Source organism: Hominiventricola aquisgranensis (assembly GCF_040096225.1).
In the GTDB taxonomy this organism is placed as follows: domain Bacteria; phylum Bacillota; class Clostridia; order Lachnospirales; family Lachnospiraceae; genus Hominiventricola; species Hominiventricola aquisgranensis.
Window position 1 is genome coordinate 1 of sequence record NZ_JBBMFC010000012.1, and the last position, 57,671, is coordinate 57,671.

Annotated in this window: 44 protein-coding genes and 4 pseudogenes (1 of these 48 running past the window's edge); 5 read left to right on the plus strand and 43 right to left on the minus strand. The window is 40.0% G+C overall.

All coding sequences use genetic code 11. The features are described 5' to 3' along the window. The 9 genes from WMO62_RS07965 to WMO62_RS08005 all read right to left on the minus strand — a co-directional run. A partial coding sequence (locus WMO62_RS07965; protein WP_349144340.1) for a Gfo/Idh/MocA family protein occupies positions 1-389 on the minus strand: 389 nt, incomplete at its 3' end. Between the two features lie 2 nt (positions 390-391). Continuing rightward, on the minus strand, positions 392-1,630 hold the full coding sequence (locus tag WMO62_RS07970) for a glycosyltransferase family 4 protein (RefSeq protein WP_349144341.1): 1,239 nt from the start codon (positions 1,628-1,630) through the stop codon (positions 392-394). A 24-nt stretch (positions 1,631-1,654) separates the two neighbouring features. After that, positions 1,655-2,500 carry a hypothetical protein gene (locus tag WMO62_RS07975; RefSeq protein WP_349144342.1) on the minus strand — a complete coding sequence of 282 codons (846 nt, stop codon included), beginning with the start codon at positions 2,498-2,500 and terminating at the stop codon, positions 1,655-1,657. 12 nt (positions 2,501-2,512) lie between these two features. Beyond that, the gene (locus WMO62_RS07980; protein ID WP_118596677.1) at positions 2,513-3,208 is read right to left on the minus strand and encodes a sugar transferase; all 696 of its coding nucleotides are present in this window, start codon (positions 3,206-3,208) and stop codon (positions 2,513-2,515) included. Further along, positions 3,209-4,342 (minus strand): DegT/DnrJ/EryC1/StrS family aminotransferase, encoded by a 1,134-nt coding sequence (locus WMO62_RS07985; RefSeq protein ID WP_349144343.1) that lies wholly within the window; start codon positions 4,340-4,342, stop codon positions 3,209-3,211. It lies immediately after the preceding gene. 16 nt (positions 4,343-4,358) lie between these two features. Next, positions 4,359-5,309, minus strand: coding sequence for a hypothetical protein (locus tag WMO62_RS07990; RefSeq protein WP_349144344.1), 951 nt, complete (start codon positions 5,307-5,309; stop codon positions 4,359-4,361). Positions 5,310-5,318: 9 nt separating this feature from the next. Further along, the gene (locus WMO62_RS07995) at positions 5,319-7,175 is read right to left on the minus strand and encodes a polysaccharide biosynthesis protein (protein WP_349144345.1); all 1,857 of its coding nucleotides are present in this window, start codon (positions 7,173-7,175) and stop codon (positions 5,319-5,321) included. Positions 7,176-7,247: 72 nt separating this feature from the next. Continuing rightward, positions 7,248-8,423 carry a glycosyltransferase family 4 protein gene (locus tag WMO62_RS08000; protein ID WP_349144346.1) on the minus strand — a complete coding sequence of 392 codons (1,176 nt, stop codon included), beginning with the start codon at positions 8,421-8,423 and terminating at the stop codon, positions 7,248-7,250. Continuing rightward, positions 8,420-9,565: a glycosyltransferase family A protein gene (locus WMO62_RS08005; RefSeq protein WP_349144347.1), complete on the minus strand. Its 1,146-nt coding sequence runs from the start codon at positions 9,563-9,565 to the stop codon at positions 8,420-8,422. Before WMO62_RS08005 ends, WMO62_RS08000 begins: the two co-directional genes overlap by 4 nt. A 134-nt stretch (positions 9,566-9,699) precedes the next feature. Between WMO62_RS08005 and WMO62_RS08010 the strand changes: the two genes are divergently transcribed. Then, the gene (locus tag WMO62_RS08010; RefSeq protein WP_349144348.1) at positions 9,700-10,617 is read left to right on the plus strand and encodes an alpha-1,2-fucosyltransferase; all 918 of its coding nucleotides are present in this window, start codon (positions 9,700-9,702) and stop codon (positions 10,615-10,617) included. A 17-nt stretch (positions 10,618-10,634) separates the two neighbouring features. Continuing rightward, complete coding sequence (locus WMO62_RS08015) at positions 10,635-11,861, plus strand: glycosyltransferase (protein ID WP_349144349.1); 1,227 nt, start codon at positions 10,635-10,637, stop codon at positions 11,859-11,861. Here WMO62_RS08015 and WMO62_RS08020 read toward each other — a convergent pair. Genes WMO62_RS08020 through murJ form a run of 4 tightly spaced genes read right to left on the minus strand, consistent with a single transcriptional unit; the run spans position 11,840 to position 16,491 of the window. Then, positions 11,840-12,808 carry a glycosyltransferase family 2 protein gene (locus tag WMO62_RS08020; protein ID WP_349144350.1) on the minus strand — a complete coding sequence of 323 codons (969 nt, stop codon included), beginning with the start codon at positions 12,806-12,808 and terminating at the stop codon, positions 11,840-11,842. The two genes, WMO62_RS08015 and WMO62_RS08020, sit on opposite strands and share 22 nt — an antisense overlap. Continuing rightward, positions 12,805-14,052, minus strand: a complete 1,248-nt coding sequence (locus tag WMO62_RS08025; RefSeq protein ID WP_349144351.1) for a hypothetical protein — start codon at positions 14,050-14,052, stop codon at positions 12,805-12,807. Before WMO62_RS08025 ends, WMO62_RS08020 begins: the two co-directional genes overlap by 4 nt. After that, on the minus strand, positions 14,049-14,984 hold the full coding sequence (locus WMO62_RS08030; protein ID WP_349144352.1) for a glycosyltransferase family 2 protein: 936 nt from the start codon (positions 14,982-14,984) through the stop codon (positions 14,049-14,051). Before WMO62_RS08030 ends, WMO62_RS08025 begins: the two co-directional genes overlap by 4 nt. Then, entirely contained in the window at positions 14,950-16,491 is a 1,542-nt protein-coding gene (gene murJ, locus WMO62_RS08035; protein WP_349144353.1) for a murein biosynthesis integral membrane protein MurJ, read from the minus strand. The genes WMO62_RS08030 and murJ overlap by 35 nt, the downstream gene beginning before the upstream one ends. Before the next feature lie 413 nt (positions 16,492-16,904). Here murJ and WMO62_RS08040 point away from each other — a divergent pair. From WMO62_RS08040 to WMO62_RS08050, 3 genes and pseudogenes are all read left to right on the plus strand, one after another. Further along, positions 16,905-17,432, plus strand: a pseudogene (locus WMO62_RS08040) (IS3 family transposase); the annotation flags it as partial. Between the two features lie 44 nt (positions 17,433-17,476). After that, a pseudogene (gene istA, locus WMO62_RS08045) lies at positions 17,477-18,751 on the plus strand (IS21 family transposase); the annotation flags it as partial. Between the two features lie 6 nt (positions 18,752-18,757). Then, complete coding sequence (locus WMO62_RS08050) at positions 18,758-19,423, plus strand: ATP-binding protein (protein ID WP_349144354.1); 666 nt, start codon at positions 18,758-18,760, stop codon at positions 19,421-19,423. A gap of 271 nt (positions 19,424-19,694) precedes the next feature. Here the strand turns inward: WMO62_RS08050 and WMO62_RS08055 are convergent, their stop codons facing one another. From WMO62_RS08055 to WMO62_RS08200, 30 genes and pseudogenes are all read right to left on the minus strand, one after another. Beyond that, a complete protein-coding gene (locus WMO62_RS08055; protein ID WP_349144355.1) occupies positions 19,695-20,828 on the minus strand; it encodes a Fic family protein in 1,134 nt (377 codons plus the stop codon). Positions 20,829-20,881: 53 nt separating this feature from the next. Next, on the minus strand, positions 20,882-23,065 hold the full coding sequence (locus WMO62_RS08060; RefSeq protein WP_349144356.1) for a KAP family P-loop NTPase fold protein: 2,184 nt from the start codon (positions 23,063-23,065) through the stop codon (positions 20,882-20,884). Between the two features lie 97 nt (positions 23,066-23,162). Next, a complete protein-coding gene (locus tag WMO62_RS08065; protein WP_349144357.1) occupies positions 23,163-23,864 on the minus strand; it encodes a hypothetical protein in 702 nt (233 codons plus the stop codon). A 136-nt stretch (positions 23,865-24,000) separates the two neighbouring features. Beyond that, a pseudogene (locus WMO62_RS08070) lies at positions 24,001-24,162 on the minus strand (dTDP-4-dehydrorhamnose 3,5-epimerase family protein); the annotation flags it as partial. Between the two features lie 153 nt (positions 24,163-24,315). Then, positions 24,316-25,437 carry a hypothetical protein gene (locus WMO62_RS08075; protein ID WP_349144358.1) on the minus strand — a complete coding sequence of 374 codons (1,122 nt, stop codon included), beginning with the start codon at positions 25,435-25,437 and terminating at the stop codon, positions 24,316-24,318. 25 nt (positions 25,438-25,462) lie between these two features. Continuing rightward, positions 25,463-27,673 (minus strand): GH25 family lysozyme, encoded by a 2,211-nt coding sequence (locus tag WMO62_RS08080; RefSeq protein WP_349144359.1) that lies wholly within the window; start codon positions 27,671-27,673, stop codon positions 25,463-25,465. Between the two features lie 17 nt (positions 27,674-27,690). Continuing rightward, a complete protein-coding gene (locus tag WMO62_RS08085; protein ID WP_349144399.1) occupies positions 27,691-29,118 on the minus strand; it encodes a hypothetical protein in 1,428 nt (475 codons plus the stop codon). A 234-nt stretch (positions 29,119-29,352) separates the two neighbouring features. Then, positions 29,353-30,888 (minus strand): BCCT family transporter, encoded by a 1,536-nt coding sequence (locus tag WMO62_RS08090; protein ID WP_349144360.1) that lies wholly within the window; start codon positions 30,886-30,888, stop codon positions 29,353-29,355. 1 nt (position 30,889) lies between these two features. Further along, a complete protein-coding gene (locus WMO62_RS08095; RefSeq protein WP_349144361.1) occupies positions 30,890-31,609 on the minus strand; it encodes an NTP transferase domain-containing protein in 720 nt (239 codons plus the stop codon). Beyond that, positions 31,610-33,361 carry a phosphotransferase gene (locus WMO62_RS08100; protein WP_349144362.1) on the minus strand — a complete coding sequence of 584 codons (1,752 nt, stop codon included), beginning with the start codon at positions 33,359-33,361 and terminating at the stop codon, positions 31,610-31,612. It lies immediately after the preceding gene. Positions 33,362-33,518: 157 nt separating this feature from the next. Beyond that, the gene (locus tag WMO62_RS08105; protein WP_349144363.1) at positions 33,519-34,355 is read right to left on the minus strand and encodes a LicD family protein; all 837 of its coding nucleotides are present in this window, start codon (positions 34,353-34,355) and stop codon (positions 33,519-33,521) included. Then, positions 34,327-35,451, minus strand: coding sequence for a glycosyltransferase (locus WMO62_RS08110; protein ID WP_349144364.1), 1,125 nt, complete (start codon positions 35,449-35,451; stop codon positions 34,327-34,329). Before WMO62_RS08110 ends, WMO62_RS08105 begins: the two co-directional genes overlap by 29 nt. A gap of 102 nt (positions 35,452-35,553) precedes the next feature. Beyond that, positions 35,554-36,087, minus strand: a complete 534-nt coding sequence (locus WMO62_RS08115) for an acyltransferase (protein ID WP_349144365.1) — start codon at positions 36,085-36,087, stop codon at positions 35,554-35,556. 44 nt (positions 36,088-36,131) lie between these two features. Continuing rightward, positions 36,132-37,250: a DegT/DnrJ/EryC1/StrS family aminotransferase gene (locus tag WMO62_RS08120; RefSeq protein WP_349144366.1), complete on the minus strand. Its 1,119-nt coding sequence runs from the start codon at positions 37,248-37,250 to the stop codon at positions 36,132-36,134. 121 nt (positions 37,251-37,371) lie between these two features. Next, a complete protein-coding gene (locus WMO62_RS08125; RefSeq protein WP_349144367.1) occupies positions 37,372-38,343 on the minus strand; it encodes a glycosyltransferase family 2 protein in 972 nt (323 codons plus the stop codon). Between the two features lie 137 nt (positions 38,344-38,480). Continuing rightward, positions 38,481-38,899, minus strand: a pseudogene (gene tnpA / locus WMO62_RS08130) (IS200/IS605 family transposase). 133 nt (positions 38,900-39,032) lie between these two features. Further along, positions 39,033-40,337, minus strand: a complete 1,305-nt coding sequence (gene aepX / locus WMO62_RS08135; RefSeq protein ID WP_349144369.1) for a phosphoenolpyruvate mutase — start codon at positions 40,335-40,337, stop codon at positions 39,033-39,035. Between the two features lie 29 nt (positions 40,338-40,366). Further along, positions 40,367-41,059, minus strand: a complete 693-nt coding sequence (locus WMO62_RS08140; RefSeq protein WP_349144370.1) for a LicD family protein — start codon at positions 41,057-41,059, stop codon at positions 40,367-40,369. Between the two features lie 12 nt (positions 41,060-41,071). After that, the gene (locus tag WMO62_RS08145) at positions 41,072-41,956 is read right to left on the minus strand and encodes a GT-D fold domain-containing glycosyltransferase (protein WP_349144371.1); all 885 of its coding nucleotides are present in this window, start codon (positions 41,954-41,956) and stop codon (positions 41,072-41,074) included. A gap of 128 nt (positions 41,957-42,084) precedes the next feature. After that, on the minus strand, positions 42,085-42,351 hold the full coding sequence (locus WMO62_RS08150; RefSeq protein WP_349144372.1) for a hypothetical protein: 267 nt from the start codon (positions 42,349-42,351) through the stop codon (positions 42,085-42,087). Positions 42,352-42,431: 80 nt separating this feature from the next. Continuing rightward, the gene (locus WMO62_RS08155) at positions 42,432-43,463 is read right to left on the minus strand and encodes a glycosyltransferase family 2 protein (RefSeq protein WP_349144373.1); all 1,032 of its coding nucleotides are present in this window, start codon (positions 43,461-43,463) and stop codon (positions 42,432-42,434) included. Then, the gene (locus WMO62_RS08160; protein ID WP_349144374.1) at positions 43,464-44,405 is read right to left on the minus strand and encodes an alpha-1,2-fucosyltransferase; all 942 of its coding nucleotides are present in this window, start codon (positions 44,403-44,405) and stop codon (positions 43,464-43,466) included. Between the two features lie 23 nt (positions 44,406-44,428). After that, positions 44,429-45,847 carry an oligosaccharide flippase family protein gene (locus WMO62_RS08165; protein WP_349144375.1) on the minus strand — a complete coding sequence of 473 codons (1,419 nt, stop codon included), beginning with the start codon at positions 45,845-45,847 and terminating at the stop codon, positions 44,429-44,431. A 387-nt stretch (positions 45,848-46,234) separates the two neighbouring features. After that, complete coding sequence (locus tag WMO62_RS08170) at positions 46,235-47,317, minus strand: acyltransferase (protein WP_349144376.1); 1,083 nt, start codon at positions 47,315-47,317, stop codon at positions 46,235-46,237. Between the two features lie 36 nt (positions 47,318-47,353). Beyond that, the gene (locus WMO62_RS08175; RefSeq protein ID WP_349144377.1) at positions 47,354-48,568 is read right to left on the minus strand and encodes a radical SAM protein; all 1,215 of its coding nucleotides are present in this window, start codon (positions 48,566-48,568) and stop codon (positions 47,354-47,356) included. Next, positions 48,568-49,794, minus strand: coding sequence for a glycosyltransferase family 4 protein (locus WMO62_RS08180; RefSeq protein WP_349144378.1), 1,227 nt, complete (start codon positions 49,792-49,794; stop codon positions 48,568-48,570). The genes WMO62_RS08175 and WMO62_RS08180 overlap by 1 nt, the downstream gene beginning before the upstream one ends. A gap of 41 nt (positions 49,795-49,835) precedes the next feature. Further along, positions 49,836-50,984, minus strand: a complete 1,149-nt coding sequence (locus WMO62_RS08185; protein ID WP_435390472.1) for a glycosyltransferase family 4 protein — start codon at positions 50,982-50,984, stop codon at positions 49,836-49,838. 164 nt (positions 50,985-51,148) lie between these two features. Then, positions 51,149-51,820: a helix-turn-helix domain-containing protein gene (locus tag WMO62_RS08190; protein ID WP_349144380.1), complete on the minus strand. Its 672-nt coding sequence runs from the start codon at positions 51,818-51,820 to the stop codon at positions 51,149-51,151. 102 nt (positions 51,821-51,922) lie between these two features. Further along, positions 51,923-53,359, minus strand: a complete 1,437-nt coding sequence (locus WMO62_RS08195) for a sugar transferase (RefSeq protein WP_349144381.1) — start codon at positions 53,357-53,359, stop codon at positions 51,923-51,925. 91 nt (positions 53,360-53,450) lie between these two features. Beyond that, on the minus strand, positions 53,451-57,671 hold the 3' portion of the coding sequence (locus WMO62_RS08200; RefSeq protein ID WP_349144382.1) for a DUF5722 domain-containing protein. Its footprint extends 2,565 nt past the window's final position; only the last 4,221 of its 6,786 coding nucleotides appear in the window; its start codon lies beyond the right edge, outside the window — the gene reads right to left on this strand; the stop codon is at positions 53,451-53,453.

Genomic DNA, 57,671 nt, shown 5'->3' on the forward strand with positions numbered 1-57,671 from the left:
AGGTTGAACCGGTTCTGATGGCAGGCAGATACCTTCACGTTCTTTTCCCGGGAACGACGGATGATCTCGTCCGCATCCTCAATGCTCATAGCCATCGGTTTCTCAATGATACAGTTAACTCCATGATCAATACAGAACAAAGCGATCTCTGCATGAAGTCCGCTCTCGGTAGCGATACCAACCAGTGTCGGTTTCACTTCCTCGATCATCTTCTTATAATCCGTGTAACGTGCAATGGAGCTGTCCTTCTCCAGACCATGCTTCGCCAGCAAGGTCTCAATATTTTCCGGATTCACATCGCAGGCCGCTGCAAACTCCAGATGATTATTCAATACTGCTTTAATGTGGTTGGTAGCAATACGGCCGCAGCCGATCAGTGCGTATTTCATACTTATTTTTCCTCTACTTCCTTCTTCAGGATCTCTTCCAGCCGATCTGTCAGATATCCAAAATCATATTCCTTTACAGTTTCTGTTGCATTGTGGCAATAGGTCTCATACTCAGTCGGATCCATCTGTGCAAATTTCAGTATCCCATCTGCCATAGCCTGCGGGCTTCCCTCTTCAATGGTCATACCACAATGATTGTCTACAAAAATATCATTTCTTGTCTGAATATTGGACAGAGTCGGGTGACCGGATGCCATATAATCAAACATTTTATTCATACTCATACCATACTCAGATACCCGGTCACTGGGGCCTGTGAGCATGTTTAAGTTTCCTCTGGATAAAATACCCGGAATGAACCGCTTATTTACGCGGCCTTTGAAATGCACATTGTCAATATGATGCTCTTCCTTGTATTTCTTCAGATCTTCTTCCTGATAACCTGCACCATAGAGGAAGAACTGGATCTCCTTGTGTTCTTTCAGAAGGATCGCTGCATCCAGAATATCCTGTACGGAGTTGGCCACTCCCATGGAACCGGTGTACATCACCTTGAAGGTATCCTTCCGGTCCAGATCCTCATCCGGCAGCCAGTCCTCTTTCTGCTGTCTGTGATAGATGCCAAGATCCACACCATTGTTGATGTAATAGATCTTATCAAGATCCACATCCTTCTCCCAGCCCATATCCTGGATATATTCTTTTCCACCGAACATGGTGAAGATCACTGCGTCTGCCTTCTTGTACAACCAATGCTCCAGGGCATACAATGCTCTGGTCACCAGCTGGCCTTCTTTCATGGCACCATACTCTACCAGCGTCAGCGGCCACAGGTCTGCGATCTCCAACACGCAGGGACAATGATATTTCTTTGCCAAAATAATGCCAGCCACGCAGGTCAGTGGGTGCACCGATGTTGCCATGATTACATCCGGCTTGTTGAACTTACCGGTCTGGGTAAACAGACGAATGGTATAATCAAAGAAATTCAGGATTCGTCCCAGACCATTTCCTTCATAATTTCTGGCTTTCAAAAATACATAGCGGATACCATCCACCCGTTTTGCTCTCATCTGTCTGCCATCTGTGATCAGGTTCTTGTCTGACAGATGAACCGAGCTTGCTGCAAAGATGGTCACCTTGTGTCCCTTCTGCTGCAGATGGTTAGCAAAATGGTAAGGTCTTGCCAGCGGATACAGACTGGTCGGCACCGCATAATGATTGAAAAACCAAATATTCATAAACTATATCTCCTTCTTGTTGCTTTATCGAAACGTACGATGGATCTCTTCCTGACGCATGGTACACCATACATGATAGATCAGCTTATTTTTCGAAAATTTCTTAATAATCCCACGGAATGGATACAGCACATTCACTGCAAGCTTCATCAATGGCCGGTATTGAATATGCAGTTTACAATATGCCTTGCGAAATCCAAAATTTTTCAGCAGATATTCCTGATAATTAGACTCATGGATCATGGTTCTCCAACCGCCGTGAATATACTTGATACCCGGTCTCATGTAGCGCTCCACACCAAAATAAGCAAGTGCAGCATTTACCTGCGTATTCAGATACTCTGGGTCAGTCTTCACAACCGAATATTCGATCCAGTCATCAAACAGATTGTAAATTGCATATCCAATCATCGTATCTGTATCCTTCAGAAACGCTCCCAGATACTCGGAATTACCCAGATTCTCACAGGTCAGCTTCTTAAACTCCTCGGTCTGCTCCTGACGATCATTTCCTTCTTCATAGGAATCATCATAATACTTCCATTCCTTAACCAAAATATTCGACATCTGCTCTGCGTAGTCTGCAGGAATGATCACCTTCACATCTACTCGTTTCAGTCCTCTGGTAATCAGACTTCTACGATTTGACTTCAATGACATGATATCAAATGGAGTATCTTTGATAATGCACCACCACTCGGTCTCCTCTGAGCAGTCGAAATCCGACACCCATCTGGCAAACAGCGGCATCTTTCCGCCTGCATATTCTTTCCACTTAGCTGAATCCTTCATCCACGAAGTATCCGGATCCATATGCGGCGGCAATGTCGGCACCAGCGCATGGTTATAATATTCCCACTCGTTGTTCATTCTCTATCCTCTTTAACTGTTCTTCTCACAGATTCTTCTGGCAATGCGCTGCTTTCGGTCATAGGTTTTCTGATCCACCTGACCGGTCCGCAGGAGATAATCCCCAAAATCCTCTGCGGTCGCCATGCCATCTGTGTTAATATCTTCTTTCTTCAGTACATTTCCAATGGTCTTGAAAATAATCTTCAGATCCCCCAAGAATGTAATGTGTTTTACATATTCCTGATCATATGCCAGCTTCTCTTCCCAGGAAATATTGTTCCGCCCGCTGACCTGAGCAAGCCCGGTCAACCCTTGCGTCACTTTGTGACGCCGTCTCTGCTCTTTAGTCATGAATACCATATCCCGCACCAGCTGCGGTCTCGGTCCTACAATACTCATATCACCCTTTAAGATGTTGAAAAGCTCCGGCAGTTCATCAAGACTGCTCTCCCGCAGAAACTTTCCAAACTCTGTCAGCCGCTGCTCATCTGGAAGCAAATTGCCCTTGGCATCTCGCTCGTCCGTCATGGTACGGAACTTATACATCTTAAAGATCTTCTCACCTTTACCAGGACGGAGCTGTGTAAACAGTACCGGACTTCCCAGCTTCTTTCTTACCTGCCAGGCAGTCACTGCCATGACCGGACTTAGTACAACCAGTGCCGTACCAGACAGCAGAATATCCAGTTTTCTCTTAATACTTCTGGCATAGATCCCTTGTCTCATTTACTTCCACAATCCTCTGATAATCGTACAGATGCGTTTCAAATCTTCATCTGTCATCTTGGTATCGCTTGGCAGGCAGACTCCATTCTCAAACAGGCTCTCGCCAACCTTTCCGTTGTCAATGTAATCGCAGTCCGCAAATACCGGCTGCATATGCATAGGCTTCCATACCGGGCGGCTCTCAATATCTCCCTGTTCCAGTGCGACCATCACATCCAGCGGACATACTTTGCAGTCAGGTGTCAGCTGGATCACAGACAACCAGCAGTTGGCTCTCTCATTCTCATGCAGTGGCATGAAGGATAATCCTTCCAGATCTCCCAGATGCTCCTGATAGTAAGCAAAGATATGACGCTTCTGCTCAATTCTCTGATCCAGAACCTTCATCTGTCCGCGGCCGATACCTGCCACAATATTGCTCATACGATAATTATATCCAATTTCCTTGTGTTCATAATGGCGGGCTTTCTCTCTTGCCTGTGTTGCCCAGAAGCGAACCTTAGCGATCCGTTCCTTCGCCTGCTCCTCCGGAAGATTACATACCAGCATGCCACCGCCGGAAGTGGTGATGATCTTATTTCCATTAAATGAAAATGCGCCATAATCTCCAAAGGTTCCTGTATACTGTCCATGATACAATGTTCCCAGACTCTCTGCCGCATCCTCGATTACCGGAACACCGTGTTTCTTGCAGATCTCCATGATCCGATCCATGTTTGCCGGAAGTCCATACAGATGTACCGGCATAACCGCCTTCACATCGGGATATTTCTCAAAGGCACGCTCCAGTGCTTCCGGAGACATGTTCCAGGTCTCATAATCACTGTCGATAAAGACCGGAATCGCTTTCTCATATGCAATGGGATTGGCAGTTGCTGAGAAAGTCAGATCCTGGCAGAATACAATATCTCCTGATTTGACTCCGGCTGCTTTCAGTGCCAGATGCAGAGCTGCAGAGCCTGAAGATAATGCCGCTGCATCCTTCGCTCCCACATATGCTGCCAGTTCTTTCTCAAATTCATTGACATTCTTGCCAAGTGGTGCGATCCAGTTGGTATCAAATGCCTCTTTTACATACTGCTGCTCATATCCTTCTTCGCTCATGTGCGGAGAAGCAAGATAAATATGTGCCATAGTTACGCCTCTTTTCTTAATGACTCAGTTTATTTCTAATTCTCATCTTTAACCGATAAAGATTCCACTTTTTATGTTTTGTTCCCGGCATTCCCACCATCTTTGCCATCTGCTCCATGGAAGGGAAGCGATGATTCTTTTCAAAATACTCATACAAAAGCACCATTCCATAGTTCTTTTCTGCCGGAAGATGCCAGATTCGAAGAGGATCATAATAATAATTGGTCGTCACCAGATAAAACTGATTGGTCCAGAACCGGTAAATATACGCATTGGCTGGATAGATCTTCTTATCCCAGAACTCTGCTATCGCAATGGAAAATGCTTCTTCATCCGCCCATGGATGAATTCCTTCCGTCTCGCGCGCTTTTATAATGACCTTGCTGCAGTCATCCAGGAGTTCTTTCATCACCGCTTTGCTGCCTGCCAGGAACTCGCCCCCATAATGAACCAGATTCTTCCGCTCTATCCCATACATCTTCTGATAATTTTGAAGCATCTGCTGACGGATCTTCTGCTCATATCCGTGATGAGTTGCATACAGGATCAGTCCTGTCTTCGCCTCTTCAAAGATCTCATCGAGGTTTTGCACACAGACTGTATCTGTATCCAACATCATCAAACAGTCCTCTTCCTGCATCAGACCAATGGCATGTTCCATGGAATCAAATTTATACTGAGTGATCGCCCATGGAAAATCCTCATTGCTCTTATATTTGCCATAAGGAACCTGATGGATCTCAACACCTGCAACTTCCGCCGTCTTCTGATATCTCTCCGGAATCTCAAAATTACAGTTCAGAATACACACTACATCAGGTGTGGTCTGCTTTGCAGATGCCAGTGATACCAGTGCATTCTCCAAATATACATTCATGGCAGAATCCACATTTTGTACAGATTTTTGCTGCATCTGCGGCAACGTATTCTTCTGAGGCTTTGCCACCTGTGTGATTACATAGTTCATAGCTTTCTGCTACCCTTTCATATGATAAGTTGGAACCACTTCCATCACTTTTTCCTTGATCTTCGGGCTGTCCATCCGAGACAGCTCATCCAGTTCTTCCAATTGATGGGTAAACAGTTCTTCATCAAAATCAATAGGTTTTCCAATGTGGATCAGTTCATTATCAGTGCTCTGTAATCCCTCCTCATCCATCAGAAGTTCCTCATAGAGCTTCTCTCCCGGTCGTAAACCGGTAAATACAATATCAATATCCTCGTAAGGTTTCAGACCCGACAGACGGATCAGATTCAATGCCAGATCCAGAATCTTCACCGGTTTTCCCATATCGAGGACGAAAATCTCACCACCTTTGGCTCTGGCTCCAGCCTGCAGTACCAGAGATACCGCCTCCGGAATGGTCATAAAGTAGCGGATAATATCCGGGTGCGTTACCGTCACTGGACCGCCCTCTTCAATCTGCTTTTTGAACAACGGAATGACACTTCCATTACTTCCCAGCACATTTCCAAAGCGGACTGCCACGAACTCGGTCTTTGACCGGTTATTCATCATCTGAATCACCATCTCGCAGAGACGCTTAGAAGCTCCCATGATATTAGTTGGATTCACTGCTTTATCGGTAGAAATCAATACAAAACGAGACACACCATACTTATCAGCTGCCTGGGCCGTCTTATAAGTACCCATCACGTTATTCTTGATAGCCTCATTGGGGCTGTCCTCCATCAGCGGCACATGCTTGTGGGCTGCCGCATGGTAGACGATCTGCGGATGATATTTTTCAAACACTCCATTGATTCGATGAGTATTTCTCACAGAACCAATCAGCACTACCAGATTCAGTTCCGGATAATCCCGCTTCAGCTCCTGTTGAATGTCATAGGCATTATTTTCATAAATATCAAAGATGACCAGCTGCCTGGGCTCATGTCTTGCGATCTGACGGCAAAGTTCACTTCCGATGGAACCTCCCCCACCGGTGACCAACACTACCTTTCCGGACACATACCCCATAATACTCTCCACCTGAGTATCAATGGGTTCTCTTCCCAGCAGATCCTCAATCTCCACATTGCGGAGCTTGGAGACACTGACCTCTCCGTTTACCAGCTGATAGATTCCTGGCAGTACCTTCAGCTTACAGCTTGTCTGACTGCAGATATCCAGCAGTTCCTGAATCTCAGCATGAGATGCCGATGGAATGGCGATCATGATCTCATCAACATGGTATTCCTCTACCAGACGACAGATATCCTTGCGGTTACCTGCTACCAGCACACCTCTCAGATACTTTCCAATCTTGCCCGGATCATCATCCACCAGACAGCATACATTCTGCTCTACGAACTTGCTGTTCTGCAGCTCCTTCAACAACGTATTTCCAGCCTCACCGGCACCCACAATCATGGTATTGGTCTTGCCTTCCTTGATCAGTCCCTGCTGCTTCTGTCGGAAATAAGCAAGGATCCGATAGGTAAATCGGAATACGGAAATTCCAGCCGCCAGCACTGCAAAGTACATAAAAGGATAACTTCTCGGAAACCGAAGGTCCATCAGCGTCATGCCTACCGTCTGAGTCACCGCGGATATCAGACATGCCACAATAATATTTACCAGATCCGATGCACTGGCATATTTCCAGATTCCCTGATACAACCGAAAAACGGCAAACACGATCACTGTAAGGATCAGATTCACCGGAAGATACTGGAAGATATTCTCAATAAACTCAATGGCCTGCGGATCAAAGAACAGATTGTACCGCACATAGATGGCCAGCGGACCCGCTGCGGTGATGATCAGCATATCCATCAACACCAGCAGTATGATCCTGAATATCAGTCTTTTATTCTTATATTTTAACATATTCGCTCCCAAAATCGGGCAAAGCGCATAATAGCCCATATTTTGTAATAGTTTATCACTTTTATAGAGATTTTACAAGTATGGTGTATCTCCTGTCAGTACGGACTCCCATTTTCTAAGAATATGCGCCAGATTAAATTCTTCTGCCCGCTCTGTGGCTGCAGTTCCCATTCGCTTGCGAAGCTCTTCATCTGTCATCAGACGTTCCAGCGCGTCCGCAAACTGACCCTTCCGGTAATTGTCGATAAGGATTCCGTCCTGTCCATCCCTGATGATCTCCGACGGACCATCTGTACGGAAAGAGACCACGGGGAGACCGCACTCCATAGCCTCTGTGATAACCAGTCCGAAGCCTTCCCAGCGAGATGTGGACACAAACACAGACGCTTCCCTGTAGAACGGAATCACTTCCTCCCGTTCTCCCAGCAGCTCCACCTGATCTTCCAGACCATGACGTCTGATATCTTCCTCAGTGTCTTTGTATCCGCTTCCATTTCCGATGATCCGAAGCTTCCAATCTCCATAACCTCTGTGATGAAACAGTTCCTCTGCAATGTCCAGAAGCATATCGGTTCCTTTTTGTTTTCTCTCCAGTCTGCCCACAAACAGCAGAATCTTATCTGTCAGTGTGGACTTCTGCTGACTGGAAAAACTCAGCGGATTATAAATATAGCCCGCATTGATCTTCATCTGCTCCTGATATTTCCCCGCATCATGCGCTGTCAGCGTGATCAACGCATCCAGCTTCCTCAATGCAATGGCTGATAACTTCCTCTGGATCAGAAATCCATGCACCGGCGTCTGAAAATAGATCTCATAGGAGTTATGATGCCATCCTATCAGCCGAACTCCCGGAAGTTTTTCTTTCATAAGCCCCACCAGTACCGCACTGGATACGGTAGATCCGATCACACAGTCATATTCTCCCTGCTTTACCAGATTGCAGACTCCATCAATCAGATATTCCGGGAAATAGGCATATTTTGCCAGCGATGCAGGCAATACCTTCTGTCTTCGCTTTGCCAGACCTCGGATTCCTCTTGCAATCCAGTTTTTATTATAATGATAGTCATTATAGTTTACGAGGCGGACTTTATCTGCCAGCGGATAAAATGACCGTTCTGTGTCATTATCGAGGGAGATCATGGTCACTTCATGATCCGCGCTCAGACCATTGGCGATCACCGCCATCACCCGCTGTACGCCTCCGCAGTCACCCATACTGGGGCCAATAAAACATATTTTCATCTTTTCTTACCAAACTTCTGCTTCATTTTCTGCAATCCCCATCGAAGAAGATCCCTGCCGTTGATGATCCCATATCCATACTCCAGATAGCGGATCTTTGATTTCTGCGCGGATTCTGCATTTCCCTCATGGACCGAAGTATCATACAGCGTAATATCCTGTCCCGGAATCTTCTCTAGGATATTCAGTTCCATCGGCTTCATGCACATGGAGTACTGACAGATAAGCTGATAAGGTTTTCTCACACAGGTCAGCAAATATCTCCGATAAGCTTCCGGCTGCTTTCTTCCCCACAGGTCACAGGTCAGTTCTTCCTCCGGTACACCAAGAACCTCTCCCAGTCCCACCGGTTCTCCGAAAATGTCATACTTCACCCCATCTTCGAACTCCGGCATCCGATAGTCTTTCTTTCCATAAAACAACACCGACTGGAATGCGGAAGAATTATGATTAAAATGCTCCCCTGCATCGCCAAAATTCGTTGTCAGGGAATCATAGCTGAACACATAATACTTATCCTGCTCTACCACATAAGTCTGATAAAATTTTGCCCATGAAGTATCCGGATAATTCAGCACGGTCAGCGGAACATTCACATTCCATGGCAAAGTCGGATGCTGGTCATACCACTTCTTAAAATCCGTCCACATTCTCCGGTTCCATACCTGTCCCCAGGAAGATGCAAATTGTTGAAAATACACATCGTAGCCTGTATGTCTTGGGAAAAACGGATAAGGACTCTCCAACAGTTCCCTCTTGGTATTCAAAGAAATACCTGCAATCTTCGGATGGTCACCATATTTTTCCAATGCCTTCACGGCATAATTATAATAATCCGGTGACACATAGAGGTCGTCCTCCAGGATCATCACCGCTCCATATTCTTCTGTCAGGTCACCACAGGATATGATATGTTTCCGAAGTCCCATCCGCTCCTTATGGCAGATCAGCCTCTTCTCCCCATGCTTCCACTGAAAGCTCTCCGCTTCTTTTCTGACACTGTCATCTCCGCTGTTGTCGATACTGATCACCAGCGGAATCTCTGTATAGTCATACTGCGCCCGATTCAGGGAATCCAGAATTCTCCTCATGGATTTCGGACGATTATACCCTACTACTACAAGGGCAATGCTTCCTCTCATAGATATTTCTCCTGTTTTTCTCGATTTCTGGTTTTTATTATAATGCCCGGACATAGAAAAAGCAAATATGGTCTTTTCCTTTCCCCTATTTTATCTTACAATAAGGATATTGAAAAGAAAAAGGAGTCTGTTCTATGTTAGTTGCTACCATCTCTGATCAGCTTGGCAATCAGATGTTCACATACGCTTCGGTAAAGACCATTGCAGAGAGCCGTGGTGAATCCTTCGGTTTTGTTCGCGCCCACAATACTCTGATCAACGATTCCGATCAACATTATGGAAATGAGATTCACACGATCTTTCCTAATATCAAAGAGGAATTTCTCTCCTCCATGCCGTCACAGATTTGTCACACCTGGGATGAGCCACCCCTTCATGTTCGTTCCACCAACTATCAAGAATCGGCACTGACCGTCCCGCCTGATACGCTGATGAATGGCCATTTTATCTCTTACCGCTACTTTCAAGATAATCTGGAAAATGTCCGTGAATGGTTTGCATTTCCCGCAGACATTGAGGATGACGTGCAGGCGCAGATAGCAGCCCTTCAGCAGAAATATCCGGAAAGACCGCTGATCGCCACACATTTTCGTGTAGGACCCGATTATCTTCGGCAGGGATTCCGTCTGGCCGATGACTACTGGTTCCACGCCGCAGAAGAAATCAAAAAGCAGGTAAAAGATCCTGTCTTTCTGCTCTTCTATGACAAGAAAGAAACTTCCGGCGGCATCGTCAATGAATTTCTGGAGAAATACGACTGCGAAATCTGCCGCGGATCACTGGTTCACGATCTGAATATGATGTCAAAATGTCACTGGCAGATTATCTGTAACAGTTCCTTCTCCATCATGTCAGCAGTACTAAATGCTGATCCCGATAAAGTGGTGTTACGCCCTTCTGTCTATCCAGTGGGGCTTGAATTCCAGAAAGAGGACTGCTTCTGCGATGACTGGATCAGTATTCCAGCCCGTCAGGATCCACACTCCCGAAGAAGCTGCCACATGATGCGTTTCAAAGGTCGTATTCTCAAACTGATTCGAAAAGTTAAATAGGAGTTACAGAAAACTATATGAATATTCTTTACTTAAACACAACCTTTCAATGCGGCGGTGCCGAAAAAGTAACCTCTCAGATCTTTCATGGCATGCGTGCCCGGGGACATGAAGTATACCAGATCGTCAGCTATGACACCCGACACTCCAGACTTCCTGAAGGCGTCCATGTTCTCTATGATTCGTTCTTCATGCGTATGTTCAACCGGCTGATTTCCGGAAACCGCAGCAATACCAGTCTACATATCAGCTACAGTAGACAATACATTCTGCATTTTCTGAAGAAGCACAAGATTGACCTGATCCATCTTCATAATCCACATGACAGTTTTCTGGGAATTGAGGATATCGCCGATCTGTCCCGGGTATGTCCTGTTATATGGACCCTTCATGACTTCTGGGCCATGACCGGTCACTGCACCTATCCCCACGGCTGTGATGACCGCTGGAAGATCGGCTGCAATACCTGTGAACACCTCGAAAATTATCCGGCAATCCGCAAGGATGTGGCCCATACTCTCTGGGAAGCCAAAAGGAAGGCCTTTACCGATGCCAACATTACCTTCACCGTTCCCTCTGACTGGATGCTTACGCAGTTCAACAATTCTTATCTTGCCGGTAAACCCTGCGAGCGCATCTACAACAGTCTGGACACAACCCTCTGGAAACCTCTTGATAAAGCTACCCTCCGCGCCAGACATAAGATTGATCCACAGACAAAGATCCTGGCCTTTATCGCAGCCGATCCCGGCAAAGAATTAAAGGGAATGGACTACCTGCTAAAAGCCTTATCCATGCTCCCCGATCCGGAATCCTATCTGCTGCTGATCGCCGGAAAAGATCATCCCGGACTGCATGCACTCAATACGAAGTTTCAGATTCATCACTGGGGGTATCTGAACTCTCAGGAACGGTTAAATGAGTTCTATTCCCTGGCAGACCTTCTGGTTAATCCTTCTGTCTATGAGACCTTTGGACTTACCAATGTGGAAGCTATGGCCTGCGGTACTCCAGTGGCTGCCTTTCCGGTCTGTACCATGCCGGAGCTCATAACAAAAGCCAGCGGATGGCTGGCTTCTGATGTATCTGCAGAAAGTCTGGCAGATGTGATTCAACTGGCTTTTTCTTCCCCACAGGAGCTACGTGATAGAGGAATCAGCAGCCGACACCTGGTAGCAACAACATTTGATGAGAGCAACATGCTCGATCAGTTTGAAGACCTCTATGAACGGGTCCTCTTATAAAAATCATTCATAAAGCAGTAAAGTCTGAGATTTACAAAACAGATCAGTACCCGGAAACGGTTCCAGTTGGTTGCTGCCTTTCCAAGTAGGAAATGCTTGTCCACCAGTTTCCGGTACTGCTTCTGATACATTCTGGCTGTCTGGATCATATTCAGGTAGCTGTTCAGGATCCCGTTTTTCATCCACTTTCGCAGTTCCGGTTCCTGCTGATCCGCCATCTGGTCCTGCGCTCTCAGTGTAGCAAACAGATCTCTCGCATTCTTTTCCTTATTCTTCTGCGTACTGATAGAATTTTCCCGCACCATGTAGTGATATAACTGATCCGGCAATTCTATGATTTTTCCACACTTCAGCAATGCACGAGGTGTGAATTCCACATCTTCGTGGAGAATTCCTTCTTTAAATATTAATTGATTTTCTTCCAGATAATCCTTTTTCCAGGCATAAAGCCAAGCTTCCATGTTGAGATTGTTGTCTCTGTATTTCTCCCGCATAAAATCCTTGCCACTGTCTGTCACTCTGGAGCCTTCTGTCGGAATACGTCTTAAAGGTAAGCGATTGCGCCCATCATCCTCTATTCCATCATAAAATACGGCATCAGCCTCTCCATATTTTTGCAAAGCATCCTCTATATGGTGCAAAGCCCCCGGTTCCAACGTATCATCTGAATCCACAAATACCAGATATTTCCCTTGTGCCTCCAGCATTCCCGCATTCCTCGCTGATGAAAGCCCTCCATTCGTCTTATGAATGGCTCGAATCTCCTCATCAGAATCCGCCAGACGATCACACAATTCCCCACATCGATCCGGGCTTCCATCATCCACAAGAATGATCTCCATGCTTCCAGCCTCCATACTCTGTGCAAGCAGGGAATTCACACATATTTCCAGATATTCTTCTACTTTGTAAACCGGTACAATCACCGAAAACTTTGGTCTCGTCATTCTTTTTTCTCCGCTCTCATTGATTGAACCAACATCTCAGGTATCATGGTCACTGCAAAAACTGTTACTGATAAATCCCTGAATGTGTACCAATAATGTATATAGGAATGATTTGCTGTGCCGCAATACCATACCATCGGAAGCAACGACAGCATGATCAACAGGGAAACTTTTTTATAATCAATTGTTTTCCGCAAAACTACTGTCACCACCAATGCTATCGCAACCACAACAAGCCCTGCTATTGTTATCATCTTTCCATAAGCATTATTCAGCACATCCATATTTCTACCAACTACATCAACTATGCTCAAATCCATATAATCTGTGCTTCCAGAAGTTCTTAACTTTACAGAACCCACTGCATCTGCAAACAGATTCTCACCTACTACCAGGGTTCCAAGCACCCATTTGCCAATCCACATTCCCACATAACCGCAGGCCCATGATATGCCATATATAATAACTTCCTTGATACAATCAAACCACTTCTTCGGACATAACACCACAAAGACAATCACAGGAATTCCTATTGTAACAACCGGATATGTAAGAAAATCCAAATAGCTGGTCATCATTCCTATCCCACAAAAATAGAATCCTAACCATCCTTTTTCTTCCAGCTTTTCATATTTCCACAGTAACCCAAGTTCTGCAAATGCAGCAATATAAAAGCAGGCAGAGAATTGCAAAGAAAAAGGAATTGATCCCGGAAAAAGCGTCAACAGCGTCAGAATTTCCGCATAAATCCCAAACCACATTTTTCTCTTTGCAAATGCAATTGCAAGCAAAAGTAATGTCAGGCCAAAAACCACACTGTTTAGCTTTCGTATCTGACTATAATTCAAGAAATACAATAACGGCTTCAAAAATATAAGATATCCATGCCAATATCTGGAATAACTTACTGTATATCCTTCTCCCTCATTCAGCAGATCACATTTCAGCCACTGCAAAGGTTCTTCTTCATCTGTATTTTCCCGTTCTGCCATCAGAGCCGCTTTGTAAAATGGTCTTTCCGACTGAAAACAGGCAGTTCCCAGCATAATTTCATCCGTATAATTATCCAGCGAACTTCCCTTATATTCTTCTATCAGATATGGATTTTCACCTTCGCTTTCCAGCAATGGAAGTGACTCTTTTATATGTGTGCGGATTCTTCCGGTCGGAACCAGATATGCCAGACTTAACAATAGCCATCCCACAAAAATTCCTGCTACTATAAATATTCCTGTCTTTTTCATCTACTTTTCCTTCGTAAGCAACATTTTTTCAGTCGTCTTTTCCAGGAACACAATTTTCTTGTTCTGCATTCCTTCCAGACAGTTTCCCATACAGGATCTTCTGTTATCTCAGGAATCACTTTTCGCAGCTGCTTCCAGGTCATAAACAATCGATCCCAGTATAGTCCATAATAGATATCTGCATTTTCTTTTGTCCATATATCTGACTTCTTAAGAAATTCTTTCAGATAACTAAAACTATCCTTCTGAATCTGAAACAGATCCCGTCTCACAGAATTACTGAGGCTTCCTTCCCTCCCAGGTCTGTAATAGTACAACGTAGCGTGGATAATAAAATACGATTGTCTGGAAGCCTGCATATAATTCAGATTAAAGATCAGATCTTCTCCCAGATTTTTATTCTCGGGAAAATGAATCTGATGTTCTTTTATAATCCGAGTCTCATAGATCTTATTATATGGAGGATTCACATAATCTCTGATGAACAGTTCCATGAATGATCTTCTGTCCAGCTGTTCTGTAGACACGTTCAATTCCTGTTTTGTCTTTTCCATATCCGATATGTGATCACACAGAACAAGCTGCTTTCCATCTACATAACGAAGATAAGTTTCCACCATCTGCTCATGCAACACGTCATCTGAATCCGCAAAAATAATATACGTTCCTGTGGCCATGTCTATTCCTGTATTTCTCGCCGCCGAAACTCCCGCGTTTTCTTTATGGATCACCTGAATTCTTGAATCTCGCCCAGCATATTCATCACAGATCTGCCCACATTGATCAGGTGACCCATCATCGATCAGAATAATCTCCAGATTCTCATACGTCTGATGAATCACTGAATCCAGACATTCTCGAATATATGCTTCCACCTTATATACCGGAATAATGACACTAACCTTTTCGTTTTCCAATAAATTCTTTTCCAATGCTCAGCATCTCCATCATAATCTCATTTTTTGTTAAAATCATCAGCACTCCATAGATTCCAAAATCCAGGCATGCTGCCGTTATGAATAGCAGAATTCCATTCGTTACAATTCCGCTCTTTATCCAGAACATGGCTGCAAACATACCTGCCACCGAAGCAATCAGGATCATTATTCCAGAACGTGCAAACTGCCCCAAATGAATCCGTATCTTGGTTCGATTGAAAATGTAGATTGTTACAATACTAGTCAGTGTATTGGCAATCGCTGTCGCCAGTACCACACCTTTCAAGCCCAGGAAGTGTGCCAATGCAATGGACAATACAATATTAAGACTAACTGTTCCCAGTCCCACTTTCATGGGAAGCATGGTGTCATTCAGCGAATAACATGCACGGAATAGCAATGCATTCAGACAATATGCCAGAAAACACAGTCCATAATACCGCAGTCCTTCTGAAGTCATCACTACTGCCTGTGCATCAAATGCACCGCGACCATAGGTGATCTCCACCACAAGATTCGCTGCAATCATCACAAACAGAGACAATGGAATACAGCAAAACAGACTGATATGGATCCCTTTCTCCAGTTTTGCTCCTCCTTCTTCTTTCCTGCCAGCCGCAAATGACTCTGCCAGTTCCGTGTAGATGATCGTTGTCATCGGAATACTGATCAAATTCGAAGCAAACTGATACAGAACGGCCGCATAAGATACGGCTGTTACGGATCCGGTCTCCATACCTGACAACAGACTCTTGTCCACCAGCTGATTCAACTCACAGATCGCATTTCCAAAGAAAATCGGAGCTGCCTGCAGACAGAGTCTCCAGATTCTGGAATCCCGCAGGCCATAACGCATAGTCAGTCGGCCATAATCTCGGCTCTTAATCTGCAGAAACAGATACTGTGCAATATAGGAAAATGGTACTGCCATAGCCATAGCACTTAATCCGAACCGATGTCCCATTATCAGAACTGCCCCTGTCAGAATCAGGTTATTCATCATAGCCGTAAAAGACGAAAATCCATACTGCTTCTCCGCATTCAGCAAGCTTTGCAATAGTTGATTAGACATATAGAAACACATACCCCAGATCAGGATTCGGAAATAATGTACCGACATCGCCACCTGCTCCGCCGTATAAGACGGCAGCATCAATTTCAGCAGTACTGGTGCCACAACATACAGAATTCCAGACAGCACAAGCGCCAGCAGAAAAATATCAGTAATCGTTCTGCTGGTAAACTTGTGTGCATCTTCCTTGTTTTTTTCTTTAATCGTAATATAAATGGGTAAAAATGAAACTGCCACTGCCTCTGATATGGGGAGTAATGCATTCTGCATCAAGCCCTCTGCCACATAATATGCGTCTGTCTGTATGGTAGCTCCAAATACAGAGGCAATGGTCATGGACTTGATGAACCCAAGGCCTTTATTGACCAGCGATAATACGAACAACAGGAGTGCTGAACTTAAGATCGCCTTTTTCTTGTTGTCTGACATATAATCATCGTTCCTTTATGGTTTTTCTGTTTATCATACCATATTTTCAGTGATCAGACTAGGGTATAATGGTCTCATAAATTAAGACACTTTTTCGGACAGTTTTTAATGAATCTGATACACTAAAATCAGTAACAAAGAAAGGATTCATAAAAATGTCCAGACAAAGAAGAAATTTCAGTGCCAAATTTAAATCAGACCTTGTAATCGAACTACTTAAGTGTGAGAAAGATCTCAATACCCTTGCTGTTGAAAATAATATCCAGCCGAATCTGCTCCGCAACTGAAAAAAAGAATTCCTCGACAATGCTTCTGCTGTATTTGATGACAAGCGTGAGGATAACCTCAAAGAAGAGCTTGCTGAAGAACGCAAGGAAAAGGCGGAGTATGCCAAAAAGGTTGGTCAGTTAACCATGCAGGTTGACTGGCTCAAAAAAAATCTGAAGAAATTTGTGGACCAGACTACAAGAGTAAGTTTAGTCCAAAACCTTTTAACGACTAAAGAAATCCCGGCTTCTGTCGGCGCAAAACTGCTTGATATCAATCGTACAAGTATTTATTACAAAGACACACCTACATCCAATGAAGAACTGGCTTGTAAAGAGATTATCGATCATCTCCATACAGATAACCCATCCTGGGGTGCAAGACAAATGTCCGCCCAGCTGAAGGCTAGAGGATATCATGTGGGACGTCGAAAAACACGACGTTACATGAATGAAATGGATATTTATCCAATCTATCCTAAGATGAACCTTTCCAAGCGTATGCAACAGTCCAAGGTATGTCCTTATCTGCTCCGTAATGCTATCATAGATAAGCCAAATCAGGCATGGTCTATTGACATTACATATATTCCAATCAAGCGAGGTTTTCTATATTTGACAGCCGTTATTGATTGGCACAGTCGTTGCATCGTTGGCTGGGAAGTAGATGATACGCTTGATACCAGAATGGTCATTAATGCTTTGAAAAAGGCATTTTCAGTAAGAAACTCTTGTGGACAGAATACATGGAGGATTGTCATGCAAATGGCGAAAAACCACTTATGTATTCCCAGTTCTGCTATCACATCCAGCAGGATGAGCAGAAACGACGTGCTACCATGCATATCAACCGGAAACCTGGTGAGCAGGTTGAGGTCGATTGGGCAGGAGATCCTGCAACAATCATTGATCCGGATACCGGTGAGATCGCCAAAGCCTATATATTTGTCGGCGTGATGACTTATAGTCAGTACGCATATGTGGAAGCATTTCTGGATATGAAGCAGAAATCATGGATTAATGCCCATGTTCATATGTACGAATATTTTGGTGGTGTTGCCAGAATTCTCGTACTGGATAACTGTAAAACAGCAGTTGTCCACAATGGTGGCTTTAAAGACCAGAAGGTCAATGAAACTTATCAGGAAATGGCCGAATACTACGACACCGCTATTATCCCGGCGCGTGTCAGGGCTCCAAAAGATAAGCCGAATGCTGAGGGGACAGTAGGAAATATTTCTACTTGGATCACAGCAGCTCTTCGGAATGAACAGTTCTTCTCCCTTGCCGAATTGAATCTGGCAATCAGAGATAAGCTGGAACTGTTCAACCAAAGGCTCTTTCAGAAGAAAGAGGGTAGTCGGCGAAGCTTATTTCTTGGGGAAGAAAAACCATTGCTGGCACCATTACCTGCTACCCGTTTTGAACTGAGTGACTGGAAAGCAGCCACTGTCCAGTTCAATTATCACATATCTGTGGACGGAATGCTATACTCCGTTCCGTACGAATACATTAATAAGAAAGTTGATATAAGGGTAACAGACACCACGATTGAAATTTTCTACAACCATAACCGCATTGCTTCCCATCGTCGTCTAAAAGGACGCCCTGGGCAGTACAGCACCATTACTGAACATATGCCGGCAGACCACCAGAAGTATCTGGAATGGAACGGTGACCGCTTCCGTAAATGGGCTGGGCGGATTGGCATAAATACGTACACTGCAGTCAATGCAATATTAACCTCCAAAAGTGTGGAACAACAAACCTACCGAAGCTGTATGGGGCTTCTTAAGCTTGCTGAGAAGTACTCAGATGCGTTACTGGAAGCTGCCTGTAAAAAGGCATTATCCTATACAGCATCACCCAGTTACAAGAGTATTAAAAACCTACTTGTAACCGGTTCAGAAAAACTGGCATCGGAAGCAATCGATACCAAGACCACACATAAAGCACATGGCATCACACGAGGTGCCAATTACTATCGGAGGTAAACACATATGACCAATCAGAGTACAATGGATAAGTTAATAGAAATGCGCCTTACCACAATGGCAGATGCATTCCGCAACCAACTCAATGACCCAAAATTCAAGGAGGTTCCCTTTGAGGATCAATTCGGTATGCTGGTGGATATCGAATACAGCAGTCGCAAAAACAACCGTCTCAAAAGACTGATCAAGAATGCCGGTTTCGATCAGCCGGAAGCGAATATCATGGATATCAACTATACTTCCGGACGCAAGCTAAACATGGAAGCCTGTAAGCAGTATTACAATACCAAATATATCCGTCTGCCTGATCTGCTTATTGATCTGGAGGTGGCACGGACAGATGGCAACTACAAAAAGGTGATGGCTAAGTATGCCAATCCCGTTGTCCTGATTTTGGACGAATGGCTTCTATTGAAACCAACGGAATCTGAACAAAGAGATATCTTCGAACTACTCCATCGGAGACGCAAGAAATCTTCAACGATTTTTTGCTCCCAGTATGAGTTTGAGGAATGGTACGACCAACTGGGTGGTGATGATAGTCCTCTGGCAGATGCAATCATTGACCGCATTGCTCATGACAGTTATCGTATCAACATTACAAGCATTGGTGCCGAACATGATATCTCGATGCGAGAGGTTTATGGCTTGGACAAAACATTACGCGAGTAAACTCGCATAAGCGGTTCCCGCTAGCCCGGACAGACGGTTTCCCGTCTGCCGGACTTGCGGTGTTACCGCACAAGAATATTCACCTTCTAACCATGTTTGTAATGTCTTCAAAGCTCTGTATAGTGTAAGCGCTTAAATGGTTACCATATTTAATGTCTTACCAAATCGACGTGGCCGAGTAATCCATGTCTATTTTGCACTGCTCTTCAGAAATTCTTTTATCAGCCCCGATTTATCAATATAATAATCCCCATTCATTTTTTTGCCATTCTCAACTAATATAATCCGCATTTACATATTTGGTTGCTCTGGCACGTCCCAGCTTTATTATCGATCCTGTTTTTACCATTTTTCCAAGAACAGCCTCCACTGTCGTTGGACTTACATCAGGAAGTATATCACAGATCTCTGATTTGGATACTGGCAATACGCTGTTCAAAACGGTCTGCTCGATCCTTTCTGTCTTACTCAGTCTCTTACCATTCACCGTAGAGAACCGTTTATCAAGTTCTTTATAGCAATGATATAAAACAGACAAAAAATTCTTGATAAATTCAAAATATGAGTTCTCATTTGTGTGCCATCCTATAGACGATTCCTGAAGGGCAGAATAATAATATTCTTTGTCTTCGTTTATCTGTTCTTCTAATGACACATATTTCCCAACATCATATCCACTTTTGTATAAAAGAAAAATGGATAAAAGCCTCGATACTCTTCCATTTCCATCAGAAAACGGATGAATACATAAAAAATCAAGCACCACACATGGAATAAGTAATAACTGATTGATCCTTGGATTATCCCTCGCTTCCATGTACGCCAATATCATCTGCTCCATCGCTTCTTTTGTATCTGCTGCCGGAACCGGAGCAAAACGAATTCTTCGTCTCCTATTCTCATCAATCTCCATAATCAAGTTATCTTCTGACTTATACTTTCCTGACAATTCGTATCCGGCAATTTCTGTCATAACTTTATGAATATGCAGAATCATATTTTCACTCATGGACATCTGTTTATTTGCAGAATGAATTTCATCCAGTGCATCCCTGTATCCTGCAATCTCTCGTTCACTATGGTTTAAAGGCGCACTGTTTTTATTGACAATTTCTTTGATTCTGACATCCGTTGTAATAATTCCTTCTATTGCATTGGAACTTTTTACAGACTGTACCCTGGCTATTTTTTCTAATTCTGTATATACACTTCGGTTTTTTTCTTTTCTCTCGCCTGATATCGCATTAAAGGCAGAAATGGTAGATGTTAAATTTACAATTTCTGCTGGGAGCAGACCCTTGTCCAAAAATGAATAATCAAATATATGCATAGCAAGCCTCCTTATCTGCATATATTCTATCATATTATATGCAGATATCCAATTAGAATCTACATATAATATCATGATGTACCATCTTGTCGTCCTCCCTTTTATTTTCTTCCAACCACTTTAAACTATCACATTTTCTCCCACTCCGGAATCAGTGAATCAACTTTTTCTCTATTAATCTCATAATAATCATCGGTCTCACTATTGACCCATAGATAAAATGCTACTGCGATTTGTTTATCAGAAATATCAAGTGCAGAAAACTTTTCTGTATTTTTCAAAGAACAAATCCGGGTGTATGCATCTTGCTTGTTAATATATTCCGAAAAATTCTCTTCAGCAAATTTCCAGCCATTCATTTTACCTGTACTCCAGGTTCCTGCACACAATTGTAAATACTTAGGCACATTTTCCGGCTGACAAAGTAATCTTTTCATATACTGATCATAAGATTCTTTTTCCAGAAATTTCCACATACTACAAGTATATTCGACTTCTCGCTGATCAAATATATTTCCCGTTTCTGCAATTATCTTTATTCTCTCCAAAAGCGACTTCTCTATTATTGGGATTTCAGAATCGTTGATAAACTGATGCGTGCTATATACACTCTTGCCTATTCTTCCGTGTGCCTCTTCTATTTCCTCAACTAATTCACACAAGATAGATATATTCGATATATCACCACTGCTAATCAGTTCTTTCAGTAACGATAGATTCTTTTCAGCACTATTGTTCTGGAAAATGGAAATCATGGCATTATAACAGATTCTTGCTGGTTTGGGGGCAAATATACTATTTACTTTATATGCTTCTTCTGAAGTCTGGATTTTTATTAAATTATCAAGGAATAGCGCAATTCTATCCTGTGGAATGTCCGGAATATATGCCATCAATTCCTGGATATACTCTGTCAAAAGATTATCTCTCAGCAATTGCTGAAAGTACTCATTTAATTGTTTATCATTATAATCATATATGGTTCCTTTTAACCTTGCCTTACTGACCGTTATCGCTTCCAGTGAAAGATTAAAATACCTTTTTATACGTTCGGCTGACGCAATTCTATCTTTTTTTCTTAATTCTTCATTGGAATCACTGTATCTATTATGTCCACCAGTTTTCCAGGAAAAAACTGGAAATAATGTCTGAATAATATACAGCATTCGACCAGGGGCTTCAGGATAAATTCCGCCAAATAGCTTTTTATAATTTTCTCTGTTTTTGCTTTGTTCAACACCTGTAATTCCACCTGCGGTTTGAATACTTCCTGTTAAATAATCCGTATTGTCATGAATCCATCCAAAGATTTCTGGTGCATATATCTGCAACACCGTAATTGCCAACAAATCGACCGCATCAACTTCATCTTTCATCAAGTTGTATTTGAACTCAAACGCATTTAACACACGATTGACATCTCTGATATTTACAATATACGGAGAAATACATGTCTGAAAAACCATTCCCCAATATTCATGATCTAAATTGTATTGTTCCGCAGACATAATATTAGTCAATCTTTCAAAAAATACCGCATTTACAAGTGTTTTATCCGCTTCCGGTATATCAAAAGGCACCTGAATAATCTTTTCCAGATATTCTTCACCATCACACTTCTGCTCTTCCTGCAAGGCACGCACAACAATCTCCCGGTCAAATGCTAATAGATATATCATATTAGGAAATCCTGCCAGAGAATTCACCAACTGAAAAATTGCTCTTATCTGAGAATTGTTAAGTCGATCAATATCATCTATTACAACAATGATCTTCTGCTTTTGCTTCTTCAGTTTACTGATTATTTTTTGCTTTACTACTTGAATGTCACGATTTCTTTTGACTCTCTCCTCCATATGCTTTCCGAACAACTTAGCCAATATCTTACCTGGCCCCAAATATGGTTTAATTTCTAATAAAAATTGCGCAGCATAGTCCAACAACTTTGAGTAATCAGCCAGTACTTCTCCAATCTCTTCTAATGCCTTATTTCCCTTCTCCGTTTTAAATTTACTTTGCATGACGGCAAAGAACTGACTGATCAATTGCGAGCAATCCGAATAATTCCATGGATCAAATCTGATAATGATTGGTTTCTCATCTTCCATATTGTTTTTTGATATGGCATCTATCTCTTCAATAACCATGTTTAAAATAGATGTTTTTCCAGATCCCCATTTTCCACACAAACTAATTGTAAAATTATCTGTTCTTGTATATTCCAGAATTGCTTTTGCAAGCTGCTTTGAAAATTCTGTTCGATTTAAACAATCATATTCTTTTTTATCAATCGGCTTATCTGAATGAAACATTGGTTATCTTTCCACTCTCCTCATATCGCACCTGTATATTTCCTGCTGGACACTATGCCCTCCGATCTTCTCAGAACGTCAATGTAGGTATTATTGCTTATTCATCATCAAAAACAAATCCACATTTAGGGCATTCATTCTTATATTTACTTGGACCTTCATATTTGCATCTAGGACATGTACAAAAGTATCTATTATTGGAATAGAATTTATACTTTTTATCTAAAATCTTTTTGACTAATGGATATGTGTTTTTGACAAAATTAATATAGTCCTCATCAATAATTTCGCCATGCACACCTCGGTTTGCTATATTAACAATTTCACGAATAAGATCAGATACATTATATTCTATCACTTCATGTCGAAGAAGAAATTGGGTCATCAGAGACACACTTCTGCGATTATCGTATGCAAAAAAATTACATAACGCCAGCAACTGCTTTTCCAAAGACAGTCGTACTTTAAACAAATAAAGATTTTCTTCCGGCACTTTTAAATTAATAGTTTCATTCGGGGAAATCGTACTATCAGCGACGTTCTTTTGTATTTCAGATAATTCATCTCTCGATGGCAATGGCTGACTATTAACATAAACTGTACTTGCCGCTGAATTATCTACTTTCATATGTAAAATCTGATATTTAAGATCACTGATCGACTCTTTCATTTCTGCTCTGTTCTGTTCAATTTCTCTTTTTAACTTAATATTTCCAACTTCAATCTGAGAAAACAGTGGCAGTCCTAAAAGAATAATCCATAAAATAAAAACCAAATTATGAGCATCCAATTCTGTCATCTGATAAATATCATACCTATATCTATATACATAAATTGAACTAATAGTCAACAAAAAGAAATACCAATAATTTTTCTTCGACTTATTTTTCACAAATTCCCACAGCGGCTTCCAATCCATATATATTTTCGCCCTCTCAAAACTTAAATGTATCCTTCAATCTCAACCATTTCTGATCCTTATCTCTCAGAACAAAAAATCTATGAGCAAAGTCTTCCTAAATCAGAAACTGTTTTTTGTTTTCTACAGACAACATGATTCCATACCATTTGCTGAATATTACATTGCGGCACCGTAATATCCACAATAGTCTTTAGTCCTCCTTGAAAAACTCCATTGTTTTTTCAAGTATGCACTAAAAATGACTTTAGTGAAAGGCGAATGGTTTGACCTTTACAAATAAAGATAGCCTTCCCTTGTATCTTATCATACAACCAAAAGGCTATCCAGTCTATTTTCTATTATCTTCTCCCACTCTCCACACTGCCATTCCCAACAATACCGGGAACCAGGAGTAGATCAGGTTCAGATGTTCACTCTCCATCGTACTGCGAAGTAATACAAACAACAACAAAATCAAATACTTCTCATCTTTTCTGCGATATCCGTAAATGATAGAAATCACAAAAAGAATTAATACGATTACAGCAATCACTACACCCAGATGCAGTGTCAGATAACCGAACAGAATATCGAGATAATCATAGATATCCGGATTATAGGGACTACCAAATAAAGATATCCCATGCGCCTCAAAAAATGCTCCTGGTAAACGAAAACGGCTTGTCAAAGTGCTCTGCAAATTATTCCATACCGGTTGATTAAAAAAATACAACCACATAGCTGTTCCAAAAGCTATTAAATCTAATCCTAGTGCCCCGACACATCCAAATGTACACAGCTTATACAAATTCTTCTCTGGTCTCTTCTTCTCAAACCAGGTACAAAACAATTCCACGGACAGGATTCCCAGCATCAAAAGCTCCGCAGTTCGGCTATTGGCTGTCCTGTCAAGAAATAACACCATAGTCAGAACACCCACATAGTCATACCAACGAAATCGTCTGTGTCTGAGATACATCCACTCCAATGCCATAACCGTAAAAGAAAATCCCATCCCATTGGCTGCCTGCCATCCAAAATATGTACGATAGATACCTCTTTCAAAAATAATTGTATTTTCATAGAAGTTTGCAAGTGGCAGTGTGATCAATAGAACCGCACTGACCACTCGCCCAATCAGGTCAATTCTTAAAAATTTGTCAAGGTTGATTTCTCTGCTGCAACATACTCCCAGCATCAATAACAATGGTGTTTTATCCTGAGAATTTTGGAAACTACATATCGCTACACAGCCAAAAGCAATGATCAAAATCCATTCCTTCCAGTTGTTTTTCTGGATACAGAGCTTCACCAATGCCAATGCAACAAATCCCCAGTACAGGAGCAGATAAGGCTTGCCAGATACATCCATCATTGCCCATACAGTTCCAAACAGTTGGAACTCCACAAGGATGGCATACCATAAGTATTCATTGCTTTTCGATATCACATTCTGTTTTTCTATCTGCATTTGTTTAGTTTCTCCCACTCTGTCATTAATATGATTTATAACTTACATCTCTGTCCACATTACCCGAGATGCCACTTACCCGGCCGGTACTGGTATACTGCCACATAGTCACCTTACCTCCGCCAGTATATCCATGTCCTCTGTTAAAATCGCGATATCTGGCGATCCAGACTTCGCAGTCTGACAAAGCATTCATATCCAGGTAATTATTCAGCCAGTTCAGATTTGCATATAGGACAAAACGATACCCTGCACTCTCAATCTCATCTTTAAACGCCCGGACAATTCTTGTTCTGTCACTTTTACTGGTAGCATTCAGAACAGAAGTAGCTTCCATATCCATGGCAATGGGATAATCTAATGTCCTTCCATCCAGTGCTTCTATGATCTTTCTCGCTTCACGCCTGGCACCAGATGCCGTTGTTGCATAACTATAACGATACACACCAACTTTTACACCATTTCGTCGCGCCCTGCGATAGTTATTCTCGAACTGCGTATCCAAGGTTGTAGAATTGCTGCTAGATCCAGTTATAATTCTCAACATTGCAAAGTTGATACCAGAATCAGCTACATCTCCCCAATCAATCTCTCCTTGATATGCTGACACATCAATACCATAAGTAGTTATATTTTCTCCATTTGACCGAACTGTTGCTTCCGTCGTAAATGCCCCCAACACACCTACCACTTTGTATGTATAAGTTGTTGTCCGGTTCAGCTTTTCATCCTTGTATGTAGTCGATGCAACGGTTGCAATCTTGGAATAACTGCCTCCCTGGGAACGATAAATCTCATACTTTTCCACACCTTCTACCTGATTCCAGCTAAGGGTAACTGTCCTGCCACTATTACTTCTTGATGCGGACAATCCAGTCAGAGCATCCAGTCTCGTCTTCCCATATACGACCTTTGAAAAATCCGTTGTATACTTCTGTCGGATTGCTTTCACTTTATAATAATAGGTATGTCCCAACTTTCTATTCTGATGAGTAAATGTCAGATCTGATGTAGTACCAACATATGTAAATTCCCCATTTTCACTATGAGGCGAATAATACACCTCATACTTCTCAGCTCCAGGTACCGCAGGCCATCCGATCTTAATCCTATTATACCGCTGTTCCTGAACCTTCGGAGATGGTGTAACTATAGTCGTCATCTGTGTCACCGGATCTGAATCTTCTCCATAATTCAGGTTGCCATCCTGCTCCACTATTCCGCGAACTTTAAATGTATACTTTTCCCCGCAGATCACATTGGTAACCTGATAAGTCGTTGCTATGGTCGTTGCCACATATTTCCATTCTTCACTGCCTTCAGTCTGATACCAGACCTGATATTTCTGCGCTCCGGCTTTATCCCAGGTCAGCTTTACCATATCGTACCTGGTTACTGTTGCTTTCAGATTTAACACTTTCTGCAATTCCGTATGCCCACTCATGGTATCCGAATCATCACTATATACTCGATTACCATTGTTCAAACGGTAGGCACGTACCATATACGTATACTCTCTTCCTAAACGCAACCCCTCATCTACATAGATACAGTCTGCATCTGCACTAACCTGCCCCAGTTGATTCCACTGATCATCACTCTCAGAACGATAGATTTCATACCCATCTGCGCCAGTCACCTGATTCCAGCTCACCTGCAGGGTCTGATAATCCATACTGTCCACAGAACTCATTTTCACACTTTCCAAAGTTGTTCTCTGCGCTACCGAATCTGACTCTTCTCCAACCAGCTCTTCTCCATCCAGTTCTTCCACTGCACAAATCTTATATTCATATAATGTATCAAACATCAGACCAGTGTCCACATATCGTAAAGTATCTCCTGACTCAATGTTTTTAAGCAGCGAGTATTCCTGATCTCCCTGCTTTCTGTAAATCTTATATCCAGTTGCCCGCTCATTCTTTTCCCATGTCAGAATGATCCGGTTATATCCAGAAGCTGCCGTATACAACGTAACCTTTTCCAACGGCTCCCGCTTTTCCGTTTCTTCCGGATCTTTCGGAGCCGGTTCTTCGCTAATCACATCTTCATCATTCGATGGTACCTCTGTCTCTTCCACCGACTCAGTATCTTTTTCCAATGGCTCTTCCTGAACTATTATCTGCTTTACCGGTTCGTTCACAAGTTCTTCTGCATATGCCGATGCCGGTGTCTCCCACAACAAAATTCCTGCAAGAAATAATGAAGTTATTCTGATTAATGTCTGTCTGTTCATCTCTGCTGCTCCTTACATTATCCTTTATCGCTCATTGAGTGATCTATTTCAATTCTGAGAATTCTGAATCGGTCTCCTTTTCGGTACCCAAATACTCTACGTTTGCTGTCAAATCTGAATTTCATAATTGTCTTTCCATCATATTTTCTTGCGCGAAACCGATCATCTTTCGGTGAAGAAGGTGTATATTTTTTATATTCCAGACCATCATCCCTCCCTATACTTTCCCAAGATTCATGCTTTACAAACTTGTCCAGTGTAGAAATCAGACTATTAAATTCCCACTCATTCAGTCTGTCTGCTCCATATTCTTCTTCAAGGCTCTCACAATCAATCCGAGTATTTCTATATCGAATATTTAAAAGGCTCTGCCTCTCCAGATGTATCTCAGCAGCATGTTTCTCCAGTAAATACTGCGGTGTATGTACAGAATTCACATCGTACCTATGATCGCCACAGAAAATCTTAAGTTCCCGGTCTATGAATGCATCTGACCTGAAGGAAATCAAGGAATCCTCTCTTGTCGCTGCTTCTGCCAACGCAGTGGCCGTCACATTTTCTCCTTCCCAGACAAAATCAAGTGACAGATCATGCGCCGGCTTCTCATCCCACTTAGGTGCATCGTAGATTTCTCTATCCAACTGTATTTTAAATCTTACTAATTCATCCGAAGCGTTCAACAGATTTAAAGCACAAAGTTTCTCAGACGTTGTTATCATACATTCCCCAAAATTCTCTGTCTTATAGAGTCTCGCATCCTTCTGTGCATGTATGATCTTTATACATTCATTATTATGATCCACAGCAGTGCGACAGTTGTCCGGCACGAGAATCTTTGCAACACCGCCAAAGTACTCGTACATGTGGACGTGCGCTGCGATCCAGGATGCCTGTTTCTGATCCATAAAGGCTTCTACGTATGGATACTGACTGTAGGTCATAACACCCACGAAAATCTGGGCAACCAGAATTTCGCCGGTATCTGGGTCGATGATGTGCGCCGGATCGCCTGCCCAGTCGACCTCGACCTGCTCCGCAGGCTTACAGTTGATATGCATAGTAGCGCGGCGCTTCTGCTCATCCTGCTGGATGTAGTAGCAGAACTGAGAGTACATAAGTGGTTCTTCTTTGGAGAGACGGCATTCCTCAAGATACTCCGTCCACAGGAGCTTCTTATTCACTCCGTTTCGAAGAAGCTCTTTGCGGATATGCTCGTAATCGGGCATCCACTTTGAAGTGGCTGGTTTTGCTTTTACTTCAGGAAAAAGCAACTTGCCTAAGACTGGATCACTAAGTTTAGGATCCAGAGGCCAGACAAGATTCTGCTCTCTGGCTGCCTTCAGCACCTTGTTGACAGTTGTCTTGGATGCATTGCAGCTAAGGGCAATGTTGGTTTGGCTGAGATTCAATCCGGCAAGCCGGATGATCTCACGATACTTGGCAATCTGATGACAGTTCATGCGAGCAGGTCAGGGACAGCTCGTGAGGTCAGTAACATGTATGTAAACATTACATCTCTGTACCAGCAAAAATAGAAATGGAAATAAAATTCTTTAATGTTATTTTTCTCTTGCTTTATATATAACAGTCGCAAAATAGCATGTCAAGAGCCATCAGAGATTTCTTTTCTCTTGATTTAGCTTATAACCGATTGAACATAAAAAAACTCCTACACTCTTTCACTTTATTTTCAAGTGTTCTATCTCTATATACTTTTTAGCATCCTTCATAAAACTAGCAACAATCATCACAATAACAACACCGATAGGAAATGCAGCAACAATACTTACAGACTGAAGATTATTCATAGAACTTTCTGCAAACAACAATGCCATCGGAAGTAAAATAAGCAAAATACACCACATAAGCTGAATTGTTTTATTCGGCTGTTCACCATCTTCCAGATTATGATAACTATAGCAGGAAGCAGTCAGTGCAATAGAATCAAACGATGTTGCATAGAAAGCAATCATCGTCAGCAACACAACCACCATAATGACCGGTGCGCACGGCATAGTTTTTATAATACTTACTATCATTCCATAAAGGTCCCCATCAGACAGATACTGTGCAATAAAATCTGCTTTTCCTGTAACCTGCATTCCCATAGAATAGTTACCAAGCACAATAAAGCTTGTCAGTGTTGAGCCAACGCCAAAGACATAACCGCCAAGAATCGTCTGACGTACTGTTCTACCACGGGATATATTTCCGATAAAAAACGGAGCTGCTACACACCACACCATCCAATATGCCCAGTAATAAATCGTCCAATTCTGCGGAAAATTTGATTTGCGAAGCGGATCAGTGAAAGTTGACAAGTCAATAAAGTTTTGAATCATCTTACCCAAAGAAGCAAATCCCGTCTCAACAATATAACGTGTTTCTCCACCAAACAAAAGAACAAAAGCAATCAGACCAAAGAACATATAAATACAAATGTTGGCTAACTTGCTAATTCCTTTAAATCCATGTAGTAATGAATATGTATAAACAACACAAGTAATCAGAAGAATAATAATGTTGATTATAGTACGGCTAATTGCAACATGGAGCAATTCACCAATAATCGTCGCCATCAGCGGTGTTGCAACACTAAATGTAGTTGCAGTACCAGCAAGAAGTGCAAATACAGCCAAAAGATCAATAACTCGGCCAGCCAATCCATCTGTATGCTTTCCTAAAATCGGGCGACAAGCTTCAGAATACTTCTGTCGATTTCTTTTTCTCACATGAAGCATAAAACCAAATGCAACAGCCAACACAAGATAGAACCCCCATGGAATAAAGCTCCAATGGAATAGAGGATATACACCTGCCCAGTCTTGAATATTACCCATTTCTGCAGTGTGTGGATCCGTTGCATACAGTACCCATTCAGCAAAAGAGTAAAACAAAATATCTGCTGCAAGACCACAGGTGAACATCATAGAACCCCATACAAAAAAAGAATACTTAGGTTTCTCATTCGATTCACCGAGAACAATGTTTCCATACTTCGATCCAGCAATATAAAGTGAAACAATAAAGATTCCAAGACCAATAATCAGATAGTATGTTCCGAAAGTGTCACCAAAGAAAAAACGAATCTGGCTCAATACTGCATTTGACTGTTCCGGCACAAAGAAAAAAAGTACGCAGAGTGCTATTACAATCGCCAATGGAACCAGCGTTATCATCCAGTCTATTTTACCATGTTCTTTTTTCGCATTCATTTTAATTTTCCTCCGCATATTTTTCATAGCTTGCATCCAAAGCAATCAGTTCTGATAAATTATCCACTTCAATAATATCCGATGCATTCATTGGACGAATTCCCAACTTAAAATCATTAGGATAGCAAAACATTGCAACATCATCCCAGTATATCTGCCGGTTTTGTTTTTCTTCAAATTCTACTTCTAAAAAGTGTTTCAGCTTCCGGCCATCTTCTGCAGTCCACCTGGAAATACTATACAATTGCCAGCCGCCTTTTCCTCCAGTCCTACTACAAGCGGTTACGATTCCATCTTCTACAGTCTGAAGCCATTCATCCGTTTCGCCATCTGTCCAAACGCTGTTATATCCTGAGCGTTCAAATTCTGGCGACAGAATATCCGAATTATAAATAATCTGATCCCCATCCAATATTATTGTATCTTCCAGGTAGGCACGAGCTACATAGAGAGAGGATATATTGTTGCAAGTACCATAAAATGGATTTTCAATCAGTGTTACCCCACTATACTCTTCTGTCAGTATTTTAAATTGTTCTTTGAGATAACCTATGACAATATATATATCTGTGATTCCATTCGCATGAAGCCCCCGAATAACCGTATCTATCATCCGCACTCCATTGACTTTGATCAATGGCTTGGGCGTCTCCAGCGTAACCGGTTGCATCCTTTTTCCCAATCCAGCAGCCATTATGATAGCTTTTGTAACCTTATGCATTTAAATGTTTCCTCCTAACTCATCTATCACAATTTTATAATATTCCTTGGCATACCGATACTGTCTCAGTGAATATTCTCCAAACTCCACCCCTAGATTTCTCTTATATTCACACCAATTACTCCAGAGTAACCCACATGACGCTATATAACAATAAATCTTAATTCTTGTCTCCTGAGGACATTTACCTTCAAAATAAATATCAATCAACCTGTCTACCTGTTCTCTATCGTATAATGAATAAATGCAGAACATTGCAATATCCACATGCGGATCCTGCATGCCAGCATACTCCCAATCAATTAATCTGATTGTTCCATCTGCCGTAAATAAAAAATTATCCGGAACCGCATCTATATGTGTGAGACAACATTCTTTCTTTTGTGTATCAATATAGCGTTTCAAAATGAATACTTTTTCTCTTGTCGTGTCATAATCTCTGAAAATAGAAGGTTTCCCATCCCAAAGGCTCTCATAAAACTCCAGTTGTTTAAAAATATCAAATACATGCGTCACCTTCAAGTTCTGACTATGGAATTCTCTTAATTTTCCCATACATGCCCGGACATCCGCTTCCTGTGTAGAGTCACACACTCGGGCTCCTTCTAAAAATCTGGTGATTTTATAGCCATTTTGAGGATTCATGTAAACAATATCATCGCAAATACCTTTGCCCTGTAATACGGTGTATACCTCTGCTTCCTCGTTCCTGTTAATCAATTGCGCCGTCCCCTCCCCGGGAATTCGCATAATATATTTTCTATCCCTGCATCGAAATAAAAAGGATCTATTTGTCATTCCTTTTTTCAGCACGGTAATATCTGTGACTTCCGACGGCGAAACCTGTAAAGCAGTTGTAATCGCATTCATCGCATCTGTTTTCAAAGTATTCGAATTTTCATCCAATTCTCTCAATTGCTCATAGGTATTGATTTCCACATAATCCGAATCTCCTACAACCCTGGCCGAAACGATCATCCTGTCTTTATCATACAACGCCTCTTCCCAAAAAGTTTCCTGATATCCTGCTAACTTATCAAGTCTTTCTACCTGCTCCTTTACCCTTTGTGCTTGCTCGCAGCTAAGATAGGCAATACCTATCATCCTATTTCCCATTTCTTCCTTCTCGGTATATACTAGTTGTTGTTTTCTATTTACTCTCACATCACTATGTCTATCCGGTGTGTCGGTTACCATATACCACGAATAGAGTTCGTATTTGTTAAATGGGTTCCTATTGCACCAGATATCACAGGGCATAATATATGTATTTCCTAAGTATGCTGTCGCCAGAAAAAGTGAATGTAAATTGTTTTTCGTTGCATACTCCTCATTCACGATGAGCTTTACCCCATATTCATCTATTAAATACTCAAATTCCTCTTTCAAAAAACCGACAACTATATAAATCTCCGTAATTCCCACTTCATGCAATTGCTTGAGCAACCGTTCAATGAGTATCTCTCCATTCACTTCTATCAAAGCTTTCGGTGTTTGGGTATTAAGCGGAACCATGCGCATTCCAATTCCGGCTGCCAAAATAATAGCACTTTGAGGGGCCGCTTTTTTTATTTTTTCCCTTGCTTTCTCCGTTAATTTACAGTCTTCCTGAATATATCCCTGGTCTATTAGCTTATGCAAAGACTTATTCACTACCCCCAGTGAATAGCCTGTTGTCTCCGCAAGTATTCTCTGATTTACGATAGAGTCCTGCATTATTGCATTTAAAATATCTGCTTCTTGTTTGTTCATATCTCTCCTTTTCGTGAAAATCGCATTTTCCATTTTCGTGAACACGTAGTTTTCAAAAAACTCAGTACTTAACTGAGTTTTTGAAAATTCATTATATAAGAAGTATAAAAAGAGAGCTCATTCTTGTCAAGTATTTCCAATAATACATCTTCTCTACCTACATGGTGTATTTTCCCAATTCCAATTTCATAATCTGATGTGTTTGTCGATCCTTTTCTGGTGGCAATTTTCTATAATCACCATATGCTTTTGTCAGAAAAGCATCATATTCCTTGGGAATGCTAAAACTAACCCCTTCAAAATCTACCATAATCATCTCATCAAACCATATTGCCGGGAAATACCAGTAGTTGTAGCAAGATCCGGCATGAACGCAAATATTTTTCGTCCCCTCATGTTTATTATATAATTTATCTATCCTATTTCTCAAAGTTTTCACGGAATAGCATTTCGCCAATATTTGAATGGGTAAGAATTTTAAATATTTTAGCCTTGTCTCCCCTCTCCAAACCTTGTATCCACCTTTAATCAAAAGCATTTGCGTCAGGAGCTGCATTCTAAACGCTTCGCCTTTTCTAACCAGCTCATTATCAGAAATATAATAGTACGGAAAAATATCTACAAAGATTTCATTATGTTTCGCAGCGGCATTTGCTTTGTTCTCTATATATTCTGTTCCCAAAAGTCTGATCTTTGTAAAAACCAATGGATTATCACGATTCGTATTATAGTTATCTACAAAATACTTTTCACCTAGTTCTGCAGGAGCTACCTCCAAAAATTTGTTATATTCTTCTTTGGGCATTCCAATATCTATATCATCGTCCCAAGGAATAAATCCTTTATGCCGTACTGCACCAAGCATTGATCCTGCATCCAGAAAATACTTAATCTGATATTTCTCACATATTCTTTTGATATCTTCCGCAATCATTAATTGCACTTTTTTTAACTGCTCATGTTCATCAGTTATTTTCCCTTGATTTTCGTTCATATAATCTGGTTGCTTCCTCCTCTATCATTTTGCAACTATGACATATTGAAAAACGGCTTGCTTTTTTCTTTGCGTTCTCAGATATTTCATCTATCTTTCCATTTTCGTAAAGTCGAATCACTTTCTCTATCAAATCACTGATTTCTCCCGAAGTACTTTCTTGGGTCAAGAATCCATCTATCCCATTATCTATTATTTCCGGAATCCCACCCACAGCATTTGCTATACATGGAATCCCGTATGCCATGGCTTCTACCAGCGATATGCCAAACACTTCCTGACACACAGACGGATATACAAATATATCGGTTTGTTCCAAATAATGTGATACATCACTTTGTTGTCCATAAAATGTCACCTTATCACTGAGATTCTTTTTTTCAACTTGCGCTTCAAGTGGGTCCCTACTATCTCCGTCTCCAACAATCGAAAGTTTTGTGTGATATTTATTCGCAATACTTTCAAATGCATCAATTAATAGCTCTACTCCTTTTTCCGGTACCAGTCTTCCTATATATGTGATACTGTAAATACCATTGGATCTAATTTTATTTTCTTTCGCTTTTTCTAATAGTTCCGGAGATATTCCATTATATATTACCCTACATGCAGATTCGTTCAGTCTATATCTGTTTCTGCAACTTTTTCTTCCGGCTTCAGATACAAACCATACTCCATCAGATACATCAAAGCATTTCTGAAATATTGCATCCGATATTCTTAACTTCATCCCCTTGTACTTTATCTGTGACTCATCGTCATAGCATGAATGAACCATAGTAATTCCACATTTATGTGTTACTGTTTTAGTTAAGATATAATATAACTTTAATATCGGATCCCCATGATGCACTATAATAGCATCATATTCCCGTGCATATTTTATCAGTGCGCTGAGTTTTCCAATATTAAATCCTTTTCCATACTCAGCGAGGTTAATAACACTTCTTCCCTCTTTGAGCATCTCTTCATATATACAACCACCTTTTTTTAAAAAGCAAAACGTATGTGATTCTTTTCCGTAACGACTTATATCATAGCATAACCTTTCAATTCCACCGGTTTCGCCACTTGTCAATAAATGTAATATTTTCATTTACAGCTTTTCCCTATAATAATTTCCTAAAATTCATAAAGATTGCTTTAATTTTCTCCGCCACCTAATTATCATCCTTGAATTGCTCTATCATGTTCTTCTCTAATTCCAAAATTTTTTCTCTCTATCTTTCATTTTGTGAAAAGGGATTCCCACATTAATACTCCAAGGTTCTGGATTATGATCTATAAACGAAAATGCTCCGAAGGCACTTCCCTCTTCTAATTTTGTTCCCGGCATAATTACACTAGTAGAGCCAACAATAGCATGTTTTCCTATGTACACAGGTGCACTCGCCACATTTTTATATTTCTCCGACACCATCGGATTAGTCATACTTTCACCGGAGTAGTCGTCACTTATACTATATACACTTATTCTAGAAGATAAATTTGCAAAACTGCTAATATATATTCCATCCTTCCCACCATAAAGTGCACTGTATGCAGCAATATGTACATAATTTTCAATTTCGATTTTCCCACTTAATATGCAAAAATCATCTATCCTTACATGATTTCCTATTGTTATCGTATTGGGACTATAGATGCTGGCTTTACGACTTATATAAACTTCTTTACCTACTTTTTTTAGTCCGAGTTTCATCAACTCATCAATTGAATAAAAACTAGTCAATGCTTTATTTCCTTTTCTGCGTGTAAAGTATATTGTATTTTTCCTTATAATGCATTACTACTATTAAGGATAATTTGGCAAATCTTATCTACTTCCTCCAACGTTAGATCTGCATATAGCGGTAGCGTGAGGACTCTATGGCTAATATGTCTGGCGACAGGGGTTGCATTTACATCAAATTGTCCATGAAAACATTCAAAGGTATTCGTTAAAGGATAAAAATATTTTCTTGCCCCTATCCCATATTGTGATAATATCTCTTTTACTTCGTTACGACTTGCCCCAAATTTCTTTTCATCAAATATTACCGGAAAATATGCATAATTGCTTTCAACTCCTTCTTGTATCTGATTCAATTGAATACCAACCACATCACTTAGATGATTTCTATATCTTTCGGCAATTATCTTCCTTTTTGCTATCTCCTCGTCTATATGTCTTAGATTGCACAATCCCATAGCCGCGCAAAATTCATTCATTTTGGCATTAGCGCCAATTCCATCAACAACCTCTTCATTTCTAATGCCAAAGTTTTTTAATCTATATAATTTTTCGCCAAACTTTTCATCCGTATAGCATACCCCACCACCTTCTATCGTATTGAAAACCTTAGTTGCATGAAAGCTAAAACAAGATATATCTCCAAATTTTCCAACTCCTTTTCCATGATACTTTTCACCAAAAGCATGCGCTGCATCATAAATTACTTTAAGCTCATATTTTTTAGCAATTTTTTCTATTTCTTCAATATTACATATATTGCCATACACATGTACCGGCATAATGGCTACCGTTTTATCTGTTATCAGTTTTTCTATTTTGTCTGTATCAATCGTAAAATCATCCGGATTGATGTCACAAAATACAGGTGTTAATCCATTTCGCACAATTGCATGTGTAGTAGACGCAAAAGTAAAAGGAGTCGTAATAACTTCCCCACTAGTTAATCCAAGTGCTTGAAGGGACAATTCCAATGCCATATGTCCATTAGTAAGTAGTTCGATATTATTAACTCCTAAATAATTCATCAATTCCTTCTGTAGCCGCTGATGCTTCTCTCCCATATTTGTAAGCCAATGGCTGTCCCAAATATCCCTAATTTCATCTACATATTCATCCAAAGCAGGCATAGACGAACGGGTCACTAGAATTTTCTTTTCCATGTTTTTTCTCTCTACACTTTCTTATTTATTTTATCTCAAATACACTCGTACTTATTAGACTCAATTGTTTTCATTTTGTAATTAATTTACAAAATTTCTTCTTTTTCAATCACAAAATTTGCTATCTAAAGATAGCATACACAATCATCGCTTTAATATAGATTCGATATTCAAAGGATTTTTTATCATACTTATGTGATAATAGTTTTAAGCTTTGCGGCAATGTATTACCTGTTATTTCACGTACGCTAGTACTTTTACAAAATTTTTTAAATTCCTCCAAAGGATACATTTTATAGTCTTTGACAGCATTAAATAGACTGTTAATGCATCTCCACGTTAAATAATACTCTGCTTCTGTCTTACACCCCACTTGTTGTCCTAAAAGCATCACACGAGAAAATGCATCAATAAATCCTTTAATATTGTCTACTCTACACTTAGCCACTTCTGAAGTCGTAGATTGTCTATAATAATATCCTTTGGTTCCGACAAAAACTGCTTTATTGATTTTTGATAGCAAAGCTGCTTCTGGATATATATCCGCAGGAAATTTGTTAACAAAACATATTTTGCTATCTATAAAGAATTCTTTTTTATATACCTTATTCCACCTAAATCCCTCAATATCCAAAGATGTAAGAAATCTTTTAAAAGTGTCCCTTCCATATAATATTTCGCCCGTTTTCAATTCTGGAGAATACCAAGGTAATATATTTCCTTTTTCATCAATATACGTATATGAACTTATAGCACAGTCTGCTTCTGTTTTTTCTAAATAGCTTATCATTTGTTCAAAAAAATCCAATGCCAATTCATCATCATGATCTACAAATCCTATATATTTTCCACTTGCTTTTTGAATAAATTCGTTCATTTTTTCAATAGAATGACCATTTTCTCCTGTTTCCAAAATAATTCTTGTGTCTTTCTCGCTATACCATTGACATATACTAAAAGAATTGTCTTGAGACCCATCATTATAAATATAAATTTCAACATCTCTATATGATTGATTTATTACACTGTCTAAACACTTTTCTATATATTTTTCGCCATTGTAAACCGGAATGTAAATTGATAATTTAGGCATTTTCTCCATCCCCGAACTTATTTTTCAGTTCTAGTCACCAACCACCACTTCAAGTGGTGGTTTGATATTAGCCCTCCTAATGGCTATGTTACTGCTCATCCCGAAGGGTGGTGTCGCAAGCGTTAATACTGGCCCACTTACAATGCGGTACCTCGTGAGTCTTCTTTTCTAGACTCTTCTGCTTGCTCTTTTATATACTTTTGTACGGCTTCATCCGCAATATTGCCAATTGTCTCCACATAATATCCTTGCCCAAAATGCTTTATCCAATTTGCTCTGGATGTCTGTTATATATCATCAATGTACTCTTTCCTTTTAGATACCCCATAAATTTTGATATACTCAATTTGGGTGAAGTTGCCACACTTAGATGTACATGATCAATACAAACTGCTCCAGCTATTATTTCAGCATCCTTATACTTGCATAGCGTAGAAAGTATTTCTCTGACATCATTTCTCAATTGTCCGTATAAAATCCTCTTTCTGTATTTTGGAATAAAAACTATATGATACTGGCATTTCCATTTTGTATGTGATAAACTTCTATTGTCCATTTGGACCGCCTCCTATTTTGAGATTGGCTTGCGACACCATTCTCATTTTATCATAGGAGACTTTTTTATAGCATCCTCTACGTTTCCACTTATTCTATTCTCCCCAGCTTAGCTGGGAGATTAGACTTTTCATTTATTCTTCCGGGATCAATGTAATAATATCCTTTATTGACATACACATAGCATCCGCTTCTTTTGCCCTATGATTTTTAAGAATTGCTTTTGCTGCCATCTGCATTGCAGGAAATCCACTTCGCATAAGTTGATTCGCATAAATTACCACATTCACGCCACGACTCTTAAACTCTTCCTCTGTAACCATATTAAATGAAGTAGGCACAACAACAATGGGGGTTATAGAATCCTTGCTTCTAAACGACTCAACAAACTCAAAAATTTCGGAAGGATCTTTTTTTCTTGAGTGAATCATAATAGCATCTGCACCGGCTTCTGTAAATGCAAAAGCTCTCATAAGAGCATCTTCCATTCCTTTTTCAAGAATTAATGATTCAATCCGGGCACAAATCATAAAATCAGCTGTTTTCTGAGCCTTTTTTCCAGCTCTTATTTTTTCCGAAAAGTTTTCAATTAAGTCTTGAGTCTGCTCAACTTCTGTTCCAAACAAAGAATTTTTTTTGAGCCCTGTTTTATCCTCAATTATGACCATGGAAACTCCCATTCGTTCAAGAGTTCTTACTGTATATACAAAATGCTCTGTTATACCTCCTGTATCTGCATCAAAAATAATCGGTTTCGTTGTAACCTCCATTACTTCATTCACATGTCGAAATCTTGAAGTCATATCAACCAGTTCTATGTCCGGTTTTCCCTCAGCTGTAGAATCGCACAGTGAAGATGACCAGATTGCATCAAACTGATGAGCTCCCCCATTATCAGATTCCACCGTTTTCTCACAGATCAATCCTGTAATTCCATCATGCGCTTCCATCGCCGTAATCAAACCCTTTACCGAAAGCATTCTTTTCAGTCTAGAACGCCTTACATCTGGCAGTGATGCCTCTGATCGTGCTCTTCTTTCTATCTCATCATACTTTTCATTTTTTGAATAAGGATATTCTACCAATTGTCCCCCATAGGTGGCAAGTATTTGACATACCTCATCACGTAGATGTTTTTGAAATCCCTCTTTCCAATCATCTCCATGTACTACTATATCAGGTTTCAGCTCTTCCAAAATGGCTTTATAGGACAATGTCTTTTGTTCTACTACACTGGACACTCCTACAATGTTTTCAAACATAATTTTTCTTTCTTCAAATGGAAGAAGCGGAAATCTTTTGTATGATGCCACAGCTTCATCCGACATCACACCAATAATCAGTTTCCCTAATTTCTCAGCCTTTCGAATTATTTCAATATGTCCTGAATGAATCATATCTGTTGAAAAACACATATAAACAATTTTTTCATCTGTCATTAGTCCAAATCTCCTATTATTCTCTATATCTAAATTCTATAATATGTTATTTTAGTTACAGTTTCAATTTTCGATCTATTCGGTACAAACGATGGATTCGGTTTTCTCCATTCTTCACCATAAAACGCAACCATGATAGGCTCATAATTTTCAGGTATCTGCACCACAATATCATTACATTTTTTTAGAATCAAAGAATTTACTTGAGGTGCCTGACAAATCCAATACTGATATAACTCTTCTTTTGCATTCCCGTAATATTTATTAGGTATCTCATACCCTCCATAGAGACATTCTTCTATACCTGTCCCTTTTTGTTTTAGAGAAAAATCACAAAGCACTCCCTTCTTCTTATATGATTGGGCTATTATCTCTCCCTCTCTCTCTACCGTTCTATACTTATGAAATCCAACTGCTTTCATATCCTTTTCGAAATTTTCCCAAGAAAACATCTGCGATTCTAATATAATAAAATCCAAATCATCATCCCATGGAATTAACTTATTATCTCTAACTATTCCCAATAAAGTACCATAGTAACAGGAAACAGCATAATTTCTAGCAAATGCCATCTTAAATATGTCATCAAGCACTTCATATCCATGTTTGTCATACGCTTTTTTCTTCCTTTTCTCTGCTTTTACATTTCTATTCACTCGATAAGTATGCCATATATTATACAAGTGTGGAAATCTGCTTTTTACTTTTTCTTTGTTCATCATTATCGTCTCCTCTTAATCCGGTGCATAAAATTTTCTAATATTATCTTCTGTCCCTTCCATTCCCTTCATGAAAGCATCATAATATTTTGCCAAATGTCCTACATCCCAGCATGTATATCCCTGTTCAGCCAATTCAGCTGCCATAACCTTTCCTGCCATTCCTAATATAAAAACAATTATTGGATTATCGACCTTTTGTTCTTGAATTTCTTTCATGATTCTGTCATGCTCTGTCCAGGCATTTTTTGCCGGTCCATATATATATATCTTATTTTGGGCTAATTCAAATATATCATACTGTAATTTTTCTAATACCCCTATCCCACTTACAATAATTATATTTTTATTTACAAAAGCATTTCTCCATTTTTCATATCGCCTAATATTCATGGGATCTTCATGTTTTCCAAATTGATATCCTGTTAAAGTAGCATCAATATAAGTAATTTCAGGATTCAATATTTTCTTATAATATTGCCTATAGTCATATGCATACCTCCTATAAAAATCCGAGTAATTTCGCACGTAGCCGGGAATATAATAATTTCTATTAATTCCAACAAGCAAATTTTCTTTCTTTTCAGACAAAATTTTTCTAAGACCATCCGCTAAATCTCTATCATAATTTTGAAAGGGTTGATCCATTCCCATCATAATTTTCACTTCACCATCACTCGTTCTAACAAATGATTTTCTTGTTTCTAATATTAAATCCAGTGACTTCTCCCCATCGAGAATTTTAGGTTTCACCGTTCCACCATCTATAAGATCATACTCATATTGAACATCGTCAAGAATTTTATTTGTCAAATATACAATATCTTTTTCTCGTTGATCCCATAGACTATTCTTGGATAAATAATTTAAATTTCTTAATAAATTTTTAATTTTTCCCATGCTAACCGTTTATCCTCTCTCTTAATACCTATTTTAAGTAACTTGAATTACATTATAAAATACTTTATCATATACAGTTTAACTATTAAACCAAACTCGTTTGGCCAGTATTTTCTCATATGGCACAGCTAATTGAATTTAAACAATGCCTCTGCCCCACTTGCATTTAAATCATACGCACTATACATGCTTATAACTAAATCCGGCTCTGTTTCTTCAATTATAGACATAACTAACAGTAAAAACTGTCCCACTCCACTTTCAAGATAAAAAACTGCACTCATAATGAGCAAAAAAGCATTTTTTAACCAAGTTGGTTGGTTTCTTAAAAACCAATTACCAGCAATGGTAATCGGTAAAAATATAAATAAAAATATGCCTGATGCAAAAACCATTTTATCATTGCATGATATTTAAAAGTTAATTATCACACGTCTCCTTTTAATATTGTTGTAATTACTATGTAAGTACTCTGTCAATTCTCATTGTTAACGATTGCTCTATATATTCCAAAAAAATAAAGATAGATTTTCCACTGTATTCTGTGTTTGAGTTTCAAATTACTTTTTATATCTCTGTAGCTTATTTTCATTGCGTATTCTTTCAAAACATTATAATCATTTTTCACTTCCTCATAATTTTCCGCCATCAACATACGTTGAAACAATTGCCTATATATAGCAATTTTATAAATTACTAAATGATTCTTTACGTTTTTAACATTGTAGCTATTGCCATTATCCTGTTCTATTATAGTTGCCATCTTTTCTATCACATCTATATTACACAAAATTGAACTGTTATATTTTCCTCCCGTCATCTGGCTCTCTCTATGATCATATGTATATCCTATATAGGGGATGGTTCCATAACGCTTGCATTTTAAAATGGCTTCACAATTAAAAAGAGTATCCTCTCCATAAGGACATGGTTCTGCAAAAGTAATGTTCTGTATAATAGATTTTTTATATAATTTGTCCCATACAACAGTTCTTACACCGTCACAATATGAAAACATATTGCATAAAGCATCTTCCCCTGTAAAAACTGTCACTCCATTTGGATTAATCCTTTCTTTAGAAATATCGCCATCATATATTTCTCTAATTGACGCTGACACAATATCTAGATCATTTTGTTTTTGCGCTTTGTGTAATTCCATATAGGTATCTTTTTCAATATAATCGTCCGCGTCTAAAAATGTAATAAATTCTCCTGAAGCTAATTTTATTCCTACATTTCTGGCAGATGCTGCTCCACCATTTTGTTTTGATATAACCTTAACTCTACTGTCATTCTTTGCTATTTCATTTGCTATAGACAATGTTCTATCCTGAGAGCCATCATCAACAACAATAACTTCAACATTTGTATAGCTTTGTTCAATGACAGAATTTAAGCATCTTTCTACTGTTTTCTCTGCATTGTATGCTGGAATAATTACTGATATTTTTCCGTTCTTTTTTTCTTTATTCTTGTCTAACTTTCTGATTTCTGAAGCCATCATCTAGCCTTCCGCTCCTATGCATATCCAATTTTCTTGATATATATCGTTATACAATCCGCTCTCATTGTTTCGCCATTTATCAGGAGCTACAACTATTTTATCCAGACTATCATTTAAATACTGTCCCCACCAGAAAAAACTACTATTTGATATAACTTGATATTTACATAAGCTCAATAAGTGCAACATTTCCCATGGTTTTAGATTTCCAGACACCGAAGAAGTAATATATGTTTTATCTAAATCACACGAGATATTTGTCTCAGTCCATTCTATATCATCCGTAAAAAAAAATACCTTCAAGTTAGTTGCCTTACTCTCCAATTTCTTTTTTAATATTTCTACTCCGATCTCATAATATTTAGGTGTACAAACATCACAATAATTTTTATTTTCAGCAGAAACAAAATCACCTCTCCTTACCCCTACTGCAATGGCTGTATGTTGTAAAATGTCCTCAGCAATTTTTTTTGCACAATCACTATTCATTTCAACGCTAAAATCATCTCTAATAATATCATTAATACTGTCAAAGAAACGCGGAGATTCATAAAAACCCATAACCAGTTTATTCTTAAACATACTTTTATATCGAAATTGATGATAACCTATGGTGTACATATAAATCCCAAATATTTCTAATATATTAGAGTATCTGTCTTCCAATGCTCTAACATCGTTCCATGTGTGGATACGTGTTCTTTTTTTAAAGTATATGTATAGTACACTTCTTTGTATTAAATTTAACTTTCTTTTCTCTATATGAACATTATTTGAACACTTAAAGTATTCCATGTAATTTATCCATGTTTCATCATTGAATTCAAAATTGGAGAAATCAAATGCTATACCTTGCCCTGGATCCTTGCTTTGTAATTTTCTTGCCATAGCATATGAAAACATTTGGTTTCCCATCCGTCCTAATATTTCTACATATATCATAGTTAGTCGCCTTCCAAATAATTTTATGTTTTATTCTTTCTTATCAAATTCTTCCATTTACTTTTCGCCCACAAAATATTATTCCAATTCAAAGCAATAATTGTAAGTACACCGATTCCTGCCACACAAATATTTTGAATACTGATAATTGTGACTGCTTGTATACAAAGTACACTATACATAAATAATGCTTTTTTCCATTTTATCCTCACATTGCTACTTTTCATGCCTTCATAGCAATTTAATATCCATGAAATCAAAAATGTAAAAACTGTTGCTATTGCAGCCCCCATTGCATCGTTTGTTACAATTATCAAAATATAATTTAATATTGAGTTTGATAAAGCAGCTATTATTGAAATAACCATAGCTTTCTTAGTCTTCTTATATATTGACAAAAAATTCCCCATCAGTCCACTTGCACTGCTCAAGACAACGGATATAATAAGTAACGGTACATAGCGCCATGCATCATAAAAATCATTTGAATACAATATTCTTGCCAAAGGACAAGTTATGGCTATTAGTATTGCCCCTCCAAAGCAAAACAAAAAATTATAAACATCATACACTTTTGCTATATATTCACGACCCTCATTCGTTTTATAAGAATCATATAACGTATATATCCAGGCTTGACGAAACACATTATCTATAGCCTGTAAAATGGTAGGAATTTTATACGCTACAGAATATATACCATTCATGGATGCTCCACATAATAACGTAACAAAATATCGGTCCGAAGACGAAACTATCCACCATGATAATCCAGAAAATATTGTAGGGACGCTAAACTGTAGCATATCTTTTCTCAAAGTCCTATATGCTGTTACATCTCTACTTCTAGGCGTTGATATAGTTTTCAAATTGCAACTAATTAAAAGAATAATATTGAAGAAATACCCTGCTGCCGATGAAATTAGGAATCCATATAATCCCTTCTTCAATACTACAATAAACAAAATATTACTCAATATGCTGACCAATGAACTTCCAACACCGCAGATTGTTACTAATTTCATTTTCTCAATTCCGCGAGTATAGCTCATATTTATGTCTGACAATACAGACGATCCAGCAATTATATATATATATAATAAATATGATGCATTTACATGAAACAAATAATGCGTTCCAATCAATCCAAGTAAAAATATAAGCATACCTATAAGATATGTTTGAACAGCAATCCAAATAGGTCGTCTATCATCCTTATTTTCTATGGTAAATCGAATAACAGCACTAGGAGTAGATAGTGCAATAAAAGGTGCAAGCAAACTTGCGGTGCTAATAATAACATCTGAAATACCATATTCTTCCGTTGTTAAATAAGAGGTATATAGTGGAACCAAAAAAAAGCTAAATACCTTTGGCATAAAATATACCAAGAACATTAAAATAATATTTTTCGCCAATTTTACATTTTTAGAGTTCTGCATTCAATACTTTGCATGATAATTAGAAAGTAAATTACCACACATTTCCTTTCTTTTCATATCCTGCTTAAATTTCCTAAATTGTTTTATTGCATTTCATCCTATTTTAATTATTTTAGGAACATTTATAGAATTTGTGCCACCTTGTCTTGGTTTAAATGTGATTTTCTTAAAAGTAAGCTTTTCATTATATTTAGCAAAATATGTTGTAAACATAATATTGGGAATATTATAATTTTCCGGCATATTGTCAATATACTTTGCTACAACTGAGCTTTTCATCAGTCGAAAAGGTGCATTTGCATCCGGCACCTTCACACCAAAATAGCATCTCAGTAAAAAGCAGACCACATGCTCTACGAATGCACGACTTTTTCCACATATCGTTTATTACTTATCATTTTTCAACCTTAATTCTATGCAATCATCTAATTTGCTGATATATCTTTCTAACTTACTATTTTGCGCTGCCTGATCCACTATTTTATCAATCAGTATACAGATCAACAGCACTACAACAGACAGTATAGTCGAAACCATTATATATAAAACAGGTCTTATTGTATACTGATTTATGGGGAGCCAGTCCGTCCAAAGGGAATATAATACCAACGGATGTGCTGATATCAAGTATCCGGCAAGACAATTTTCAGCCAAAAAATTAGCTGTTTTATTTTTTATATTTTTTCCCGAAGCCTTAACAAAAACGCAAAACAGGCATACACTTTGCACTAACACAGTAACAGAATTATAAGCATAAAAATTTCCTCTGGAAGTCACTCCACCGGCAATATTCCATCTTACTATCAAATAATTAGAAGCAAAAATAGCGATGCTTGTCAAAACATATATTCCCAGATACTCCCATGTCGGTTTCTCCATGATTTTTTGTTTATTTTTTCTAATCCAATAACCAATGATATACATCACACAAGCCCAGATAACTCCATATCCTTGCGTTTGATCAAGAGTATATTGGACTTTGATAAATGTCTGATGCAAGCAAAAGAAAGTTACCAAAATACCAATTAGTATGTTAAGCTGCATGGTTTTCAGTTGTTCCAAACCCTTTGCAATAAATGGTATCAACAATGCACCTACTATATATGTCTGCATATACCAATACTTTTTTGTCAAGATCGGAAGAAAATATCCAATGCAATCTTTTATCGAAAAAGAATGTACTATTATACTATACAGGATATAAATAATACCGGAATAGAATATCGTTTTCAGCCAAAGAAAAACGATCCTGCCAAAACGATAATGCGCACTGTTCATAAAATATCCAGTTAAAAGAAAAAACAAATTTACCGCGCAGACAGTAAAAGCCCCAATTCCCCATCCAATACAGTCTAAAGCTCCCAAATAGGGTTGTTGGTTCTTAGCTGTAGCCATTACACAATGCCCCAAAATAATCATCAACATAGCAAACAATCTCATGATTTCAAATGCACTATTTCGTTCTCTCATCCCTACTGTCCTCTTTCGTTTTGCCTTTGATGTTCTTTACAATTTTCCTGAGTAATCCCTTTTACCGAATATTTTCTCAGACTTCATCTGCTCTCTAATATCTGCATCCACAATTTCTTCCCCTGTCTTTCCTTGCAATTGTTCCATGCTTGCCACACTTAGTCCATTATTCACCATTGCGTGCAAATCACAAGTACTGCATTTATCCAATGCTTCCTTAGTAACTTTTCCATCTCGGTAATCTCTGACTATTTTATTTTCATACATACTGTACGGATGTTTTGTAAACAATGCTTTCAACTTATGCACGGCCACCCAGGCTGCAGGTCGCCATATATATTTGTGCATTGCCGGTGATACCGAACCAATCATCCAGCAATTCCGATCACAGCGTCTTACTTTTTTCCTCACTGTTTCCGCCTGTTCGCTGTTCCACAGTTCTGTCCAGCTCTGTTTATTCAGATTTCCCATTACTTCTTTATCCTTTGTTCCATTACATGGCATAACATCCCCATAAGGATCAATAAAGAAAGTATCAAAACTCATATCACAAGGCAACAATCTCTTCTGCCCGTAAATATAATTGATCAGTCCATGATTGAAATAGGCACGAAACCACTTTTTAGGACTATTACTTCGAAGTAATTCATTGATCAAATTTTCAAAGTTTTTTGCGACCATAGGACGGTCCTTAATAATATTTTTTGCTTCCACAAAATAAAAGCTATTATGAAGTGATGCCGTAGCGAATTCCATTTCCATTTCATCCGAGATTTTGTAAAGCGGTACCAGATCCGATGCATTCTTGTCCTGTACGGTCATTCCGAATCCGACATCCTTCATTCCCATCTTTCTCAGGGTTTTCAGTGTCTGATAGCCCTTTTGGTATCCATCTGCCAGTCCTCTGATTTCATTATTCGTCTGCTCAAGTCCTTCTATTGAGATACGGATTCCGATATTAGGAAATTCCTTACACAGATCCACAATTCTGTCTGTGAAAAAGCCGTTGGTAGATATCACGATTCTATCACTTTTTTTATATATTTCTCTTACGATTTCCTTCAGGTCTGTTCGGATAAAAGGCTCTCCGCCAGTGATGTTGGTAAAGTACATCTTAGGAAGCTTCTGGATTGTTTCAATAGATATTTCCTCTTCCGGTTTTGATGGTGCCTTATATCGGTTGCACATGGTACATCTTGCATTACAACGATAGGTTACAATTACTGTTCCATTGAGTTTTTTCTCTGACATTATACTTCTCCGTTATATATCTTTATCAATTTACTATAATACTGATCCACCGTATCAAACTGAACTTGGGAACAATTCTCTGACATTTCACTTACTTTCGCTTCTTCATTCCACAATTCACGAATGCAGCTGACAAGTTCCTCTACATTGCCGCTTTCGAATAACATACCCGTCCTTTGGTTCTGGATCAGTTCCGGAATGCCACCAATAGCAGCTCCGATCACCGGTGTCCCATACATCTGGCTTTCCATGACTGAAAACGGACAATTTTCATACCACTCTGACGGATATATGGTAAAACTGGCCTGTCTTATTAAAATTTCTAATTTTTCTCCAGTCTGAAATCCTACATTTTCAATATTATTTACGGAGTTCAGTTCCGTTTCCATCGAACCGGTTCCTGCAAATATAAATCTTACTTCCGGGAGTGCTTTACATGCTTTTATAAGAGTACCGATTCCCTTTTCTTCTGAAAACCTTCCAAAATAGAGGCAATACTTATCGCTCATGTTCATTGAAGTGGTGTCCTCTTTTTCTATAGTTACTGCATCTATAAAATTATGCAGAGCAATAGTTCTCCCCTGCAATACTTTACTTTTATCCAGTTTGCTTTTCATAAATTCCGAGCAGCAGATGATCGTATCTATATTTTTGTATGTAGCCTTCCTATTCCAAAATGTGGCTTCCAGACATCCAATCATGCTTTTTGCTTTGGAACCATGGATGCAATTTCCCCTTACACAATTATAGTAATGCCCACCCAGACATTTTTCACAATTTTCATGTGAACGATAATTGTTCATCATATGATTGGGACATACCAGTTGGTAGTCGTGTGCTGTATAAATGATCCGGCACTTATGTCCGGTCTGTCGACTCCACTTTTTGATTTCCAGAATAATGCTTGGAGTAAGCTGATAATTAAAGTTATTCAAATGGCATACATCCGGCTTGAAATCATCCAGAATCAATCGTATTTTTTTCCTAGCTTCCAAAGAATAGATCGTTTTTATCGGATATAGGATCTTAGACATCTTTAATCCCTTGTGGAAATCCATATCCGAAGTATACGCATTCATGTTGTTACCAACGCATCTTCCGGTATGCTCCATACCAAAATACTGCACCTCATGACCATGCTCTTCTAGTGCTTTTCCTAATTTAAATATATAAGTTTCACTACCGCCATTGGGATATAGGAACTTATTTATCATTAATATTTTCATTAATTGCAACCCTTTTACTATATCTTACTCGAGTAGTATTCTCACTTACAGTAAAGTTTTAATGTTTTTTGTGTTATTTCACTCCAATTATACTTCGCACAGATATATTCTGCCACACCAGCTTTATATACATGTACTATATCGAAGTTATCTGCCAGTTTTTGAAGACATTCTGCCAAAGCAATCTCGCTGTTGGTTTGAAAGGAGATTCCATGGTCACCGATCACATCTGTATTCTCCGGAATATCCGATACTAGACAGCAATTTCCATAGCTCATGGCTTCCAATAAGCTTAACGGCATTCCTTCCAATTCACTTGGAAGCACATATACATATGCATTACTATATAATTCTTCCAGTTCCCTCCCCTGAACAAAACCGGTGAAAAGAATTCTCTCATCACCTTCAGCCAGCTGATGCAGGTATTGCACATACTCATCTGAATCACTGCTTCCGCCAGCAATTACCAGTTTTTTGTCTGTTGTAATCTTTTTATAGGCTTCTATGAGCAGATGGATTCCCTTCTCCTTTGTAAGTCTCGACAATGCCAGAAAATATCCATCTGTTTCCAGACCATACTTTTCCTTGATCTCATCATTGGTCTTAACTTCCGGTCGTTCCACGCCGTTAGGAATCAGTACCGTATTCCTGCCATAGGTATTCTTGAAGTATTCCTGCACTCCTCTGCTCAATACAATGATTTCATCCGCATGCCTGACCATCATTTTTTCTCCGTAACGGATAAATTTACCTCCCAGGGTATCTTTCCAGCGAGGTCTCAAGTAATCTATTCCATGGCAGGTACAAATGACTCTTTTTCCAAAAAGCTGCGGCATCCAGCAAAAAGCTGCCGGTCCTTCCGCATGAATATGAACTACATCATAATTTCCAAAGGTAGCCTTTATCGTAGCAAAAAAGGCAGCAGTAACCGCTGCAAGCCCTTTTTTGTCTATGGTCGGAACACTCTGTATTTTTACCTTCTGATATTCTTCACCGATTTCTTCATCATATTCTGCTCCACTTACGTGGTGGCCTCTACGATTAATTACCGTAACATCGTATCCCATCGCTGCCATTCTGGTAGTCAATTCTTCTACTACAATTTCTACGCCACCCTCACGGCTGGGCATTCTTTTCTGTCCGAAATGTACAATCTTCAATTTTTTATCTGGCAAAGCACTTCTCTTCATTTACTTTCCTATAAAAATTATATATTGTTCCAACAAAACATCTGTATCATTGAGTTGCTATAGTTCTATAAGATCGGTACATTATACCACCTTTTTCTTATATACACAAGAAACCCGTCTTTGAGTTTCCATTTTGCAAACATTCTGCAAATGATTATTTTACATTATATTATATCAAAATTATTCAAATACTCAACATCATCCAACACCGGTATCCGATCCACATTCTCCCATTTGATAATAATTGGTTTCATAACCCAGGGCAGATATTTCTTGCATATATCCTCTCTGACCAACGCAGTACCTCCATAACCAATAAACGCCGCTACATCTTCTCCACTGTTCAGCACCAGGATATCATCTTCCGTACCATCTTCCAAGATTCTCTCCGGATTCACCGGCATCAATTCCCTGATATCATCTTTTTCATCCGTAAAACCGGTCCACATGGTCATTCCGCGTAATCCATACTCTCCATCCCATGATTCTCCAAGTGTAATATAATAATAATCTGCGTCCTTATCTATTGTATATTCTGTTTTTGCCCGATTATAATTTCCCCAGAAATCTGTTCGGAAACGTAGATTCTTTTTCTTTGAGGCTCTGGTTCTTGCTACCACTCCATTCAATTTTTCCTTACCTATAAAATAGTCTGCCGAAAAACCAAACAAATCTACCAGTTGGGTCAAAACCCGCATATCTGGTGTCGCCTCTCCTGATTCGTATCGCTGCAATGTACGTTTACTCACATCCAAAATCTCAGCTAACTGCTCTAATGTCATATTTGCATAAATTCTCAGTTCTTTTATCTGTCTTCCTATTATTTCTTTCTCCATTACTACATTGCCCCTTTCAGAAATGTACTTCTTATATTTAGGATTATATACCCACATCTGCATTTCTAAAATAGACAATTTTGTCCACCTGAGTTTACGATTTTACCTCGCACCGCTTCCTCTGAATACAACACCAATCGTCTTGAAGATGATCTTCACATCGAGAAACAGTGACCAGTTATCAATATATTCCAGATCAAGCTTCACCACATCATCAAAGTCTGTGATGTCACTTCTGCCGCTGATCTGCCAGAGGCCTGTGATACCCGGGCGGAAGCTGATCCTTCGTTTTTGTGAATAGTTATACTGTTCGTACTCGTCCACAGTCGGCGGCCGGGTTCCCACAAGGCTCATATCGCCTTTCAGTACATTCCAGAACTGTGGCAGTTCATCAATGCTGGTCTTGCGAATGAAGGCTCCTACTTTCGTGATACGGGGATCATTCTCCATCTTGAACATCAGCCCATGCATCTCGTTCTGCTTCATCAGTTCTTTCTTCCGTTCCTCTGCATCTGCATACATGGAGCGAAATTTGTAGAAGTCAAAGATTCGTCCGTTGACTCCCACCCGCTTCTGCTTAAAGATCAACGGTCCCGGAGATTCCAGCAATAAAAATGGTGCCAGTACGATTCCGACTATCAGAGTAATTGCCAGACCTGCCAGTGCTCCCACAATATCCATCAGACGCTTCAGCACCACCATTCGGTAGTCGAACAAGCGACTGGTAAATGCGACTACATGATATTGTTCCAGGTTGTCGATCCGCTTTTCTCCTGATAATCCCAGATCAAACAGATCCAGATTCAATGCCACCACGACACCCATTTTTTCAAATTCCAGAATCATTTTCTTCAGAAAATCTTCCTGCTTCTGAATGGCATCCACATGGATAAAGACTTCGTCCACCACATGGGTTGTCGCATAATCCAGATATGCCTCTTCCTCGCAGGACAACATCGGAATCTCCTGTTCCGTAAGGAATTGCTTCGTACCTTCCTGCGGTTCTCCCAGCACAACTGCTCCAACCACATGCCACAGGGTTTCCTTGGAACGCTGGAACCGCTTTACAATGAATTCCAGCTGTTTACCATCTGACACGATCAGCAGGCTCTTTTCTTTTCCCTTCCGCCATCCAAATACGCGGCTCCAGTTGCGGATCACCAGATGCATGATCCAGACAAGAATGGTATTGCACACAAAGAAATATCCCATCACCAGACGGGAAGTGAATATATCCGCTTTCATGCTGAAGCTTAAAAGTGTGCTTGCTGCAATCATGATCACATTATATTTCACCGAGAAGAATAGTTCTTTATAACGTCCTCTTCGAAAAAATCCATCGTATGCTTTCAGAAAATAAAATGCTGCCACATGCAATACCAATAATACACTGATCAGTCGATCCATCTCTTCTGCAGCCATCAGAGTATGAAAAGTCCTGTACCGCAGCAAGCCCGCAATCACAAGGCTTACAAGTACCATCACAGCATCCGCCAGGCAGATACATATTTCCATTAATTGATTTCGTTTTCTATACATAATGCCCTCTGCATATTTATCAGTTTTCGTAAAATAAGACACTCTCATTATAGCAATGAAAGTGCCTTATTGCAATTGGCAAATATGGTCTCTATGGTCGATAGAATGTCTCAGTCTTCAATCCTGACAATATATTTGTCCACTTAGAAGCTCCGCTTCTGACATAACGGGCATACTGGTTGACAGTCGCATTCGTCAGTGCATCCGGATCATCCATATGTTTCACAACACTGTATGCTTTTTTTGCCGGATGGTTCTTTGCACTCCAGTTATAGCGAAGTCCCAGCGTCATGATGCCTTCTGCGGAATCATCAAGGTATGCCCGGTTCATGATCGCATCTACTTTTGTATTGGCAGATGCGATATAGAATTCGTAAGCAGTCGCTGCTGCCTGGGAATTCTCTTGATTGCTGTCGGCTGCAATATATCCCTGTTCTCCCAGGATTACACGGATTCCACCAGTCGGGTCTGGATTGCCATCGTCATCCGTATTTTTGATGCCATATCTGCTCTCTATCTTCTTCAGGTAATTGGTCAGCACCCACAGGTTGTTCATGGAAATATACGATGTATATTCGGATCCTGAAGTGCTGCTCCAGTCGTTCCAGAAATCATTTCGACACAGCGGATTGGAGTAAGGATGATAGTCCACATGCCATTCCATCTGAGGTTCTGTTGCATGCATATAATAAGCAAAGCGGTCCAGATACTCTTTTCCCGGATGTCCGTCACTGGTCCATGCAGTCCAGGTATGATCCAGCGAAATAAAGACTCTGGCATTACTGTCCGATTTTTTCACCGCCTGATACAGCACCTGAAAAGCTCTCGCATAGTTGTCCGCACATTCCTGCGTCGAGACATTTCCGGCATAGTTCCATGCCTTGCAGGCATTCACCTCATTGCCAAGTACCCAGTTACTTACACGGAAATTCCGCGGACTCTTGCTGCCGTCTCCTTCGAACCAACCGCCTTCGTCAGTTCCTCTGGTTCCTCCCAGAGACTCTGTGATATAGCTGAACAGTGCTTCCAATGTAGCTCTCGCTGATGCCTCTGACATATTTAATGCATAGTCATTCTTGCCTGCCACTCTTCCGGCCGGATAGATCAGATACTGAAGTTCCGGATCCCATTTCATCAGAAGATCGACCGTTACATTTTTGGTCCAGTTACCATATTTGGTCGGATCTTTCAGTTTGGTAGGATCATTTTCATCCGGTTCCAGATCTTTGGTATCCACCCGTCGGTTCAGTTCATAGATTGTCTTCCGGTATTTCACCATATCCTGGAAATAGTAGGTCTTTCCCTTGTAAGTGTATGGTCGATAGCTGGCAGAGCCAAATCTTCTCACATTGGTACTGGTTTTGATCAGTTCATTCAGATTGATGTTGATCAGAACTGCATTCACTCCAAGATCCTTGGTATCTGTGTCTTCCACACCCTGCATTCCTTTTTTGGAATCTACTTTTCCCTGATAGAAGCCAAAGTAACTTTTCGTTGTCTCTGCATATTTACCCGGATTGGCCACGTACATGCTGTTGCTGGTGATCTGCTGATATCCGGTGTTGTTTTCCGCCGGAACCGCAAGCACGTACTTGCTCATCACGTTGCTTCTGCGGTGTGCATCTGCAGGGAATGTGGCAGTCAGTATCTTGTTCTCTGTATTGATCGTCGCTTTTGCCCAGACATTTTTACCATCCGCTCCCGGAACCTGCATGTAGATCTGCGTTACATCCATAAGGTTTGCAAATTTTCCGTTGTCTGCCGCAGTTATCTGAACAGTCACTGTCCCGGCTTCCTTATCATAGGCTGTCATGGTACAGCCGGTTAACTTCAGTCTGTCGCTTGTTGGATAGGTTACTTTCAGATCCAGTACGATCTGGCCTTTATAATTTCCTTTTCCATCCAGAGTTACCTTATTGGTTCCGATCCTGATCTCGTCATCATAGGAAACTGTATAATCCCGGTTCACCTGCAGATGTTTTCCATGGTAGGTCAGATTCACGCTTGCGTTTGTCACCTGCCAGTATGTGCAAGTAGAAATACTTCCCACGGAAGCTCGGTTAATATCTACCTGCTGAATCTCAAAGGTTCTGGTCTGCGATCCGGTGTAAGCTCCGCGCCCCTGAATCGTAACAGTGGCCGGGGTGCCATCTGTATCTGCCATTCGATTGTTTGCATAGGAGATTGAGTAGTCTACGCCCGCCTGCAGGAGTTCTCCATCCAGTGTCACAAAGGTAGCCGGTGTAAGATTGGAGCCTGTATACAAGGTCTCGTAATATTCCAGTGTATAATCTACCAGCGCATTGTCATTCAGATGGATTCGCTTCAAGATCTCTGTTCTGCTTCCACCATAATTTCCCTGACCGATAATCTCAGCACTTATCTCATCTTCCGTCTCTGTGTAGGAAATGGTATAGTCCGTTCCTTCTTCAAGGGTCTTCTCACCGTCCATAATGGTCGCCTGCAACGGCTCTGCTGCATCAGAAGCACTGTTCTCCAGTGTAACTGTGATATCTGCCTCTATCTCTTTGGGGGTGATTGTAAAGTTCTGCGTATACATGCCGGAATATCCGCTTCCGGTGATTCCATACACAATGACAGATGCCGCTCCGGCATTTATATTCTCTTCATAAGATACCCGGTAATCTGATCCTTCTGTCAAAGCTTTTCCAGTGCTGGCATCCATCAATGTAATCTTCGGGCAGATAGCTTCTCCGGTGTAAATGTAGGGGCCTTGATCAAGTTCACAGATTACCGAAGGAGTCATTCTGTTTTCGACGATTTCAAAATTGACAATCCTGCTTCCCGTATAATTGCCAGTTCCCTTAATGACCATGTAAGCCTTACCCATCTTCTCATTGTCATACCAGGCAACAGTGTAGTCCGTGCCCTTGCTCAGAGTCTGAACATTTCCTGTCTGACCGTCCCCAGCCACTGTTGTCATTGTAACCTTCGGCTCCGGTGTACAAGGCATTCCATCATAGTTGATCTTTCCATTCTGCGGAAGCGTCACAACCACTGATTCGTCATTGATATCCATAGGAACGATTCGGAACTGAATAGTTCGCTCTCCTGCATAACCACTTCCTTCCACGGCAGTCAGATGGACTGATGCGGTTCCCACATTGGTATTGTTCTTATATTCTATTGTGTAGTCTGTTCCTGCTTTCAGTTCTGTTCCTTTTAATCCAAGCAAATTGGATAACAGATCTTCGCCTGAATCTGTCACTGTGATCTCCGGTATCAACGGCTGTCCACTGTAAGTCTGGTCTTTCACAGAAGAGACATTCATACGCCCCAGCAGTCTGTCTTTCGTGACCTTGAAGGACAGTTTTACGGTTCCCTGATAATTTTTCTGACCTTCTACTACCAGTTTATAATTTCCTGGTTCTCTGACCTGCATGGTCTCATTATCTTCGCCGTCCTCATAGTGAATGGTATAATCCACGCCCCGGTTCAGTTGTTTTCCATTTACAATAACCTTTGTGGGCGCTGCCGCAATCAGTCTGCCTGTATAATACCAGGTTCCTGCAAAGGAAATATCTTCCTTATGGATCAGAATCCGTGGGATCGCATAATTTCTTCTGACTTCACCTGTATAATTTCCTTTTCCGCGAACGATCACAGTTCCGGTTCTCTGATCGATACTTTTCGTGTACGTCACCGTATAATCTGTCTTTTTCTTCAGAACATTTCCGTTCCATGTCACCTGCACGGTCGGGCGGACGCCTGCGGATACATTGGTCAGATCCAGATCAATATCCACAAGATCCATATTGGTCTTGCTGATGGAAAATGTAGTTGTCATTGTTCCGGTATAATTTCCCAGACCTGTGATCTTCAGCTTTGCAGTTCCGGTAGTCTGGTTCGCCTCATAAGACAGTCTATAATCTACGTCTTCTGTCAGCACCACATCTCCCAGCTTCAATATAGGTGCCGGTGTGATCGGGCTTCCTGTGTAATTGTAAGAAGAACTGATGCCCTGGATCGATACCTGGGAAATATTACGCGGTACGATCATGAATGGAATCTGGATCCTTCCCGTATAGCCCTTTCCCTCTACGGCATCCACCGTCATCAACGCAGTTCCAACATTTACATTTTCCTCATAACGGACGGTATAATGCGTTCCTTCCTTCAGAACTGCTTTGGTCTTTGGATTGATAAGCTTCACGCCCGGACAGATCTCCATCCCGGTGTAAGTCTGCATGGGAATTACGCTGACTGTCACATCAGACAATGCCCTGTCTTTGGTCACTTTCACTGGCAGTTCAATGGTTCCTGTATAATCATTGATTCCTTTCAGGATCAT

Excerpts from the sequence above, each read along its gene's own strand:
- WMO62_RS07990 (WP_349144344.1), bottom strand. The coding sequence starts at position 5,309 with ATGAACTATGTAATCACACAGGTGGCAAAGCCTCAGAAGAATACGTTG.
- WMO62_RS08125 (WP_349144367.1), bottom strand. The coding sequence starts at position 38,343 with ATGCCTAAATTATCAATTTACATTCCGGTTTACAATGGCGAAAAATAT.
- WMO62_RS08025 (WP_349144351.1), bottom strand. The coding sequence starts at position 14,052 with ATGAAAAAGACAGGAATATTTATAGTAGCAGGAATTTTTGTGGGATGG.
- WMO62_RS08180 (WP_349144378.1), bottom strand. The coding sequence starts at position 49,794 with ATGAAAATATTAATGATAAATAAGTTCCTATATCCCAATGGCGGTAGT.
- WMO62_RS08010 (WP_349144348.1), top strand. The coding sequence starts at position 9,700 with ATGTTAGTTGCTACCATCTCTGATCAGCTTGGCAATCAGATGTTCACA.
- WMO62_RS08095 (WP_349144361.1), bottom strand. The coding sequence starts at position 31,609 with ATGCATAAGGTTACAAAAGCTATCATAATGGCTGCTGGATTGGGAAAA.
- WMO62_RS08120 (WP_349144366.1), bottom strand. The coding sequence starts at position 37,250 with ATGGAAAAGAAAATTCTAGTGACCCGTTCGTCTATGCCTGCTTTGGAT.
- aepX (WP_349144369.1), bottom strand. The coding sequence starts at position 40,337 with ATGACAGATGAAAAAATTGTTTATATGTGTTTTTCAACAGATATGATT.
- WMO62_RS08165 (WP_349144375.1), bottom strand. The coding sequence starts at position 45,847 with ATGCAGAACTCTAAAAATGTAAAATTGGCGAAAAATATTATTTTAATG.
- WMO62_RS08185 (WP_435390472.1), bottom strand. The coding sequence starts at position 50,984 with ATGAAGAGAAGTGCTTTGCCAGATAAAAAATTGAAGATTGTACATTTC.
- WMO62_RS08140 (WP_349144370.1), bottom strand. The coding sequence starts at position 41,059 with ATGATGAACAAAGAAAAAGTAAAAAGCAGATTTCCACACTTGTATAAT.
- WMO62_RS08020 (WP_349144350.1), bottom strand. The coding sequence starts at position 12,808 with ATGACGAGACCAAAGTTTTCGGTGATTGTACCGGTTTACAAAGTAGAA.
- WMO62_RS08065 (WP_349144357.1), bottom strand. The coding sequence starts at position 23,864 with ATGACAGAATTGGATGCTCATAATTTGGTTTTTATTTTATGGATTATT.
- WMO62_RS08080 (WP_349144359.1), bottom strand. The coding sequence starts at position 27,673 with ATGAACAGACAGACATTAATCAGAATAACTTCATTATTTCTTGCAGGA.
- WMO62_RS08170 (WP_349144376.1), bottom strand. The coding sequence starts at position 47,317 with ATGAGAGAACGAAATAGTGCATTTGAAATCATGAGATTGTTTGCTATG.
- WMO62_RS08155 (WP_349144373.1), bottom strand. The coding sequence starts at position 43,463 with ATGATGGCTTCAGAAATCAGAAAGTTAGACAAGAATAAAGAAAAAAAG.
- murJ (WP_349144353.1), bottom strand. The coding sequence starts at position 16,491 with ATGTCAGACAACAAGAAAAAGGCGATCTTAAGTTCAGCACTCCTGTTG.
- WMO62_RS08105 (WP_349144363.1), bottom strand. The coding sequence starts at position 34,355 with ATGAACGAAAATCAAGGGAAAATAACTGATGAACATGAGCAGTTAAAA.
- WMO62_RS08060 (WP_349144356.1), bottom strand. The coding sequence starts at position 23,065 with ATGTTTCATTCAGATAAGCCGATTGATAAAAAAGAATATGATTGTTTA.
- WMO62_RS08160 (WP_349144374.1), bottom strand. The coding sequence starts at position 44,405 with ATGATATATGTAGAAATATTAGGACGGATGGGAAACCAAATGTTTTCA.
- WMO62_RS08150 (WP_349144372.1), bottom strand. The coding sequence starts at position 42,351 with ATGGTTTTTGCATCAGGCATATTTTTATTTATATTTTTACCGATTACC.
- WMO62_RS08145 (WP_349144371.1), bottom strand. The coding sequence starts at position 41,956 with ATGGGAAAAATTAAAAATTTATTAAGAAATTTAAATTATTTATCCAAG.
- WMO62_RS07985 (WP_349144343.1), bottom strand. The coding sequence starts at position 4,342 with ATGGCACATATTTATCTTGCTTCTCCGCACATGAGCGAAGAAGGATAT.
- WMO62_RS07970 (WP_349144341.1), bottom strand. The coding sequence starts at position 1,630 with ATGAATATTTGGTTTTTCAATCATTATGCGGTGCCGACCAGTCTGTAT.
- WMO62_RS08000 (WP_349144346.1), bottom strand. The coding sequence starts at position 8,423 with ATGAAAATATGTTTTATTGGCCCCAGTATGGGTGACTGCGGAGGCGTA.
- WMO62_RS07980 (WP_118596677.1), bottom strand. The coding sequence starts at position 3,208 with ATGAGACAAGGGATCTATGCCAGAAGTATTAAGAGAAAACTGGATATT.
- WMO62_RS08050 (WP_349144354.1), top strand. The coding sequence starts at position 18,758 with ATGACCAATCAGAGTACAATGGATAAGTTAATAGAAATGCGCCTTACC.
- WMO62_RS08195 (WP_349144381.1), bottom strand. The coding sequence starts at position 53,359 with ATGTATAGAAAACGAAATCAATTAATGGAAATATGTATCTGCCTGGCG.
- WMO62_RS08175 (WP_349144377.1), bottom strand. The coding sequence starts at position 48,568 with ATGTCAGAGAAAAAACTCAATGGAACAGTAATTGTAACCTATCGTTGT.
- WMO62_RS08090 (WP_349144360.1), bottom strand. The coding sequence starts at position 30,888 with ATGAATGCGAAAAAAGAACATGGTAAAATAGACTGGATGATAACGCTG.
- WMO62_RS08015 (WP_349144349.1), top strand. The coding sequence starts at position 10,635 with ATGAATATTCTTTACTTAAACACAACCTTTCAATGCGGCGGTGCCGAA.
- WMO62_RS08190 (WP_349144380.1), bottom strand. The coding sequence starts at position 51,820 with ATGGAGAAAGAAATAATAGGAAGACAGATAAAAGAACTGAGAATTTAT.
- WMO62_RS08110 (WP_349144364.1), bottom strand. The coding sequence starts at position 35,451 with ATGAAAATATTACATTTATTGACAAGTGGCGAAACCGGTGGAATTGAA.
- WMO62_RS08005 (WP_349144347.1), bottom strand. The coding sequence starts at position 9,565 with ATGAGAGGAAGCATTGCCCTTGTAGTAGTAGGGTATAATCGTCCGAAA.
- WMO62_RS08075 (WP_349144358.1), bottom strand. The coding sequence starts at position 25,437 with ATGCAGATAGAAAAACAGAATGTGATATCGAAAAGCAATGAATACTTA.
- WMO62_RS08055 (WP_349144355.1), bottom strand. The coding sequence starts at position 20,828 with ATGATATTATATGTAGATTCTAATTGGATATCTGCATATAATATGATA.
- WMO62_RS07995 (WP_349144345.1), bottom strand. The coding sequence starts at position 7,175 with ATGTTAAAATATAAGAATAAAAGACTGATATTCAGGATCATACTGCTG.
- WMO62_RS08100 (WP_349144362.1), bottom strand. The coding sequence starts at position 33,361 with ATGAACAAACAAGAAGCAGATATTTTAAATGCAATAATGCAGGACTCT.
- WMO62_RS07975 (WP_349144342.1), bottom strand. The coding sequence starts at position 2,500 with ATGAACAACGAGTGGGAATATTATAACCATGCGCTGGTGCCGACATTG.